Source organism: Cypionkella sp. TWP1-2-1b2, from assembly GCF_049896245.1.
Lineage (GTDB): Bacteria > Pseudomonadota > Alphaproteobacteria > Rhodobacterales > Rhodobacteraceae > Cypionkella.
The window spans coordinates 1-45,319 of record NZ_JAFCTX010000036.1; the positions used below are offsets into that span (position 1 = coordinate 1).

Below are 45,319 nucleotides of genomic sequence, written 5' to 3' on the forward strand. Positions count from 1 at the left end.
CGTTGTAAGAGCGCCAGTTCGTCGTGCGGTAGGTCGGAGGTGCAGGTTTGCTCATACCCTGCGACTAACACCTTGCAGTCACGCAGGGAATCCCTCACGATTTGTGCAACAGAGCCTTTCGTGGCCCAACTCTTTGACAATGAAAATGGCTTCCATGTTGATGAAAACATCATCCTCGACAACCAATACTATAGACATTGTGTCCCTTCGCGGATCGATCCTGAACTGGCCAATTTTTTGCCCGGGACCAATAAAAAATTAGGCCTGTGCATAGCGGCAGCGCGTCACAAAAGAAATGGTTCCCAGTTTTTTTCATTTTGTTCCGCGCCACACGGGTTGCGAGGCGCTGTTTCAGATCAGACAATCGAAGCACGTTGCGCCAGAAGCAGCAACCTCCTTTTCGCGCAGGACGGGACATCAGCCACCAACGTTGGGTTACATCGCTGCCTCGACGAAAAATGTTTATTTTTAGGAACTCAATCCAACCATACGTGTTGGTAAGAGCGACAGGTAGTTGCCTGATCGTCGACCAAACAAAATGGAGAAGTACAATGGCGAAGAATCCGATCACAGACGGCACCCACGAAGACCATGTGCGTGCCGGAGAGCAAAGCCACAAGAACGCCTCAGGTGCAGCCGCGGCCAAAAAACCGGAAAGTGGTTCCAAGCCGATGGGAATGCAGGGCGGCACGCACGAACAACACGTCAAGGCCGGCGAACAGAGCCACAAGAAGTCGTAAACACGATTGATGCCATTGAATGAGCCACAACCGTGTCGACAGCATGGCGAGGCCATTGGGCGCCTCGCCACGCTTGTCACACCAGACTGACACAGGCTCCTGATATCGTGGCAGCCAAACCGCAGTCAAAATATCCCCGCCGCAGGAACATCCGTTGAATTGCTCCCACGTTAAAAGGCTACGCCCGCGCCCGGTGGGTTGGAGCATACGAAAAATTTTTGCCGTACAATCGGCCTATCCAAGGTCCCAATGCCGACATCGCGTCAAGCCACGGGGGCGGCTGGGCCTGGGATCGCGTTTTCAGTGCCGTCGACTTTGGTTGCATCCCAGTTCGGATCCTGCTGCTTGATTCGACGGGAAATGGCATAGCTTGTGGGCCGGGTCAGGGTGAAGCCAATGGCCGCGGCCCCATCAAACGCAAGCCAAGAATACCAGCCAAAACGCAGGAGAGCGGCGACAAGCCCTCCCGCGAATACGACACCAACGATAAGGGTCGCAAAGATAATCACTCGGTCCATCACGTTTTCCCTCCTTGGGATCTGATGAGGGCATCGGGGCTCGGAAGCAGTTCCGAACCCCGGCCAGCTTCCCGTCAGGACAAGGAGACTTTGGCGACGCTATCTTTTGCATCGGCTTTCGGATCGCCGCCCAACAACAGTTTCAGGCCGGAAAGCAGACTGGACCCGTCACGCCAAATCTCGGCATTCGCGGGGTCAAAGCGCAACAGGATCAGTTTGGGATCATCCTTGCCACCTTCATACCAAGCCGCCACCCATTTGTTCCAAAGCCGGTCAACGGTAGCACGGTCGGCCGAACGGGTCATATGGCCATGCACGGTGGCAAAAACATCATGTCCCTTCGAGACGAAAGTGAAGATTGCCAGATCTTCTGACTGCAGCCCTTTCAAAATTGCCGCGTCGGTGGAGGTGAAGAACCAGATCGGCCCTTGATCTTCATCCCCGTCCAGTTGCGCCGTCATCGGACGCATCGAGGTGGGCGCGCTGGCTTCAAGCCCCAGCATCACTGTCCGGTCGGCCCGCAGATGCTTCCAGAAAGCGGAAGTGATTTCGGCGTCGGTTGTCATTGGGTATTCCTTTGTTTGCTACAGGGAAAATATGAGGATTAACGGAGGTGTTCCGACACGGCCCTTGTATCGTCGCGGTCCTCCAGGGATCATCGGGTCGCGGCGCATGTCGGCACAAGACCTTGGTTCAGGCAAGGATCTGCGCCTCGTTTTCGGTCGGCAGCCTTCCATTTGGAGTAAAGATATTGACGAATTCGGGCAGAGCGACGTTCAGGCGCAAAAGAAGCTCTGCGCGCGAAAGACCGGTTTTATCACTCAACTCGGCCAAGGTCTCATTTCCCAATGCGGCTTCCAGGTCATCGACGTCGATAGGCGTGTTCGCCTTTTCAGACACCCAACTGTCTACAGCGGCACCCCGGCCAGAGTCCCGGAGCCGGTCTACAAGGTCGCTCAAAGCGTTTGAGATAGTGTGTCCAACCGTGGTGTTGCCAAGTCCGGTATCGGCAGACGGGTTGGTCTGGAAGAATTTGCCTATCTCGGAATTGAAGTTGCCACTGCTCTGAACTGGGGTTGACCCGGGTGCAAAGGTCTTTTCGCGTACGACCGTTAGCATGTCGCTGATCCGACTACGGTTTTGGTAGCCCGCGATGGCGACAAGTCCAAGAAGGGCCACCAACGAAGGTGTGGATTTCGACATGATTGTTCTCCGGCGTGTTATGGAATTCGGTGGCTAAGTTCCCGCAGTTTTTGCACATAACCTCGGACGGCTAGAACGATGATGGCACCGATCGCAGCTTTAATAAGGCCGACGCCTTCGCCGGACCATACCAGCCCAAGCTTTGCCCGAGATAAGAGGCCAAGAAGTTATCGGCGATACCCACAATTGTGGTCAGAACGAAACCGACTGGCTCGTCGTCGAATAGCACCACGAGTTTTGCGATCGGGCCGGCAACAAGTCCGATGATGGTGGTCAAGATGAGTCCCATGAAACGGTCCAAGCGTTGGTTGCGAAATTCTGAAAAAGGAACGCGCAAACCGCGGAATAGTTCCGCACGGGGAAGCAGATTGGATTCTTGCGGCGATGCGTGCCGGCACCTTGCCAGCGGACCGTCCATCTAGGAATTGTCAAGCTGCTGAAAGAACGTCATGAGGTGGCGCAAGGCGTCAGGCCGATCCTGCCGGTCCAGCGGGCGCCGGTCCTGCGATCAGCTACGCCAAGCGTGGCAGTGGTTGCAGCGACACCTGCCACAGATAGCCCCGGCAACCCGGGCCCGCGCCGGATCGACAAGATGAACGCACTGGGTTTTGCGGGGGAGGCCCGAAATCAGGGCCTAATCAGCCTCGAAAGTTGGACAAGTCATGCAGCCGAGCAACCGCGCACCTAAGCCAACGCCTTCATGTCAGAGCCTGTCAATTTTGTCCGAAGAAGTATAAAAAGGAGTGAAACAATGGTGAAGTAGACGACGAACTGGCGGGGTAAAGGCTCGACTACCATTGCGTTGGTCAGGGTGGGAAATCAGAAAAACCACTTTGTTCCTTGTGCCGTCACGTCTGATTGACAGGCTTGTCGTCTGCTCCACCGTTTCAACGCTGCGGGTCACCGCATGGTTCCATCAGCAACTCGGCGAAGGGACTGCCTTGATGGCCCGCGCGCACCACAAACGAGCGGCGCGTGCGGGTTTCGCAACTGGTTATTGCATCATCGCAAGCTGGCCACGGATCTCGCCGTCCGGAAACTTTTCAGTATGGACGTTGAAGTAATACTTGCCTGCCATCAGGTCTGCCGCTTGTTCATCGGTGATCGGGGCAGTGCCTTCCATGGCTTCAGACGTGGTGTCGATCACCGGACCTGCGGCTTCGGTCGCCGCTGCGGGGCCGTGGATATGCGACGCTGTCATGTCGCCGCTCAGGCCATCATGCTTATAGACCCAAGTGACGGTTTTCGCTTCGGTATCAAGCGTCACTTCGGCGGTTCCCGTCGCCGCACTGTCGGTTAGTGGCACTTCGGCGGCACCGGTCATTTCCGTCGTAAACTTCATCATTTCGGCCTGAGCGGCAGCAGCGGCAAGCATCATGCTGACTGCCAGTGCAGCAACAACACCCGGGTTTTGGATAAGGATCATGGCAAACGTCTCCTGAGAGAATTGGGGCGAAATTGCCCTCTTATCAACGTTTCGCTAAACATATGGTTCCGGGATCACACACGCGCAGCCGATCCCGCAAGCGGGATGCCGCGCAGTTAGTCCGCCAATGCGCCTAAGGATGCGCAATATTGTAGCCGAGAACTGGTGTGCCTGTGAGGGTTGTTCAACCGCACTCGAAAGGAGAAAACGGTTAGGCTCTGTTGCACAAACGACCTAACGGTCGGGCCTCCCCTTTCCCCAGACAGACTTGTCCCACGACTTCTATGACAGGTATGACAAGGGCGGTGAAGCAATTCAGCACGGCCACTCGGACCTAGAACTCAGCGACCTGACGGTCCCAACCCCGCGCCATGGGGCGCTGGCCCAGAAGTTTCAAACAATGCATCTTCGTCTCGACGCGGCTTCCGCGGTTGTGCCTATTTCCGGCGTGGTTCTGTCAATGTCTCTCCCGGTTCCGCGCAGGCCCCGAACCACTTTTGCGCAACAGCTTCTGCCAGACTGCGGGCCGCGTTCCGGACCTCGTCTTGCATGGCTTTGTCGTCGTCAAAAGCCTGGTGGCTGGTAGCATAGGGTTCCCAATAGCCGATGTAGCGATCAACCTCGGATGCCGCCCCGGCGGGGGTTAGTTTCATAAAGCGCAGCCAGTCCGAAACAGACCGGCGCACGTCGGCAGCGCCAGACACATCGCCGTGCACGATCACCGAAAAGGACCGCCCCGACAGGTGCCGGGGATAAGACCAACCGTCCAGCTCAATCTGTTTGGCAAGGGCCGCATCTTTGCCATCGGTCAGCGTCGGGTCGGGATTGCCGCCATCCGCACAAACCAGCCGGTCCATCATCAGCTTGATCGGCGACGACAGCAGCGTGAACACGACCGCCAACCATGGCAAACCAAGGCACAGTGGCAGCACCGCAATCTCGCCAATCACCACGATGTAGTTCGGATGGTTCACATATCGGTAGGGCCCGCGGGCAACCAATCGCTCGCCAGGCAGCAGCACCTGCCGCAGGGCGTGATGGCCTCGCTGACCTGGGACCGGGGCACGGAACTGGCCTATCATCGGAAGTTCACCGTCGGTCGCATCGTTTTTTTGACGCTTAACAAAAGGCTTCACATACTGCGGCGCAATCAAACGCACCTCATGGCCGAGCGCCTGCATCTCGCGTGCCCAGTAGCTCGAACTGCCGCAAGCTTCAAAAACAACCGAGGTCGGCGGGTGACGCGACATGAAATCCCGAAATTGATCCCGCGTCAGCCTCTTGCGGAAAAGAAGCTCACCAGATCCAGTTGCGCCGTGGAGCTGGAAAATGCGTTTTGCCAGATCCACCCCGATAATAATATCCTCCATAGACCGTCCTCCCCCGAGCGCGATGATACCAAGACCTGATCATGCCATACACACGCCCCACCGAAAGGGCGCTGGACGGCAACCACCCCATCTATTCATAGAAGGACGACCTTGATCGGGCTGGCATGAGGGCTGCTGCACGCTTTTGCACGTCGGCAGTTACCTATGGCTTGGCGGATCTGGGACCCGAGTTGGGCCAAGCCCGGTCGCTGGACGACCTGTCGCCTTTGCCGCGGGCAATTGTGGGCGCACTTCTGTCTGCGGATATTCTGATCGTCGGCAGCCCCGTCTACAAGGGCAGCTATCCGGGACTTTTTGAACACCTGTTTGACCTGATAGACCCGTCCGCCCTGCTGGGAAAACCGGTCTTGCTGACCGCCACAGGCGGTGGCGACAAACACGCGTTGGTCATTGAGCATCAGTTGCGGCCACTGTTCGGCTTCTTCGAAGCGGCGACTTTGGCCACGGGCGTCTATGCCTCGACAGCTGACTTTTCCGACGGCGTGCCCTCGTCTGCATCGCTTCTGGCGAGTACCGACCGCGCCGTTGATCAGTTCCAACCTTGGCTGGGACGTACTCCGCCGCCCAAGCAGCCTGATCCTGACCCGCTTCACCCGCAACCGAAGCCGATCCCACCAGATCGGGTCAACCGATCCATGCCTGAAAGTAAGTGTCAAATGACCAAACACGAAACCTTCACCGCAGCGATTTTTCTCTAAGATGTCGTCTCAGTCTCGCCGCGCATCGGTGCGGAAATTCGCAACCTCCCGATTTCAGGCGATTTGAGCGTCTTGGGAAAGGGAAGTCCTATCCATCAGACCATTTGTGGAAAAGGACCAAGATCCGGTCGCAGCTTATTCTCTGATAAAATCTGGTTCAATACCTTGATGACGCGAACTGGATCGGCCGGCTTCTGAAGACACCGCCCGGCGCGCAGTGCTTCGTGCTGCTGCTCCGGCGCATAACCGGACAACACCAGGAACGGCAGGCCGCGGGCCACCAGTGCAACTGCAATCGGGGCGGCACTTAAACCGTTGAGATTGGCGTCAAGCACTGCCGCATCGCAGATCCCACTTTCAACGAGGGATAACGCCCTTTGGAGATTGCCAGTCACGCCCGCGATGATGAAGCCTGCCTCAACGAGCATGTATTCCAGGTCCATGGCGATGAGCGGCTCGTCATCGACAATAAGTACTCGCGCTTGGTGTCCGACACTATCGTCCATCTTCCGTGACCCCCAAATCATGCGCGGCAGGCGCTGTTAACTTCCAAAAAAAACCTGTTTTGCGATACTCGATCTCTACAGTACCATTAATTGACGCTTCGACCATGCGCCCAATAACTGTATTCCCAAACCCCTTGCGGGTCGGTGGAGCAACTTCGGGGCCGCCCTCTTCAAGCCATTGCAACGTGAAGCCCGGATTCACCGCTGCGACATGGCCCCAATTGATGTGCACGCGGCCGCTTGCGTTCGACAGTGCGCCATATTTCGCCGCATTGGTTGCCAGTTCATGCAACGCCATGCCGATGCCTTGCGCAGCGCTTGGCGAGAGGTTGATCGGCGGACCATCGAGCAGCACGCGCGTGCCGATCAAATCATTGAAAGGAGAGAGCTGTGCGTGGACCAGTTCGGACATTGCAATGTGCGTCCATTGATTTTTCACCAACAGGTCCTGCGACGCCGCCAGTCCCCGGATACGCTCGGACAGGTGAACGGCAAAAATCGAGGGGTCATCCAAGCGCGCAGTCTGACGTGCAATGGCCTGAACGACAGCGAGCAAGTTCTTGGCGCGATGGTTGACCTCGCCCATGAGCAGTTCAATGTGCTGCTCTTGACGCTTGCGTTCCGACAAATCGTAGAAATAGCAAACGACGCCAAAGCGATCGCCGGGAAGGCTCACCCGCTCGATCTGCCATTCGTACGATTCGTCCGCCTCCCGATCTGCGCGCCTGCCCGACGTATCTTTGGAATGATACCCCTTGCCTGTTTCCAGCGTGTGGCGAAAACGGGCGGTGATCTCGCTGGCTATTGGTTCCGGCCATATGATGCTGAGAATTTCGCCGAAGTCGCGGCCAATCAAAGGGGTGATAGCGCCGAACGCAGTTTTGACGCTGGCGCTGACCTGGGCTATGCGAAAATCCGCGTCGATGAGATAGATGCCGAAGGGATTGTTCTCGATCAGGCTCAGATAGGTGTCGTGGCTCTGGCGCAGTTCTGTCTCGGCTTGTTTTCTTTCGGTAATGTCGCTTGCGGCGCCAAGCCATTCGACAATGCTGCCACGTTCATCAAGGATCGGGATCGCACGCGAACGTATCCAACCCATCGTGCCGTCTGTCCGTTTCACCCGGTGTTCGAGGTCGAAAACGCTCTTGGCTTCGACGGCCTTAGAAATCGCTGCTAAAACGTGGTTTTGATCCTCGGGATCGATATAATAGGTCAGCCACCACTTGGATGGATTATGGGTGTCTGGGATGAAGCCGCCGCCGTTCAACTGCAGCATTTCGGACCAATCAGGGCTCATCCGGTAAAGCGCATCTGTTGTCGCGGTGAGATAGGCCCGCATCCGCGACTCGCTGAGACGCAGTGCCTCCCCGGCCTGTTTTCGTTCCGTGATGTCCTGATTGATCCCAATCATGCGAGCGGGCTTGCCGTCGATCTCCTCAACGACGCGGCCGACCCCCGCCAAGTAACGCATCGTACCGTCCGTTCTGATGATCCTGAACTCAGCATTGAATGGCGAACGCGTCTCGATGGAGGTTCCGAAGTTTGTATTAAGTTCGTCAAGATCGTTGGGGTGGACTTGTGCAAAGAACAAGTCTGCCGACGCCTCTTTATCTCTTTCGATGCCGAGCATGTCGTAAAGCTGTGATGTCCAAATGGATTTACCGCGCATCAAATCGAGATCCCATGCGCCAATCCCGGCGGCATCGTAAGCCAGTTCCAACCGCGCTGCAATTTTGCGAAGTGCATCTTCGGATCTTTTGCGCTCGGTAATGTCGCGAACGTTGCACTGGATGACAGAGTGGCCGTTCTCTTTATGGAGATTGGCGACAACCTCGACTTCCCGCGCATTGCCGTCCCGGTTCTGCAACGGCAGGGATTCATAGCGCGTCTGGCCCGCAGCCTTCAGGGTCTCGAACATTTCGCGGCTCGCCTGCGCGTCCGCGAAGAAGCCGATCTCGTAGAGTTCCTTACCGATCATCTGATCGTGCGTGTAGCTGAGCAACGTCGTCATGAATGGATTGGCGTCGATGATTTTCTCCGTGTGGGTGTCCAAGATAAGTACACCGTCTTGCGCGGCCTCGAACAGCCGGCGGTAGCGCGTTTCGGAGAGGCGCAGCGCCGCTTCTGCCTTCTGTGCTTGTTCGCGAAGCTCGTGCTGGCGGACCGAGGATATCAACAGCGCCTCGTTCATCTCGCGCAATTGCTGGTCAAAGTCGCGATCCTGGGCAACCGAAGGGTCTGTGGTCGGAGCGTCAGCCAATGGGATCATCCCTGTCAGCCTCTAAATTCAGCGGCGAAGGGACCCCGGACTCGGATGCCCAAGGACCCGGGATTCCGCTGGTCAGGCCGCGGTAGCCCCGCATCGGCTCTCCGATCGCCAGGCCCTTGGCGGTGACCTCGTAGCCGCACATGTCGATCGAGTGCTGGCTGCGCCGCATTTTCACCACCATCATAATTTTGCGCAATTGCCCGTTGATTGAGGCATAGCGCATGCGCACGATGTCGTCGGCCAGGAACGAGATGGTGAAGTTGCTCAGGCCCATCGACGTGAAGTTCTCCTCGACCTCGACGGTGCTGATGATGGTCACGCCGAGGCGCGTCAGCGCTCCGATCATGCGGTACAGGGATTCCCGGAAATCGGTCCGGAAATCGGGAGCCAGCGCCATCTCGAAGCCAACCAGCGAGTCGATGACCAGGCGCTTGCAGCCTATCTCTTTCACGGCGTTGACGATTTCGTGCACGGTTTCATCCACCGAGAGGTCCAGCGGCCTCAGATAGATAAGTTTGAGCGAGCCATCTTGCAGATTCTTGTCGAGGTCGAAACCGAACGAGGCTGCCCGCTGCATGAACTCGTTGGGACGCTCCTCGAACATGGCCACGATGCCCGGCTCGCCTCGTTTCAGACCCTCGGCAATGAATTGAATACCGAGCACGGTTTTGCCGGCTCCCGACGGTCCGGCCACGAGCATGCTGTCGCCTTCGGGAATGCCGCCACCCATGAGGGCGTCGAGTTTGAGGATGCCTGTGGAAAGGCGACGCTTGCCCTTGACGTTAACAAGTTTATTGTCGGCAAGACCGAAGGTTCGCGGGAAGGCTTGCAGGCCACCGGTGGTGATCCGGAAAGTGTGAAGCCCGGGTACGGACTCCTGGCCGCGGATTTTCATGACCTGCATCTTGCGCACGATCGAGTTCCGTTCAACGCTCTGGTACAGCCAGAGCAATCCGTCGGCCACGGTGAAGACCGGGTTGTCGCGCAGCTCTCCCTCTACGTACTCGCCAATCAGGAACGTGGTTGCCTGCCAACTGGTCAGGTGAAGCGCCAGCCGCTGGACAAAGCCCTGGAGTTCTACTTCGCTCGCGCCAGCCTGAGCCTTGCGGACCACGGTCCGGAAGGAGTCCACTACGACGATGCCTGCATTGGATTCCTCGACCTCTTTGACGATGGCGTCCAAGACCGCCCCGAGGTCGTGGTCGAGAACGAGTTGACTTAGGTTGATGAAGCGGATCGAGCCGTCCATCTTGGACGCGTCGAAAAACGTGTACTGCTGCTGATAGCGAAGCATCTTGATTGCCGGCTCGCCCAGCACCGTGAAATACAGCGCCGGCCGTTCTGGTGTGGCGTTGGCGAACATGATCTGATGCGCCAGCGTGGTCTTGCCGCAGCCGGGAGCGCCGGCGATGATGTTGAAGGAGTACTCGGGGAGGCCGCCGCCAAGGATCTCATCAAGGCCCTGCACGCCGGTGAGCAGTTGACTGATCTTCACGCGATCGTGTGGAGTGTCTTTTCCTTGATCGGTCATTGGTCAGCCTCGGGTTTCTTGAATGATACTATTGTGTCGGGCCATGACTCGCGTAGCAACCGCACCGTCATGGGTTCACCGATAAAGGCCACGAGCAGGCCGAGCAGATGCGCTGTAATTGCCACCGCCGCCTCCGCCCCCAACGCGCCGGTGCCCGGGTCCGCGTCAATTTGTTCAACCCCATCCAAGCGCCCGTTCATGCCGATCCTGACGTTTTGCAACGACGGAAGGTCTGCGCTTGCCATCGCTAGAGCCCGCCGCAGGAGCGAAACGAATCCTGCGTCGCCGGCGAATTTTGACAGGGAAATCCGCAACCTTTGAATCACCGCCGCCACATCGGAAACGTGCGGATCGGAGCCGGTCTGGCTCGCCGCCAGCAGCCGCTGGGCCAAGTCTCGCGTCGATGACGTCGGCGTGTCCATATGTATCCAGCATTATCAGGTTTATTGACTGAAGCGATAAGATGCACGCACAGGTGCAAACTTAGGGCTGCAAAACACGTAGCAGTAACGCGATTCGATTTCTAGCCGTCAACATCTAAAAAGGGACGGCGAGTCAGCGGTCAGCGGTCGCCCTCTGGATCGCGCTTTCTGCGCAGACTTGAGCACACGGCACCGGCCGACACGGGAGCGGGCGATCCGTTGCCCCAACGGGGCGTTGTTGGAGGACCCTGACCGTCGACAATTCACATCGTGAATGAATGCGGTTGGACGGGCAGGATGAGCAAGCTATCACCCGCCCGCTATCGCACGACGAACTGGTCTGGCTACCCTCCCATCATCCCGACCTCTGACACCGGTGACTGGATGCACGACCGCCTGACAGAAGAGCGCGGTGTCCTGGCCGATGTCCCGCGCCATCCCGAAACGCTGGTCATCCTCGCTTGCCGGGTCGTCGCTGGGCAGACGAGAAATGCACGTGAATGCGCCGACGCCGTCGAGCTAATTCGCTTTTTGGAACGGCGTTCCCCGCATGCCATCGCCGCTGCGGTCTTCCCGAACGGCGGTGCCGCATGACCCGGCGCAACACCCCGGAGGCTGATCTGCAGCGTGCAGTTGTGCAGGCACTGCGGTTCGCCCTGCCCCGCACGGCCATCATCCATCACTGCGCCAACGAAGTCACCGAACCCGGGCCCCGCGGTGCCAAGCGTCAGGCGATCCTGGTCGGCATGGGCGTGCATGCGGGATTCGCCGATCTGATGGTGCTTCACGATGGGCGCGTCCTGTTCTTTGAGCTGAAGGCGCCAAAGGGCCGTCTGCGGCCGGATCAAGAGGCGTTTCGTGACGCAGTTTTGGCGCAGGGCTTCGGCTGGGCCTTGGTCCGCAGTCTCGACGATGCGCTGGGCGCGCTGGCCGATCATGCCTTCACCAGCCGGGTCCGCCCAGCGCGGAGGGCGGCACCATGAGCCATAAGGCGACCGTCTGGGCCATCCAGCAGCGCGGGCTGAAGCCTGCCACCAAGATCGTGCTGTGGTTCCTGTGTGACCGGCACAATCCCGACTTCGGCTGCTTCCCGACGCAGGCGCGCCTGGCGGACGACGCGGAAATGTCGATCTCGGCGCTGAACGAACACCTCGCCAAACTACAAGAACTGCGCCTGATCCACCGGATTCGGGCGCAGGATCCTCGCACCCACAAGCGCCTCGCGACACGCTACATCCTGGGGTTTGAGGATGGTTTCCCACCAGAGCCAACTCCGGAAACCGGAGACGGGTTTGCGAGAACGGACGCGGAACAGCACGCCGACCCATCTCCGGATTCCGGACATGGAGCCATCTCCGGATTTTCGGCAAAGCCATCTCCGGATTTTGCCCAAAGCCATCTCCGGAATCCGGAGATTAACCTTGTAAGAGAACCCCTAAGTAAACCTGTAAAGGAGGAGGAGGATGCGCAAGCGCGCAATTCCGATTTTGACCGGTTTTTCGCGGAGCTGCTGACTGCGCTGGGCTTCGCCGCCAATGCCGCCCTTCCCGCCTGGTGGCAAGGTTCGCCAGCACGGCTCCATGTGCAGCGCTGGATCGATTACCTCGGGCTCAGCGAGGCCCGGATCATAGAAACCGCCACCGAGAGCCGGTCCGATCATCCCAATCCGCCAGATGGCCCGAAAGCCCTCGACCGGTTCATGGAACGCGCCGCCCGGCGCGATGCGATCACTGCGGCAGCAAACGCCAACGGCAAAAAGGCCAAGCGGCAGAGCAAGTGCGAGGTGAAGCTTCCGCTCAGCGATGACGAAAAGGCAGCGTTTTACGCCAAGATGGTCAACGCCGACGGCTATCTGCCCCAGAGCGTGATCAGCAACACCATCCGTGATGCCATGCTGGCACGTGGCCTTGTCACGCCGGAACGCCTGCGTCAGCGGGGGGTGCGGTGAATGGCATGGTGTCACATCCCCGGCACGGACTTTCCCTCTGCGCAGGCGGCGGAGGCTTGGATCTGGGCCTCATACTCGCCGAACCCGGGTTTCACACCCGCGCCTTTGTCGAATGGGAGGTCTATCCCCGCTCCGTCCTCATCGCTGCCCAGCGCGCCGGTTATTTCGCTCCAGCGCCGATCTGGGATGATCTGCGCAGCTTCGATGCCCGCCCATTTCGCGGTGCCTTCGACATCGTGCTCGCCGGTTACCCCTGTCAGCCCTTCAGCGCGGCCGGAAAACGCGGCGGTGCCGACGATCCACGGCACCTCTGGCCAGAAGTCGCCCGCGTCATCCGGGAATGTTCCCCAGAATGGGTCTTTCTCGAAAACGTCGCCGGTCACGTCACCCTCGGCCTTGAAACCGTCCTTCGAGAGCTTTGGGGTATGGGCTACACGCCTGCGGCGGGCCTGTTCAGCGCGGCAGAAGTCGGCGCGCCGCACCAGCGGATGCGAATTTTCATCCTAGCCCACTCCGATGAGCCTGCATCCCGGCACGGATCGCTACAACCCGGCCGGGAACAGCGACTTCACCCGCAAGGCCGAGGCGCTGGCGCTGGGCATCAGGAACTGGTCGACGCCGAAAGCGACCGATGGCGCGAAGGGTGGGCCGGGTCAGAGTTATGGCTCGGGCGGGATACCGCCGCTGCCAGCGCAGGCAGCGCAATGGCAAATGCCGGTGGCCGACGATCAGGTGGACCGGCTGCGCGGCAAGATCAACAGCCGGGGCGAGCCCAAGCTATCGGCGCAGGCCCTGCAGTGGCCGACCCCGGCTGCGCAGAACTGGAAGGGCAGCAGCCCGGCCAGCGTGACACGGGCCTATGGCAAGAGCCGGATGGATATCCTGCATTATCGGGCGGAACAGGGCTTCACCCACCCGGCCCCGGCGATCACGCTGCTTGGGCTGCAACCCTCGCATCACGCCCCGATCTCGCGCCCGCTGTGGGCTTCGATGATTGCATCGCATGGGCGTGTCGTGTCGCGCAGGGTCTTGAAAGCCCGGGCGCGGCGGCGGCTGAACCCGCTGTTCGTCGGCTGGTTGATGGGTTGGCCCATCGGTCACGCGCTCTGCGCCTGCTCGGCAACGGAGTTCACCCACTGGCAGCAGCAAATGCGTGGCGCGCTCTCGCGGCTGCCCATGGCCTCGGGCCCTTGGATCTGGCGACCGGCGGTGGGGCCGGAGGGCCCAACGCAGATGAACCTTTTTGAAGGAATGCTGCCATGAGCATGCAAGGACGGATCGGGCGTGCAGGCGGCGGACGCGTGAAACGCGCGTTGGGCGTGCAGGCAATCCTGGAATGGGCATTCCGGGTGGAAAAGGCGCAACTGGAACTGCCGCAAAGGCGGGATGTCGACGGAGAAAGCCGCGGCTTCGGCATGGAATACGTGCTGATCCAGCGCGCGCGATTGGGGTGCAAAGTGGATGGCGGTGGTCATAAATCGCAGTCCTACACCCATGAGGATGCCGAGATCGTGGCCGCGACCTTGGCCGGAATGCCCGACAGCCTCGGCGGCAAACGCATGGCGATCTATGTGGCGGAGCTGGCGCGCGCAGGGATGACGCCGGATTGGATGCCCGGCGTGGTGCCGCGCTGTGTGCCGATAGAGACCAAGAGCAACCAGCATGGTCAGCGGTCTACTACGGTGGTGGTTGGCATCGAGCGCGTCCTGCATCGCGGGCGCTGGCGCAGTGTCGATGTGTTGGCCTGCCCGGTGACCTGGCGACCGCATCCCGAACAGATCGCGTCCGCGCGGCGCGGCTATGAGGACTGGTGGCAGGCGCTGGACTGGGTGCGGGATGGGCTGGTGGTGGGTGGCATGCTGCGCGAGGTCGAGGTGACGGCGGCGATGCCGAAGGTGCGGCCGTGGTCGCAAAAAATAGCACTCCGGCCTAAACAAACTGCAAACCACCATGGCGAGGAAGCAATACTCGGTTTTGCTGGCAAAATCAGCCAGCCACCTATAGCTTGAGTAAGAGTAAACGGAGTTTGGTATGCGCAGACCTATCGGAGTGGACCTTTTCGCGGGCGCAGGCGGCATGAGCTTGGGCTTCGAACAGGCAGGCTTCGATGTTGCTGCGGCAGTAGAAATTGACCCGGTTCATTGTGCCGTCCATAAGTTCAATTTCCCTCAGACGGCGGTCATCTCCCGATCAGTCGAACGGCTGTCTGGTCGAGAGATTCGGCTGGCTGCGGGGCTGGGAACACGTACGGTCGATTGCGTGTTTGGGGGCGCACCTTGCCAAGGCTTCTCACTTATCGGCCACCGGGTTCTAGATGACCCGCGGAACAGCCTTGTTCTCGAGTTCGTCCGGATCGTCAGCGAGTTGGATGCACGGACCTTTGTGTTCGAAAATGTTAAGGGTCTGACACTTGGCCACCACAGGCAGTTTCTGAACGAACTGGTCGCCGCATTTAACGCGAAAGGCTATCAGGTCCGCCTTCCTTGGCGCGTGCTGAATGCAGGCAACTTTGGCACTCCGCAATCTCGAGAGAGACTTATCTTGTTCGGCGCGAAAAAAGGCGAGGTCCTGCCTGACTACCCTGCAGCGATCACGGCAATTGCCGGTCGTAAGTCAAAAACAGACTTGAGCTCTGGACCCACCTGTGCAGATGCGCTTGGCGACCTGCCAGATGCTGAACTGTTTCCCGAACTGAACACCATTGACTCGGTCAGACCGCGTCGTTTTGGCAAGCCATCTCCCTACGCTGAAGAAATGCGTTGTCTCTCAAATGACGCTTGGCATTTCGCGCACCCACGGCAGTGGGATCCAGCGGTTCTTACTTCCAGTGCACGCACGGAGCACACCGACATTTCGCGTCGCAGATTCTCGGAAACGGCAGAGGGGGACGTCGAGCCGATCAGCCGCCTTTTCAAACTGCCTCTGGGCGGGGTCTCAAACACTCTGCGCGCCGGGACAGACGGCGCGCGCGGTGCCTTCACCAGCCCTCGCCCCATCCATTACATGTTCGACCGCTGCATCACGGTGCGCGAGATGGCCCGCCTTCATGGATTTCCGGATTGGTTTCGCTTTAATGCCACGAAATGGCATGGAGCTCGGCAGATTGGGAATGCAGTACCGCCTCCATTGGCTCGCGCAGTCGCGAGTCAGGTCATTTCTGCTTTGGGATTAACACCGTCGCGGCCCGCAGAGGCAATCGCCCTAGGTAGCCCAGCGCTGCTGGAAATGAACGTCACAAGTGCAGCCGCCCATTTTGGGGTCCATCCGCAAAAAACAAGGCGCGATCAAAAAAGCGGTGCGAAAAAGCGTAGGCAGATTGATATTGAGGCAGAACGGATTTCTGCTCGCGTGGCATATGGTTAAGTCAAATCGCTATCAGGCCTTGATCTCGAAAATCTTCTTCGACGCATATCAGCCCGGCGTTGCGGCGTTTGCATTCGAACGCACGGCGCTCGAGGATAGCGCAACGGCGCTGGGCATCCAGTTGCCTAAGAACCTTGGCGATGTGATCTACTCCGTCAGGTTTCGTACAGCCCTTCCGGACGATATTCTTGCCACCCAACCACCGGGGATGGAGTGGATCATCGAGGGTGCTGGCAGAGCGGCATATCGTTTCAAACTTGTGCGCGTTAACCGCGTGGTGCCGCGCGCAGACCTTGTACGAGTCTCAATCCCGGACGCGACACCCGAGATCATTCGCGCATATGCGCTTGATGACGAGCAGGCCTTGCTTGCGATCGTCCGCTACAATCGTCTGATCGACACTTTTCTGGGGTTAACGACCTACAGTCTTCAGAACCATCTGCGGACGACAGTCAAAGGCATCGGACAAATCGAAATCGACGAACTTTACATCGGGCTCGACAAGCGCGGCTGTCATTATGTCATTCCCGTGCAGGCGAAGGGCGGCAAGGACCAGATTGGCATTGTTCAGACGACTCAGGACATCCGCTTCGTAGAGCAAAAGTTTCCGGGGCTGAGCTGTCGGGCTATTGCTGCGCAATTCATGGATGATCAGGTGATTGCCCTGTTTGAATTGACGTTAGAGGATGATGAAATCCGCGTAGTCGAAGAACGGCACTACCGGCTAGTCCCAGCTCGCGACCTCGACCGGCAGGCCATCAAAACCTATAGGTGACCACCCCCTGGCATGGTTCCTCCCCGGCCCGGTTTGTATGCGGGGGGGCGCAGCGCAGCATTTCGCTAGCGACTGGCTTTTTCACCGGGGAATCCAGGCGGAAGCCACCTGCCGCATGATTTTGGAAAAAGCGACTCATTATCAAAGGCTTGCGGAATCACGACCTTGGCGCGCTGGATTCTTTTGCGGAATCCAGGGAATCCAGTTTGTGGAAGCCACCACGCCGGAAGCCAGCCAGCGGAAGCCAGCTTGCCATGCATCTTCAAAACAGCGGTTTGACCCGAGACGGGGAGGCATTCGCGCCTCGCCGGATCGGGTCTTCACTGGGCCGTTGGCTGCGACTCCACATCAGCTGCGCACATCGCGTGTGGCGTGCACCCGGACCCAGCGGCCTCGTCCGCGCCCGATGGCGAAGGGAGAGAAAAGCGAATGCCACTGTTGGTAGCCGAAGATCGTTTGAACCTGTGCGACGGCTTCGATGCGGCTTGACCCTTTGCGCCTTGTCCAACAACACTGATCTGATCAGACAGATGCGCCAATGCGCCAGCGGCAAAGGAATTGCGATATGACGACAGATCTTCAGGTTGTACCAGCACGACGTGGCCGGGCAGTCCGTGTGGCCAAAGGTCAGGCGATCCAGATCATCAACACCCATGGTCAGCAGGTTGTCGACACCTGGTGCTTCAATGCCGATGACCTGTCAGAGTTCATGTCGATGGAGCACCTGCACGCCAGCCTGCAAGGGATTTTCCCCGCCAAGGGCGATGGCCTTGCGACGAACCGGCGGCGGCCGATCCTGATGCTGGAGGAAGACACCTCACCCGGACGCCATGACACGATCATCGCGGCCTGCGACGTTCACCGCTATGCAGCGCTGGGCTGCCGCGACTATCACGACAACTGCACCGACAACCTGCACGCGGCCCTCGGGCAAGTGAACCTGCGTGCCCCCGACTGTCCGGCCCCGCTGAACTTGTGGATGAACATTCCGCTTGGCCCTGATGGCAAGATCATCTGGGGAGAGCCGCTCAGCAAGCCGGGGGATTACGTGATGCTGCGCGCCATGATGGATTGCATCGTGGTCATGTCAACCTGCCCGCAGGACATGATACCGATCAACGGTGCCGCGTGCCAGCCAACCGAGGTTCACTACCGACTGATCGGCTGATTGGCTGCAAGACCAGCGCGGGATCAGGCTAACCCCCGGGGCTGATGCGATAGACCCGTGCGCCGTCGCCCTCTTTCGCCGACGTCACGATCAATCCCAGCTTCTTGCCCAACGCCCCCGACATTGCGCCACGCAAGGTGTGAGGCTTCCAGCAAGTGGCTGTAATCATGGCTTCCATTGTGGCGCCTTCGGGCGCCTGAAGCAGTGAGATCAGCATCGCCTGCTTAGTCCCCGGGCGCGGCATTGGCGGTTTGGGCGAGGGAGGCTCGGCGGCATGTTTGTGGATCGCGGTCATAGTCTTGACCACGACGGGCTCGATGCCGATGGCCAGCAGCCCTGCATCGGTGACAACCAGCGTGGTGCCGTGGCCATCGCCGGTTTCCCGCCAGAGAGGATCGCCCCGGCTTGAGGGGGCGTCGACCTCCTGCAGCCAACCGTGTTCGAGCATCTTGGTAACAGACATCTTCGCCGCCGCACCGGCCAGCCCCTTGGGCAGCGGCATGGCGATGTTGTTGGCGCGCTGGGCCCCGGCGCTGAGAATGATGGTTTGAGTTTCGGTGAGTTTCGTCATGGTGCGTTCCCCTATTGGTCGTGGGTGGCGAGAAAAGCGGAGATGCGCGACAGCAGATCGCTGTGGCCGTTGGCATCGGCCCCAAGGATGGCATCGTCATCGTCGTCGGTTTCCAGATCGGCGATCTCGCGCAGCAGGGCGATGGCCGCGTCGCAGGCGGCCAGCTGTTGGGCTTCCCATGCGGCTGTGAGGACGTCCTGTTCGATCTGGTGGCGCTGGGCGGGATCAAGCGGCATGCTCGCCCTCGCTGAAGGCGCTGTCGGTGATCTGGCGCAGCAGGCTGGCGAATTGGTTCAGGGTGCCGACATCGCCCCAGTTGATCTCCTCTGGGTGGGTCTCGAAATGGTCGTCGCTGAAGGCTTTCAGGCGCTCCAACATCGCGTCGATCTGGAACTTGGTGGTCATGAAGGCGTCGAAGGCCTTGGTATTGTCGGTGGCGCGGCGGGTGGTCATGGCGTGGTCTCCGGGGGTGAGTTGCATCGTTTTCGTGTAATCACCATCGCTCTGGCGGGACGTGCAGTGTAGGCAAATACAAGCAATATCAGTGCTTTCTGATTACACTTCCGTCGCTGCTCGGCCCGCATCGGCTTGCGGCACCACGTGCACCCACTGGCAGCCAATCCACATGTAGAGATGGGCAAACTCTCGCGTCGGGCGCGTCAGGATGCGCGGGGTGCGGGGCGGGGCGAAGCAATCCAGCACCTCGGGCGTGACCTGCCTGATCTCAATGGCGCGAGGATATCCTCGGGCTTCCAGCGCGCCAGAGCGGGCAGCATGTGGACCGGGTAGACGTCGAAATGGACGTAGACATGCGCCCATTCATTGGGGCCGATCTGAATGGCGATCTGCGCGCGGGTGCTCATCTGCGTGCCTCAGATCAGACGCAAGTTGGCCAGCACTGCGCTGGCGGCGGCCAGTTGTGCGGTCAGCAGGTCGATCTTCAGGTGCGAGAACAAGTCCGAGCAATCGGCCCTGATCCCGCCCTCGCGCAGCGCGGCTTCAACGACCTCGGCCACCATGCTGGGGCGGCTGCGGTCAAGATGCGCGGGCAGCGTGGCGAGGTCGATGCGGATGGTGGTGGTGGCAATGGTCATGTCCTTGCCCTCCTTCAGCGATTGGTCGCGGCAGCGGCGCCTGCGGCATAGGCTTCGTTCAGGGCGGCGCGCATCACTCAGACGGCGACATCATGGAAATCCAACCGGTCGCGGGTCCGAGTCTCGAGTATCCGTCTCGATGAAGAAGTGCCTAGTGGCAATGTCGAGGATCAGCGCCTCGGGTGCGGCGGGTTTGGTTTCGGTCGCTTGGGTCATGATCTGGTCTCCGATCCGGGGGTGATTTCCTGATCCGAGAATCGCTCTATGCGGGAGTGTAATCAACTGAATAAGAGAACTATTTCCGTTTAATTACAATATATTGAGGTAATAAAAACGCCATGGAAGGTATGTCAGAGCGGGGATATTCCGGGCTGTCGCGCGGGGCCATTCAGAAGGCTCGCAAGGCCGGGCGGCTGGTGGTTTATGGCGACGGTGTCAACGGCAGAGTAAAAGTGGGCCGTGCGGACATGACGGACCCGGACCAGCAGCGCCGCAGCACGGGTGGCGATAGCGGTTTTTCCGGCCCAGCCGACAGTTCCTCCTATCTGAAGGCCCGGACTGCCCCGACGGTTTATCAGGCACAGGAACGCCAGTTGGCGATCCAGAAGAAGAAGGGCACGCTGATTGACCGTGCACGCGCTGAGGCGCTGGTGTTCCGCCTGACGCGTCAGGAACGCGGTGTCTGGGTGACCTGGCCCGCCCGGGTGGCGGCGCTGTTGGCGGCGGAGGTGGAAAAGCAATCAGACAAACCGGTGAAGATCGAGGCCGCGATCCTGCAAAGGGTGCTGGAAACCCATGTCAGAGAACAACTCGCTGCCCTTGCAGACCTCCGCGTCTCCCTCGGGTTTGACGGGGCCGAAGACATCCTGCGCATATGGCGCCGGGGCATGCGGCCCGACCCCAATCTGACGGTTTCAGAATGGGCAGATCAACACCGCTCGCTGTCGTCGCGCGCCAGCGCCGAACCGGGACGCTAGCCGATCTGACGATAGAGTTGGGGCCCGGCATCGCAATGACTTTCTCACCGCGTGAGTGAAGCATGACTCAGCCAGTCACATTGGCCATAACCCGAGACGGCAAGATGCCTTTCGGCTGGCGCAGCGGACATTGAAAGTTGCGGATGCCAGCCGCAAATGCCCAACACATGTCGTGGAGCATCACAAGGGGCCAATATACCAATCTGCTATCCGGAACCGGACATGCGATCAAGAAAGGCTGTGAACCGGCCGCGGTTCAAACGCGTAGCCGTGATCGCGTCTTCCGGTAAGATCGCCCTGAATGCGACGACATCGCGCGGGCGGCATTGGACAAAGCTGTCGAGATCATCCGAGAGAACGGTTGCAATTTTCGGATAGCCACCGGTGGTCTGATGATCAGACAGCAGCACGGTCGCAACTCCGTCGCCCGAGATCTGCACCGAACCGCGCATGATCGGTTCGGACGGGATCGCAAGGGCGGCGCGGGGCATGAGGACTGGTCCGCGCAACCGAAGTCCCATACGATCAAAGGCGTCGGTCAACTCAAACCTTGAACCGGTGAATGCGGCGATCGTTTCAGCGGCAAAGTAGCGATCCTGCGGACCAAGCACGCAACGCAGCAGGTGGAGCGGTCGCGCCCAGACCGGGCAGGGCATTGGGCCTTCACAATTCTCCATGACGCGCGCCTCCGTGATCGTCAGAGTTTGCCCTGTTTCAATCTTGCCGCCGCCAAAGCCAGAGGAGCCGTGGGTGGCCTGGCTGCCCAACCAGTCTTTGGCCTGAAGGATGCCTGTAAAGGTCAGATAGGTCCAGCTTCCCCATGGGCCCGGACGGATGGTCAAGGTTTGCCCGGCGCAAATGGTGATCACAGCCCACGCGCCCAGCTTGCGTTCGCCGATCTGAACGATGAACCCGCCGCCCGCGATCGCCAGCGTTACCGCGCCGCTTAGGCATTGCAGGCTCAGCCCACCCAGTGAGACTTCAATCCCGGTCTGATGCGCGGGATTGCCAAGTGCCACATTCGCAAGGGCGAAACTCTTTCGGTCCATCGGGCCTGAGGCGGGCACACCATAGCGCATCAGGCCCGGCCGACCTCCGTCTTGCACCGTGACATGCGGGCCTGCAAAGGCCACACGGAAGGTCGCCGCTGTCATCGGCTTGCCCTGTCAAACTCGGCCCGTGTGATGCGGCGAAAGCAAACCGTATCGCCGACGTCAAACAAGAAGGGGCGGACCGCATCTCCGGTCAGGATCGGGGTTGGCGAGCGTCCGATGATCCACCAACCCGTCGGCATGAGCAGCGTGGTGACAAGACATTGTGGACCTGCGATCAGCACAGACCCCGCAGCCACGCCACGCACAGCGCTTGGTTTGCGATCAAGCTGGATCACGCCGGGCACGCCACCAAGATAGGCGTATCCGGGGGCGAAACCATACATGAACACCGCGTAATCGCCGGAAAGATGGGCGCTGATCACGGCCTCGGCTGTAAGGCCAGTTTGCTGGGCCACGACGGCGAGATCGGGGGAAAGGGCGGGGTCGTAGCAGACCAGAACCTCACGTTCGTTGCCTGCGGGCCCGGTGGTGGTTTTGGTGGTCAGCAGGCGGCACAGGTGGGCGGTGACGGTTGCATGATCGGTGGTCAGGGGATCGAACTCGACCAGCAGGTTGACGAAGGCCGGAACAGCTTCACAAAAGCCCGCACAGGGGTCTGCAGCCAACGCCTGATCCAGCCGCAACACCGACATATGAGCGGCTTGGTCCAACGCTGTGCCGAACTCCACCAGCACCGCGCGCTCTGCTATCGGTCGGAAGATCGGGGCGTCTGGAGTGGGGATCATGGCTCAGGCAGGCAGAAAGGCGGCAATGGTAACGCCTGCCGCGCTAAGACGAGCGCGGATCTGCCGGGCCATTTCAACTGCGCCGGGGCTGTCGCCATGGACGCAGATCGAATGCGCGACGAGCGGGACCGGATCACACCCGTCCACTGGCATCAGGCCGGATTCCAGGAAGCCCAGCAGGCGGGCTACGGCTGCATCCGGGTCATGGATCATCGCGCCAGGTTTTGCGCGTGGCACAAGGCGACCGTCAGGCAGATAGCCACGGTCAGCGAAAATTTCTGAGAACACCGGAATAGCGACAGCGCGGGCCGCATGCTCCAGTTCCGTTCCCGAAATCGCGAGGATCGCCAGATCGGGTGATATGGCCCGCACGGCGGCGGCAATTGCGTTGGCCACGGCGCGGTCATCCCCGGCAAGATTGCCCAGCGCACCATGGGGTTTGACGTAACGCACCGAAGTTCCGGCCATCGCGGCCAAGGCCTGCAGGCTGCCGATCTGCGCCGCCACCATCCGCCCCACCTCGGCCGGCGCCATCGGGATCACCCGGCGGCCAAAGCCTGCCGGGTCGTTGTAACCCGGATGCGCGCCGACAATCACACCGTTCTCCGCTGCAAGGCGCAGGGTTCGAAACATGGTTTCAGGATCGCTCGCATGGCCACCACAGGCGATGTTGGCGCTGGTGACAAGGCCCAACATCGCAGCGTCATCGCCTATGACCCAAGGTCCAAAGCCCTCGCCCAGATCGGAATTGAGGTCGATGCGCATCATTTCGTCACTTTCCAGGTTGGCCGGTGGCGCGCGTCAGCAACGTCACGCCCGCCCCTGCCTCGGTATCATAATAGGTGAATCCGCTGCGATTGACCCTGCGCCCGCGCATCTTGACCTTCAAGCCATTTGCACGCGCCTCGGCCTCGGTCTTGTCCGCATCAGGCACTTCAAAACCGATGTGGAAAACGCCTTCACCTTTGGAGTCGAGGAACTGGCGCTGCGGGCTTGGGTCATGGCTGGGCTGGCACAGTTGAAACTGCACATTGGGCAGATTGCAGACGCGGTATTGCATGGACCTGAAGCCAGAGGAGCTGGGAACGTCGAGTTCTTCATACTCCGCCAGCGGCGGATAGCTTTCCCAAGGGCCGATACCGATGGATTCGTAGTAGGCCTGCGACCTATCAATGTCGTGGACGACGATACAAAGGTGGTGCAACTTATTGAAACGGTCGGTCTTCTTTGGCAGATTTGGCATGACCTAGCCTTTCACGGGCACAGTGTAGTTCAGCACCCGGCGACCGCCATCTGGGTAGATCGTCTCGCCGGTGAAATAGGACGCGTCGTCCGAGGCCAGAAATGCCACCACCGAAGCTATCTCCTCAGGCTGGCCAAGGCGACCCAGAGGGGTGCGCGACAGGATGGTGTCATTGCCGCCCGCGCGTTTGGTGAAAGCGCCCTCGATCATCTCGGTCGCGATCGTGCCGGGACCGACGCCGCAGACGCGGATACCATGCGGCGCGAAAGACACGGCGGCGGTCGAGGTGACCTGGTTCATCCCGCCCTTGGAAATCGCATAGGTGGCAAGGTTGGGGTTGGCGAGACCCGAGTTGATCGAGGACATGTTGACGATCACCCCGCCCTGGCCTTGCGCGATCATCTGGCGCGCGGCGGCTTGGGTGCCCAAGAACGCGCCCTTCAGGTTGATGCCAAGCACATGGTCAAATTCCTCGGGGGATATGTCGAGGTAGTCGCGCACAATCGCAATGCCCGCGTTGTTCACCATGATATCGACGCGGCCAAAGGCAGCGACGGCCGCCGCGATCAAAGCATCGACCTGCTCTTTACGGCTGACATCGGTGGGGACGGCGAGGACGCGATCAGGGCCACCCAAGGTGCCGGCCGTCTCCGTCAGCCGTGCCGCATCAATATCGCCGATCACCACCTGCGCGCCCTCACTCAGGAAACGCTCGGCGCAGGCGCGGCCAATGCCACGTGCTGCCCCTGTGATCACGGCAACCTTTCCTGAAAACCTCATCTCTGCTCTCCTTCAATAAACCACTGTCTCGATCAGCGGGCGGTTGTCCCTGATCCTGTTCCAACTGAGCGGCGCCATATCAATCGTCGCATAGCACCCGCTGATGATCCACTCTGCTACGGCCCGGCCTACAGCGGGGGCATGCATAACGCCATGGCCGGAAAATCCGGTGGCGAAGATCAGGTTGCTCAGCTGATCATGCGGGCCGACGACGCCGTTGTGATCCAGCGCGTTGACCTCGTAATGCCCGGCCCAGCTTCGCTCCAGCCGCAATTCCTCCATCGCCGGAATACGATGGGCGAGCAGCGGCCAGAACGGGTCTTGCAGCAGATCGTGGTCAGGCTCGTAATCACCCGTCGCATCGGGATCACGGTCGGCGGGGGGCTGGATGCCGCCGATAAAACCTTTGCCCTCGGGTCTGATCCAGATACCGGACCTGTCGAACAGCATCGGAAATGTCGCGCCATCGACTGGCGCACGAAAGCTGAACACAGTGCGTTTGCGGGGCGACACGGGAAGGTTGACGCCCAGCGTCGCCATCAGCCGACCCGAGGCCGCGCCCGCTGCCATAACGCAGAGGTCACAGGAGACGGTATCGCCGCTGGCAAGGCGGACGCCTGTGACGCGGTCGCCTGCGGATAAGATCGCCGTTGCTTCGGTCTCAATATACTCCACGCCCAAGGCGCGGGCGTTACTGCGGACTAGGGACAAGAGCGACCAGGCGTCAAACCAGCCCTCTCCGGTTTGACCGAAGGTGCCGATACCGATATCGTCGGTGTTCAGGTAGGGGAAGCGGATTTTGACGGCTGCAGGCGTCAGGGCTATCACATCTGCGCCCTGCGCCTGCTGCATCACTACACCTGCCATGCGGTTCGCGACCACGTCCTGCCCGCCCAAGATCAGATAGCCGTTTTCGCGGTAGCCAATGTCCGCTTGCGGGCCGAAATGCGCCTTCACATTGCGGAAGAAATCAACGCCGAACAGACTAAGCGCGATATTGGACGGTGTGCCGAACTGGGTACGGATCGAGGCGGCCGAGCGCGCGGTGGACGAAAACGCATAGGTCGCGTCTTTCTCCACAACGGTGATCCGCCCCGCAAACCCCTGTTTGCGCAGGAACCATGCCGAGAAGCTGCCCATCACAGCCCCACCAAGGATGACGACATGCCCCCCGATGACTTGCCTGTCGGTCATCTGATCACGAAAGGATTGGCGGTTTGACCCAACAGATCAATCCAGACCGTCTTGGTTTGCAGATATTCGCGGATCGCCTCTTGCCCGCTTTCACGCCCGATGCCGGATCGTTTATAGCCGCCGAACGGTGCCATGAAGCTGACCGCGCGGTAGGTGTTGACCCAGACCGTGCCCGCCTCCATCGCCGCCGAAGCCCTTAGCGCGCGGCCCATGTCGCGGGTCCATAGGCCAGCGGCAAGTCCGTAGGGGCTGTCATTGGCGATAGAGATGGCCTCGTCTTCGTCGTCGAACGGGATCACCGACAGCACCGGGCCGAACACTTCCTCGCGCGCAATCCGCATCTGGTTGTTCACACCCGTAAAGATGGTGGGTTCCACAAACCAGCCCTCGGGCTGATCGGCGGGGGTGCCGCCGCCCAAAACCGCCTCGGCCCCCTCGGCCCTGGCGATATCGAGATAGGACAAAACCTTGCCGCGTTGGGCTTTGGTGGTGATCGGGCCGACCTGCGTTTCCGCATTTGCCGGATCGCCGATCCGCGCGGTTTTCGCCAAGGCCACCAGCCCGTCGACCACCCTGTCATGCACAGAACGATGTACCAACAGCCGCGAGCCCGCGATGCAGGTCTGCCCCGAGGCCGCGAAAATCCCCGAGATCGCACCCTTCACCGCATTGTCCACGTCGGCATCGTCAAAGATGATGTTGGCGGATTTGCCGCCAAGTTCCAGCGTCACGGTTTTCAGATGTTCGGCGGCGGCTTTGTAAACTGCGATGCCACCCGGCTCGCCGCCGGTGAAGGCGATCTTCGCCACGTCAGGATGGCTGACCAAAGGCACGCCAACCTCCAGCGGCATCCCAGTGACGGTATTGACCACGCCCGCAGGAAAACCCGCTTCGGCAAACAGCTTCACAAATTCCAAAGTCGAAGCGGCTGCGTGTTCCGAGGGCTTGATCACCACAGTATTGCCCGCCGCCAACAGGGGTGCCAGCTTCCACGTCAGCAGCAAAAGCGGCGAGTTCCACGGCACAATCGCGGCAATCACCCCCAGCGGTTCGTGTCGTGTGAAGGCGAACATATTGGCCTTGTCGATTGGCAGCACAGCGCCTTCGATCTTGTCGGACAGCCCGCCGAAATAGCGATACCATTCGGGGATGTAGCGCAGTTGCGTGGTCATTTCAGACAGCAGCTTGCCGTTGTCGCGTGTCTCAATGGCCGCGAGACGATCCGCATTGGCGAAGATCAGGTCGGCGAGGCGGTTGAGCAGCTTGCCGCGCGCGGTGGCGGTCAGACCAGCCCAATCACGCGATTTGAAGGCGGCCTTCGCGGCAGCCACAGCCTTAATGACCTGATCCGGTCCATCGGCGGGGATCAAGGCCCAAGGTTTGGCGGTGAAGGGGTCGAAGGATTCGAAGGTGGCCGTAGCGGCAACCTCTACCCCCGCCACAGTGTTGCGAAAGGCGGTCAGCATGTTGCCAGCCCCAGATGCGCGCGGAAGCGGGTTTTGATGAAGGTGGCGTCGCGGGGTGGAAGAGAGCGCGGCAGGTTTTCGGCCTTGATCTTCAGCACGAACAGGCGCGGACCAGTACTGGGTTGCAGCAAATCGGCGCAAAGTGCGTCAACTTCGCCCAAATCACGCAACTCCCGCGCTTGGGTGAACCCGCAGGCCGCAGCGATAGCGGCAAGGTTGATCCCCTTCCCAGTATGGCTTTGCTGCATCCCGGTTTCGCCGAAATGCTGGTTGTCCAGCACGATGACGTCGAGGTTGTCGGGGGCTGCGACCGCAATCGTCGCCATTGCGCCGAAGGCCATCAACTGCTCACCATCGCCGGTAATCACCATCACCCGCTTGCCCGGTTGGGCTTGTGCAATGCCAAGCCCGACCAAAGCAGCACCTCCCATTGCGCCCCAAAGGTAGTAATTCCCGGCCACATCGCCCGCCGCATGCACGTCATAACTGGGCGAGCCAAGGCCCGTGACCACCAGCGCGCCATCCCGCGCCGCCAGCAGTTTCGCCACGGCAACCCTGCGGTCCATCGCCCTATCCATCCCGCTCACCATTTCTTTTTGCCCAGCAAACGCTGCCCGATCAGCACAGCAATCTGCTGATCGCCATCGAACGCCATTCCCACCGCCTGCGCCACGGACTCCACCAGATCGGCCCCGGTTTCGGCGCGCAGAACCGTCACCCCGATCGCCTCCAAGGCCGCTTGCGTCGCACGGCCCATCGGCACCTGCCACGGATTGAACTCTTCCCACTCGCCGCGCATCGTCACCAGCAGCAACAGCGGCATCCGCGCCTGGACGGGCAGTGACAGCATGTTGATGCAGTTGCCAACGCCAGAGGACTGCATCAGCACGACCGAGCGCATACCGCCCAGCCACGCCCCGCAGGCTATCGCAACACCCTCTTCCTCTGTGGTCAGCACATTCGCCACCACATCGGAATCGTCACCAAACAGGCGGATCAGGGTGGAATGGCCCGCATCGGGCACGTATGATATATGGCGGATGCCTGCCGTTTTTAGCGTGTCATACAGCGCCTCGGGCCAATCCTGCGCCAGATCGCGGGTTACGGTTTCAATCGCGCCCATCGATGCGTTCTCCTTCGGGAAACTTATGCTTCCCTCTGCATAGCCTTTCACAAAACAAATAACGTCGAGCCTTTTTCTTTATCAGCTATGCCTATATTGTATCGCTATGGACGTTCCCCAACTACGCACCATTCTGCAGGTCGCCGAACTTGGCAGCCTCTCGAAGGCCGCTGATCGCCTTCGCATCGCTCAGCCTGCTTTGTCACGGCAGGTGCGTTTGCTGGAGGAAGAACTCGGTATTCGCCTGTTTGATCGGCATGGCCGGGGCATGGTGGTGACGGAAGCGGGCAAGGAAGTGCTGCGTCACGCCCAGCGCATCATGCAAGAACTCGATGAAATCCGCGCCACCGTGGCGGATGAGGATGCACCGTTGCGCGGCCAAGTTTCCATCGGGATGCCGCCCACGGTGTCGGACATCCTGTCGGTGCCCCTCGTGTCAGCGTTTCAGGTCCGCCACCCCGAGGCCAGACTTCGTATCGTCAGCGCCTATACCGGCTATCTGCTGGATTGGCTGCACCGGGGCGAGTTGGACGTGGCGATCATGTATGAAACCCGTCCGGTACGCTCCCTGCGGATGGAGCCGCTGCTGGAAGAAGTGCTGTTTCTGATCGGCCCGCCGGATTCGGGCCTTCGGCCAGATCTTCCGGTATCATTTGCGCAGGTCGCAGCGCTGAAGCTGTTCCTGCCCAGCCTCGGTCACGGCCTGCGCACGATCCTGGAGCAAAGCGCGCAGATTGCGGGCTGTCGGTTAGAGGTTCCGGTTGAGGCTGACAGCTATTCGACCTTGAAAAATCTGGTTGAGAGCGGGCACGGTTACACCATCCTGCCGCTCGCCCCGATCCACCGCGACGTCCTGGTGGGGCGATTGGTCTATGCGCCGATAGAGGGTCCGACGCCCAGCCGCCGCCTCATGCTGACCTATCCGACCGACCGCGCTACGCCACGACTGGCGCGGTTTGCGGGGAATGTGATGACTGCGACGGCTTCGGATCTGGTGCGCAGCGGGGTTTGGTCGGGGCGATTGCTGGCCGAGGGTTAGAATTTCGGCATAGCTGATCACATTCTTATGTCTTTGTCGTTATGGCCGGATCAGTCTTATCTGGGCAGGGTGGCGAAGGAGAGCTTGATGTCGGCCAGCGTTGAAACTTACCCCGAAATCCGCGAGGCGGTGGCCAAGCTGTGCGCCCGCTTTCCAGGAAGCTATTGGCGAGCCTTGGATCGCGAGATGGCCTATCCGACCGGATTCGTGAACGCGCTGACCGAGGCGGGCTGGCTTTCGATCCTGATCCCCGAGGAATATGGCGGCTCGGGTCTGCCTCTGTCGGCTGCCGCTGCGGTGTTGGAGGAAATGCAGTGCGCGGGCTGTAACAGCGGCGCGTGCCATGCGCAGATGTATACGATGGGCACCCTGCTGCGGCATGGGTCAGAGGCGCAAAAGCGGCTCTATCTGCCCCAAATCGCCAGCGGCGCGTTGCGGCTGCAAGCCTTTGGTGTCACTGAACCGAGTTCCGGGACCGACACGGGTGCTTTGAAAACCACGGCGGTTTTGCAGGGTGATAGCTATGTGGTAAACGGTCAAAAGGTCTGGACCAGCCGGGCCGAACACTCTGACCTGATGCTTCTGCTTGCCCGGACGACGCCGCTGCGCGAGGGGATGAAAAAGACCGAAGGCCTCTCGGTGCTGCTGGTCGATATGCGGCAGGCTTTGGGCAATGGCCTGACCATTCGCCCGATCCGGACCATGATGAACCACGCCACCACCGAAGTTTTCTTCGACAACCTGCGGGTTCCGGCGGAAAATCTTATTGGCGATGAGGGTAAGGGTTTCCGCTATATCCTGTCGGGCATGAACGCCGAACGCATCCTGATCGCCGCTGAATGTGTCGGTGATGCCAAGTGGTTCACCGAAAAATCCACCGCCTATGCCAGGGATCGCCACGTCTTTGGCCGCGCCATCGGCCAGAACCAGGGCGTCCAGTTCCCCATCGCCCGTGCCTACGCCAATATGCGCGCCGCCGAGTTGATGGTGCGCGAGGCTTTGCGGCTGTACGAAGCGGGCGAAAACCCCGGTGCCGAGGCGAACATGGCGAAAATGCTCGCCGCCGATGCCAGTTTCGAGGCCGCGAATGTCTGTATCCAAACCCACGGCGGCTTCGGTTTTGCCGAGGAATACGACGTAGAGCGCAAGTTCCGCGAAACCCGGCTGTATCAGGTCGCCCCAATCTCGACCAACCTGATCCTGTCCTATCTGGCCGAGCATGTGCTTGGTCTGCCCCGCAGCTATTGAGGCGCGCCCATGAATATCCTGATCGTCTATGCCCATCCCGAGCCAACCTCGTTCAACGGCGCGATGAAGGATCTGGCGGTACAAACTCTGGGTGGGCTTGGCCACAGCGTCACCGTCTCGGACCTTTATGCGATGGGTTGGAATGCCGTCGCGGGCCCGGCGGACATCAGCGGTCCGCTGTCTGACACGTCCCGATTCAGCGTTGCGCGCGAACAGACCGTGGCCATCGAAAATGGCACCATCGCCGCCGACATCGCCGCTGAGCAGGCGAAACTTGCTGCCGCCGATCTGCTGATCCTGCAATTTCCGGTCTGGTGGTTCGGGATGCCCGCCGTTCTGAAGGGCTGGGCTGACCGGGTGTTTGCGCGCGGCTTTGCTTACCTCCCGGGGCTTAAATATGACACCGGCATGTTCAAGGGCAAACGCGCGCTGGTGGTGGCGACCACCGGAACCTCGGCGGACACCTATGCGCCCGATGGCATCGACGGCGATATTCTGGCGGTGCTTTGGCCTATCCACAACGGCTTGCTGCGCTACACCGGTTTCGATGTGCTGCCACCCTGCATGGCCTATATGCCGGGGCGCGAAGATGATGCCACCCGTGCGGCGCAGTTGGAAGCGTATCGCCAACGCTTGCTGTATCTCGATCAAACCGCACCGCTGTTCTTTCATCCGTCCGAAGATTACGGTCCGGATGAACGCCTGAAACCCGGCGTGTCGGCGCGGTCAGCGGTGCAGCGCAATGTCTGACGGCGCTTTGTCGGGCCTGTTGGTGGTGGCACTGGAACAGGCGGTCGCCGCACCACTTTGCACGGTGCGGCTGGCCGATGCGGGTGCGCGGGTGATCAAGATTGAACGATTCGAGGGTGAAACCGCACGGCATTACGATGCGGCGGTGAAGGGCACCTCTGCCTATTTTTCCTGGCTCAATCGCGGCAAGGAAAGCGCCGTTCTGGATCTGAAAGCGCCCGAAGACATGGCGCTGTTCCGCCGCGTGCTGGCGCAGGCCGACGTGCTGGTGCAAAATCTGATCCCAGGTGCCATGGCGCGCATGGGCCTGTCCGACGCAGACCTTGCCCGCGATTTCCCCAAGCTGATCGCAGTTTCGATCGTCGGCTACGGGCAGGACACGCCATCAGCCGCGATGCGCGCCTATGACATGCTGGTACAGGCCGAAAGCGGCATTTGCGCTGTGACAGGCACGCCCGAGGTGCCCACGAAGATCGGCGTTTCAGCGGCGGATATTGCCACCGGAATGAACGCCCATGCCGCCATTCTAGAGGCGCTGATTGCGCGGGGGCGCAGCGGGCGTGGCGCGCAGATCGAGATTGCGATGTTCGACAGCATGGCAGACTGGATGGCAGTTCCCCTGCTGCACTATGAACATGCAGGGCGCGAAACCGCGCGCTTTGGCCTGTCGCATGCCAGCATCTACCCCTATCGCCCTTTCAGTTGCGCCGATGGCACCGTGATCGTCGCGGTGCAGAACAATGGCGAATGGGCGAGGTTTTGCGCGGGCGTTCTGCTCCGCCCCGATCTGACAGCACATCCCGATTACACAACCAACGCACTGCGGGTGGCGAACCGAACGGCGCTGGACCTTCAGATGGAGCCGATCCTGAACGCCCTGACCAGCGCCGAGGCCATCGCCCGGCTGGAAGCGGCGAGCATCGCCTGGGGCCGCTATACCGCCGTCCGCGATCTCGGCGCGCATCCGGCGCTGCGCCGGGTTGACGTCACGCTGCCCGATGGTCAAAGCATCACCCTGCCCCGCCCCGCCGGGCGCAACCCCGGCTTTCGCCCCGGCCCGGTCCCGGCCCTCGGCAGCAGCAGCACAAGCTTGCGCGCGGAGTTCGGCGGATGAGCGATACCCCGGACCTGACCGCATGGATCGGCCGCGCAGAAACCGCCACTGACCTGATCACCCCGCGCCTGCTGGCAAGTTTTGCGGCGATGCTGACCCCGCATCTGGCACCGGGTCTGGCAACGGGTCTGGTTGTGCCACCGGGCCTGCATTGGTGCCTCGCCCCCCAGATCGCACCTGCGGCCCAGCTTGGACAAGACGGGCATCCGGTCATGGGGAGCTTTCTGCCACCTGTGCCATATCCGCGCCGGATGTGGGCAGGCGGATCGCTGGAGCATGTGTCGCCGCTGCTGCCCGGCGACACGGTGCACAAAGTCTCGACCATCGAGAGTATTCGCTTCAAGAGCGGCAGCACCGGCCCGCTTTGCTTCGTGATTGTCGCACACGACTTCCACAGCCCACGCGGCCTGGCGCTGCGCGAGCGTCAAACCCTCGTCTACCTTCCTGCAGCGACCGGGTTGCTGCCGAAACCCGCCCCCGCGCCCGCGCAAACCTTCGACCTTGACTGGCGGGTGAAAATCGACCCGGCTCTTCTGTTTCGTTATTCTGCACTGACCTTCAACGGTCACCGCATCCATTACGACCTGCCCTATGCCAAGACGGTGGAGCATTATGACGGGCTGGTGATCCACGGCCCCCTGCAAGCCACGCTGCTTTGGAACATCGCCGGCGCCTTGCATTGCACGGCCCCGCGCCACTTTGAATTTCGCGGCGTAAGCCCGGCGGTCGGGCCGCAGGTGATGCGATTTAGGGCAAGGGCCTCCACCAATGGCGCCGAACTGATGGCGCTGGATCAGGCGGGCGTGATCACCATGACGGCAAGCGCGGCATGGTAGCGTACCGCCCCACCCTCGCCCCACTGTTCGTGCCAGCCAACCGGCCCGACCGCATCGCAAAGGCCGTCCGCAGCGGGACCGATGCCATCATCGTCGATCTGGAAGACTCGGTGCCGCCGTCAGAGAAGGACGCGGCCCGCCACGGCCTTTCCGATTATCTCGCCGATTGCCCGGTGCCGGTCTGGCTGCGGATCAACGCCTGTGGCACCCTTTGGTGGGAGCAAGACCTTGAGGCCGCCCGCGCCTTGCCGCTTGCGGGCCTGATGCTGCCCAAAGCTGAATACCCTGTGAATGTACCGCTTTTGGCCTCGCAGAAAGGCTCCACACTGCCGATCATTCTTTTGATCGAAACCGCGCGTGGCCTTGCCAATATCGCGGCCATTTGTGCTGTTCCGCATATCGCGCAACTGGCCTTCGGCTCAGTCGATTTCGCGCTGGATCTGGGCTGTGCACATGAACGCGATGCTCTGTTGCTGGCGCGTAGCGCCATGGTGTTTCAAAGCCGCCTCGCCGGGTTGCCGCCGCCGCTTGATGGTGTGACGACCAAGATCGCCGACCTTACGGTTTTGTCAGGCGATTGCCGCCACGCTTGTGCCTTGGGCTTCGGTGGCAAAATGGCCATCCACCCCACCCAGATCTCCACCATCAGATCCGCATTCCTGCCCTCCGAGACGGAAATCCGTTGGGCGGAACGGGTGATTGAGGCGGACGCCCAAAGGGGCGGCAAAGCGACGCAAGTCGACGGACAGATGATCGACAAACCGATGGTCGAACGCGCCCGCCAAATTCTGGTGAAATCCAGGCAGTTCATGTTTCTCGAAAGCAATTTATTCGACAAATAGCAAACCGCCCGGTTAGATGGCTCGGCAACCCCCGTACCTTCGCGGTTGAAATCATCCTGGACTTCAGAAGCCGGAATGCCCGTCCGCCGCCGTGGAAAGGGTCGGCGACCCGGTAACTTTCAAAGGTATCAGCTTTCTTGCTTCGTCGGTCAATCGTCCCGAAAAGCCCGCATCCAGCCGCAGGTGCCCGACCAAAAGCCGAAAAAACACTGGCGCATAGATCATATCGGACACCACTTCGATATTCGTCGGGTCCTCGATTTCGCCGTGTGCCTGTGCGGCAAGGATCAGCCGTCGGCCAGTCTCGCGGCTCGATAACATCACGCTATTGCGGAGAGCCTTTGCCATCTCGCTTTCCGGGTCGGCGGCGGCGAGAGTCAATGCAACCTGCCGCCTGCGTGTGGTGGCAAAGGCAGCCACAAGGCTGCGGAGCTGCGCTTGCAGCGCGCTGTACAGCAGGCGGCCCATCTCTAGGTCGTCGAATGAACCGTCGGCCATCAGTGCGGCCATCGCGATTTCGCTGGCATTGGCCCAATAGCGGTAGATCGTGGGCTTACCCGCGCGAGACCGGGCAGAGACAGTCTCGACAGTCAGCCTGCCGAACCCCTCAGTCATCAGAATCTCGTGAGTCGCGCGCAAAGCACGAAGGTGCGCATCCTGACTCGGCAGGCGGCCTCGCGGTTTTTGGGTTGGCTCCACATCTTGAAACAATACACCACGAGTTTTGACGTAAATAATATCGATTTAGCAAAGGGTTCATTGATGTAAGGCATCACGGCAGTCATTCCCTATATTGTCGTCACGGGCGGCGCGTCAGCTATCGCCTTTTACCAAAAAGCATTCGACGCTGAGGAAATCTTTCGCATGACAGACCCGTCGGAAGGGCGGATCAGCGGCAGCGTCGCGATGCTTGCCGGCGTGTATCCCGATTTTGGTGCGGTTATCCCCGTTACGATTGTCGGATCGGCGGTTACGCTGCATCTTGCCACGAAGACCGTCGATGCCGATCTGGACCGTGCGACCCAAGCCGGGGCGGCGATGTTGGGCCCTGCAACCGACCAGAGCTTAGGCGAGCGTACTGCGCTGGTCGTCGACCCGTTCGGCCACCGCTGGATGCTCTCGCAGACTATTGAAAATGGTCACCCCCAAAGACATGCAAGCTCGCTGAGGCGAGGAAACGGGAGCATGAAACAGGACGAGCTTGCACTGCGCGCCGCCAAAAACGCAATCAACGCAGCGATGATCAGCAATAATGTGAGGCCTATCCGTGATTGCATTACCTCGGACTGGGACCTGGTCACTCCAGAGCGTGGGCCAATTTCCGGCGAAGGTGCTCTGGGTGCGATCGGTAGTGGCGTGCTTGGACACCACATGATGGTCAAGCAGGGAGCACCTGCTCCGCGTTTACGGAGATATAGGTATTGTGACTGGGCGGGGGCAGAACACAGGCTGGTTCCGCTCAGCGCCAATCGCGGCGGTTGAATGGATCACGGACCTGTATTGCCGGATCGATGGAACTTGGCGATGCGACCTTACCACTTGCACCGCTCCCCCAATGTGTGCCACCTGAAATCTATATCGATCAGGACAGAGCGCCGATGACCCCAAGATATGCACAGCGGATGGCCAAGGTTCGGCAATCGGCAATCGGCGATCTGTTGGCACTTGGGGCCGATCCGTCGATCATTTCCTTCGGCGGCGGCTACCCCGACGCAACCCTGTTTCCAACGGATCAGTTGGACGCCATCTTCCACGACATCATCCGGACGCCCGGTGGGGCCGCAATGCAGTATGCGCCCTCGAACGGTCTGCCGCATCTGCGCGACCAGATCGCCCACCTGATGACCGTGGATGGCACGCCCTGCACCGGCGATGACGTGCTGATCCTGCAAGGCTCGCAGCAGGGTCTGGACTTTGCCGCCCGGATGCTGATTGACCCGGGCGATGTGATCGTGACCGAGGACCCGACCTTTCTGGGCGCGCTTATTGCGTTTGAACCCAGCCAGCCCCAGTATGCCGTCGTCCCGGTCGATGCCGACGGGATGCAGACCGAGCATCTCGAAGCAGTCCTGAAGGCCAACCCAAAGGCGCGGATGATCTATACGGTCCCGGATTTCCAGAATCCGACGGGCGTCACCCTGTCGTTTGCCCGCCGCAAGCAGTTGATCGCGCTGGCTAACCGCCACGGCCTGATCGTTCTGGAAGACACCCCCTATCGCCACATCCGGTTTTCCGGTCAGAATCTGCCCACCCTCAAATCGTTGGACACCGAGGGACGGGTCATTCACTTGGGCAGCTTTTCCAAGGTGCTTGTCCCTGGTCTGCGCATCGGCTGGGCCGTCGCCGCCCCTGACCTGCTGGCCCGCCTGGGCCTGCTCAAGGTCGCCGCCGACACCCAGACTTCGACGCTCAACATGGCGGCCGCCAGCCTGTTTCTCGACCGCCACGACCTGGCGGCCCATATCGCGACCTTGCAGACCGCTTATGCCTGCAAGAAGGAGGCCATGCTCGACGCGATCCGGCAGCATTTCCCGTAAGAGATCACTGTAACCGATCCCGAGGGCGGTCTTTTTATCTGGGCCACGTTCCCGGAAGGTTTTGACGCCACTGCCTTCATGCGCGACGTGGCTTTGCCGCAGGCGCGTGTGGCCTATGTCCCCGGGGCCAGCTTCTTTCCGCTGACCCCGCGTCCCAATCATGCCCGTCTGAACTTCTCGGCCCAGTCCGTGGAAAATATCCAGACCGGGATCGCCGCCTTGGGCAAAGCCCTGCACGCCCACCTTTTGTCCTGAACCAGAGGTCCCATGCCCGTCACTCTGCACACCCCACCCGCCTTTGATCTGACTCTTGCCGAAATCGCCCGCTGGGCCGCCATTCCGGTAGCGGTCGCTGTCGATCTGGGCCGGGATTCTGGCCAGATCGACCCCGCCATACGCCCGCTGCGGCCTGCGGGCCAGCAGCCCCGGCTGTTTGGTCAGGCCGTCACCGTCCGCTGCGAGGCACCTGATTTTGGTGCGGTTCTGCATGCGCTTGACGTGATACAGCGGGGGCAGGTGCTGGTGATCGACGCAGCAGGTCACCGCGATACGGCGATGATTGGCGACATTCTTTCGGGTCACCTGCGCAACAAGGGCATTGCGGGCTTGGTCTGCGACGGGGCCGTGCGCGACACAGGCACCCTCGGCGGTTGGGACGATTTTCCGGTCTTTTCGCGCTGGATCACCCCGCGCGGTCCGACCGGAGCCGACCGTGGCGCGGTCAACCTGCCCGTGGTGATCGGCGGTCGCCTCGTCTCGCCGGGCGATCTGGTGATTGGCGACGACGACGGTCTCGTATCACTGTCGTCCCGGATCGTCAGAACCCGCATCGCGGATGCGGAAGCCAAACTTTTCCGCGAAAGCGACTGGATCAGCGCGCTTGCCTCTGGCAAATCGGCGGCCGAGGTCTTTGGCCTCGCGCCGAATGTCCAGCCTTGAGCGACCCGCAGCATCGACAGCTCGCTGTCACAGCAGGGCGCTGCCTTGAAACGGGTTCACACCATGGCCAGTGCAACCGGTTCCGGTGACAGGATTTCGCCCGCGTCAAACAGTAGATCTTCCCGAAACTGATCAGCCACAAGCTGCACGCCGACAGGGCTTGACCCTGCATATCCTGTTGCAACCGTAAGACCGGGCAGGCCCATGAAGGGGGTGGCGATCATCGGCAGTTGCGCTTCCAGCACGGCGTCGAACGAGGCGGACGAGGCGACGTCAAGGTGATTAATGAAGGGCAATTCTCCCGATACCGGGCACAGGACCAGCGGCCACTCCGCCAGAAATGTCCGCCACAAGCGGGTAAGCCTCGCGCGGGCCCTTAGCGTGGACATAAGTCCGTGCAGGTCGATTTCCGAGCAGTGGCGCATCAACTGGCTGTAAACGAAATTTGCGTCCGGATCGTTTTCGGCGCGCAAGGCTGCCCCGGCGTCTTGCCGGAACTCGGCCATCCACAGGCGCAACTGCATCTCCATTGCCTCGCGCAGCGGCGGCGGTTGCACCTCTTCCACTTGATAGCCAGCGTCCCTTAGCTTCGCCGCCGCGGCACGCAGGGCATCCCGGACGGGCTGGGCAACCGACATGCCATCGGGCGCTTCGGCATAAGCAACTTTGCGGGACACTTCTGCGCCCCGCAGTGGCATCGGTTGCCACCAAGGATCCCGCATGTCACGCGCGGCCATGGCGGCCAGCGCAAGTCGCAGATCGGCAACCGACCTTGCCAAAGGGCCCGACACCGCCATCAACTGCCCGCCGATCAGCCGATCTCCGGCGGTCGCATTAAAGGCGGCGACGCGGCCCAACGAAGGACGCAGGCCGTGCACGCCACAGGCATAGGCCGGGTACCGTATCGATCCGGCAATGTCGGTTCCGTGGCCGACAGCCCCCATGCCGGACGCGACCGCAGCTCCGGCCCCGCCAGAAGACCCACCCGGCGTCAGGGTCCGGTCTCGCGGATTTGTGGTCCCGCCATGCAGGCTGTTGCGGGTGAACCAGCGCAGCGAAAATGCGGGGGTATTCGTACGACCAACGACAATCGCGCCTGCTTTGCGCAGGTTTACCACCACCGGGCTGTCAAATTCAGCGTCAAGCGTCGCCTGGGTTCGCAGACCGTTGGTAGTGGCGTATCCCGCTTGGTCGACGTTCACTTTTATCGTAACCGCAACGCCAGTCAACGGGCCCGGGGTATCTCCACGCGCCAAGGCGATGTCGGCGGCTTCTGCCGCAACAAGAGCCTGGTCATCCATGCGCTGAACAATCGCGTTTAGGGCGGGGTTGACTGCCTCAATCCGCTGCAACACGGACGAGACCGCTTCCTTCACCGAAATCTGTCGTGCAGCAACCATTGGCGCCAGCTCGCTTGCTGTCAGTGTCCATAATTCGGTCATTTGATCTTTCTGCAAACAAAGGCATCGGCCATTCGACACAAATCCGTATGGCATAAGCAGGATGACAGCTATAGCGCGACGATCAAGATGAGAGTCGCGCATCAAACTGGATGAGCAAGTGTCGTTGGTGGTGGAACGCCGGGAGGGCGTAGTCCGAGCAGGGTACCATCACCAACGATGACCAGGATTTGAGGTTTCTGGCGATCGGGTGATCGCAGACGGCTAGGGTGGAGTTTTCTCCTTGAAGCTGCCGCCTTCGCTTAAGCGGGCACCGCGAGACCGGCGGCGGCCTGATCCATCGGCTTTATCCCTTCCGGCCGGCCTATAGCGGCTTTGAACATGTCCATGTTGTGCTGGGCGGTGAAAGCTTCGTGGCATTGATGCCCTTTGGGCACTGGGCGGTTCCCCGCGAGAACATCGCCGTCACCGCCTGTCGTTCGGCGGGCGAAAGGTCCCACCGACTGGACGCTGCGGCCTCCCCCAAAAAAATCGCGATTTGGGGCTTTGCCCGGCTTGGTCTGTCGCGATCAGCTCCTTCCGCGAGATGCCTATCTTTGACGCGGGCCAAGGCCAGGATCGGGATGAAAGAACCGCGCGTACGACATGCGCCGTCTTTTGCAACTTGGCCGCCTACACTCATGCCCGGCATGGAAAACGAGCAAACCAACAGACAGATCATGCAGCGCGGCAAAAAAACCAAGCGTAAAAGGCCAACGCACCGGCAGACCGAATGTACCTTACCGGACCAATGGCCGGAGCCGGATTAACGCACCGCATACCAGCAGGGCGCGTGCAGCCAGTAATATTCACCGCAGCTGAGGACATGGCGCTCCTTGCCTCAGATGATCTGGGGCCGGATGCTGAAGCCCGCAGCGTCGAGGCTTTAGGCGACCCCGTCGTCTTGCTGACGATCACCGCTGCGCGCTTTTGAATCTTCGCAGCAATTTTGATCTCAAATCATCCATAGCCATAGCCATCGCCCGCGGCGTGCTGGACTGATTTTACCGTTTGGTCACACAGGCAACCCGGCCCAGCCGATCGCGTCTTCAAGCGCCTTCGACACGCCCAGAACAAGCGCATCGTCACCGGGCCGACCGGTGATCTGCACCGCCACAGGCAAGCCCGAAACCGTTAGGGAAACAGGCAAAACCGCCGAGGGTTGCCCGGCAAGGTTGGCGGGCGTCGCGAAGGGGGCAAAGCCATAGCCCCGTTCAATCCACTTCTGAAGGTCGGACCCGCACGCGGCGTAAGTCAGACTGCCAAGAGGTGCAGGGTCTTCGCTTAGCGCCGGCGTCAGAACCAAGTCGACTTCTTTCATCGAACGACCGATCGCCTGCGCAACCGCCGTCATCTTCAAGCGGGCTTCCAGCAGATCAAGTGCCGAAAGTTGCCTTGCCTGCTCGATAAACGCCCATGTCATCGGTTCCAATTCGTCGCGTTCGGGTTGGCGCCCAAGCTCGCGCGCGCGCTCTTCCACCAGATGCAGGACCTCCACGATCCAGAGTGAGTCGAACCACGGGCCCGACTGTGCCTCGACCGGAAAGTCATAGGGCACGACGACATGGCCCATCGCTTCCAGAAAAAGCGCCGCCTTCTCGGCCGCGGCCACCTGTGCTGCCCCGGCAGACCGACCATACGGATCCTTTGTCGTCAGCCCAATCCGCAGGGGGCCAATTATACCGTCCAATACCGCAAGATAGCCACCGGCGGGTGCCTGCCGCCCGATCCTCGTTCCCCGATCAGGGCCTGCCGTCAGATCAAGCGCCGCAGCACTGTCGCGCACAGAGCGCGTCAGCACATGGTCCGAGTCGAGACCACCCGCGATTTCGTCCCACCATGGGCCCAACGGATTCAGCCCGACCGAGGGTTTGAAGCCGAACACCCCGCAGCAGGCGGCAGGGATACGGATCGACCCGCCAAGATCGGTGCCGTGCGCCATTGGAACCATTCCGCTGGCAACGGCAGCAGCAGCGCCGCCACTGGACCCGCCGACCGTCACCCCCGCATTCCACGGGTTCCGGCATGGCCCGTAGGCCAAAGGTTCGGTCGTGAAATCCCCGGCGAACTCTGGAGTATTCGTTGTGCCCAGAACGACAAGCCCGCCCTCGCGCCAGCGGTGAACCATCGTGCTATCACCTTTTGGCTGTGCCGTTGCGAAGAAGCGCGAAGCGAATCGGGTGGGCAGCACCGCCGAGTAAAGGTTCACGTCCTTCAGCAGGAACGGCACACCCCAAAGCGGCCCTGCTTGTTCGGGGCGGCTCCGATCCATCTCGTCCGCTTCGGCCCGCGCCTTATCGAACCGTTCCGCCACAACTGCATTCAGCACCGAATTTTGTTTTTCGATGGTGGCAATCGCGGCCTCGGTCGCCTCTCGGACGGAAAGGTCGCGCTTGGCGATCCGGGATGCCAGATCCAGTGCATCGCTTTGGTGTGGTTTGCTCATTGGGTGTTCTGCCATTGAAAAGGGGGTGCCACGCGACATCCACGGACGTCGTTGCGGTTCGCGCAACTCACTTTGCTCCAAGAAGCGCCGCAACGGAAGGGTGCGCCGGCAAGCAGTCTCTCTTGGTCGTGCCCTCCCGCCCCCGGCCAGGAATCAAGGCATGGCCCATCTCTGGCAGCGCCGGGTCCATATTCTGGCCGTCAGCCGCGATCATCCACCGGGCTATCTACCGCGATCACGGCAATTCCACGGAATTTGCCAGTCTTCCACCCAGCCAGATCGTTCCAGGATTGGCCGATCAGGGACAATATCTGGGCTCGGAATCCAGCTTTTATCGCATTCTGCGCAGCCATGGGCAGCAGCAGCACCGTGGCCGGGCAAGGTCGCCCGTCCGGCGCAAGCCGCCAACCAGTTACAAAGCCAGCGCACCCTGTCAGGTCTGGACCTGGGAGCGAGGCGCGACCCGGCGTGACCGGGATCAAACTGTCCGGGGGACAGTTTGAAGCGCCGAACACCTAGATGCCGGGCCCTGTCGTGGGCAAGTACTTCTACCTCTATCTGATCGTGGACATCTTCAGCCGCAAGATCGTTGGCTGGGAGGTGCAGGAGCAAGAGGGGCGCGGACCTTGCCGCAATGCGGATCCAAAAGGCGGTCTGGGCCGAGGCCTGCATCTCCCGGCCCTTGGTGCTGCACGCCGACCCCGACTTTCGAATGGGGGTAGCCCAATGAAAGGTGCTACGATGAAGGTGACGCTGGAAAAACTGGGCATCATGACCTCCTACAGCCGCCCACGGGCAAGCCACGACAACCCATTCTCCGAGGCGCTGTTCCGCACCTGCAAGTATCTCCCGGACTGGTCAGCCAAGGGCTTTGCTGCGAAAGCCGATGCGCAGGCTTGGGTGAAATCCTTTGCCAGTTGGTATAACGGCGCGCACCTCCATAGCGCGATCCGCTTTGTCACCCCCAACATGCGCCACGTCGGGCAGGAACACGACACCCTCGCAAACTGCACCATCCTCTACGCAACTGCCCGTGCACAAAAACCAGAACGCTGGTCAGGCAAAACCCGCAACTGGCAACCCGCCGGACCCGTCTGGCTCAACCCGGAACGCGACACCAGCGCCCCTGAAATTAGAGACGCCGCATGAAATCGGCGGACAACTTGTTTGACAAACACCGGCCCTGAACGGCAATCACCGCCCGATCTGATCACTCATGTAGCCATTGACAAGATGACAAAACATGATGGGCATTGCCTGAAGGACGCGTTGGAGGACCTCACGCGCCGTGGCACAAGCCTCCATGGTAACAACGCTCTTGAGTTGCTGGGCAAAGAACGCCAGCATCTGACCCCGCAAAAGCTTCTTGCGAAACACGATCGACCCGTCGTTGCGAGCTCCGTGCAACTGAAAAACGCGCTTTGCAAGGTCAATACCGATGATGGTAACTTCCGACATGGATGTCCTCTGCTTCTGTGATGGCTTCAACAAACATCACATTGGCACATTACGATGCCGTCAGGAGGGGGCATCCACGCCATCAACAGAGCCCCTTTAAGCCACAAAACCATTTGGGTATTTGGCCCGAAAGCGTCCTTCGCTCTGCTCATTCCATAAGGCACCGAGCGGCAAAGGCAATTCGCTCCAACGCGCCGAGCAAGGAAGTCCATTGGCGACATGCAGGGTCATTTCACCCGCCTTGCAATGCAAAATGTAGGAATAGACCGTGGTCAGCGGCACGCCATGATTGCAGATGCCAGTATCTCCATCGTCATGAGAGGCCAGCGTTGCCTTCAATTCATCAACCGAGCGTACGATACCAAGACGCGACTGCGCCGATGCAAACCGCGTCGAAGAGCAAGGTAGATTGTCGGGGGAGGCGGTCTCACCAAACATCGGCTGGTGATTCGTCCTGAAGATTCGGGTCGCGGCATGCTCAACGCGGATCTCTTGCCCCCGGACTTCAACAGCCGCAAGTTGGTGAGCATCAGCAAGGATCAGGTTTCCCCACCAATAGGGCTGCGCCGCAACCTCGCGGTGAATTGCGGCAATTGCCTCTTTGACGCTCTTTGCTACGTGAAGAGCCGTCTCAACGAGGCAATCATAGTTTTTGTGGCTATCATCGCCTATCTTGACATGATTAACGCACGCAAAAAGCCCATGCCGGTTCGCCCCGAGGGAGAGGCCTGAAAATATGCTTTCGACCGCATCCTCTTGGGCAAATGTCTCAAGTCCCAGTGGGCCAAATACATCCGCATTCAGCGTCACGCGATCTGAAAACTCCGATATGGAGAAGTCTTTGTTTTTGAACAATAAATACTCATCATTTTCTATTCGCAAAGCCCCGATTGTACACATGAAAATCTCCGACGTTTTGCCGATGCCATCGCGCAGTTGAATGTAGCGACTTCCAGGGCCTTGGGCGACAAGAAACGAAACTCTTTTTTGAAGATCAACAATGCCAAGATGTCGCAAACAGGCATGCAAAGAGACCTTGAGCGCTAACAATATGATTGGGACCGACAGACACGTACGGGAGTTGCAAATATGATCATCAAGCGCCTTGAGGACATCCTCAACACTGACCGGCATGCCCGAGGTGAAGGATGGCAAAGCCGCCGCATATTGCTTGGCGATGATGGCCTTGGCTATTCGCTGCACGATACGCTTCTGGATGAGGGCTGCGAGCTGCACCTCCAGTACAAGAACCACATAGAAAGCAACTACTGCATCGCAGGCATTGGTGAAGTCGTCAATGTTGCGACAGGTGAAGTGCATCCGATTGCGCCCGGAACACTTTACGCACTGGAAAGCCACGATGCCCATATTCTGCGGGCATTGAAGGGACAGCTGCGACTTGTCTGCGTCTTTACTCCGGCTTTGACAGGCCGCGAGCGGCACGATTCAGATGGCAGCTATGAGTTGATAGAGTAGCAATTGTCCGCAGAATCGATAGGGCTAAGGTCAGGACTCATAGCCAGAACATGACCACAGCGGCGAGGGCGCAGGCTGAGAGGAACAAATCGGCACATCTGTCGTAGCGGGTTGCGACCCTACGCCAATCCTTGAGGCGGGCGAACATGTTCTCGATTTTGTGGCGGCTCTTGTAGAGGATCGCAGCGTGCGGAATGACGGCCTTGTGGTTTTTTCTGGAGGGGGTGCAGGGCCGAATCTCACGGTCTATCAATACGTTGCGGAACCAGTCCGCGTCATATCTGCGAGCAGCGTCCCGACCCTTCGCGTCGGTCACCGCGTGCAGCTTGGAGTCCAACCCGGTGTTTGTCAAACAAGTTGTCCGCCGATTTCATGCGGCGTCTTTGATTTCGGAGGCGCTGGTGTCGCATTCCGGGTTCAACCAGACGGGTCCGGCGGGCTGCCAGTTGCGGGTTTTTCCTGACAAAGCTGGTTGATAGGTCCGTGGCCATCGAGGCCATGAAATCGGCGCTCAACGACCGCAAAGCAACGCTTGGACAACTGGCAGCCGCCGCGCAGGAAAACGGGGCCTGGAACCAGATGCGCCCCTATCTGGAGGCGCTGACGTCCAATGGCTAAACCACCCAAGGATATCGCGGCCTCGGTACGGCAACGCCCTCTCTTTGGGGCGACTTTCGACCCATTGACTCGCTATGAGGCACTTATCGACTTCACCGCTTGCTTTTCGACACTTCCACAGTATTATTGATTTTCGACAGGGCCGCTTTTTCTGCAGCGCCTTTCGACTAAGGTGAAGGTTTTTCGACAATTGGATATCCCACTACAGACCCCGGTGGGTTCAACCGGTCAGCGCAACGGCTCGATCAAAGGTATCAGCGGGCGTCTGAAAGCCAAGCGTTTTCCGCGGCCTTGTGTTGAGCCGCAGGGCAACCTGATCAAGGTCATATTG

General features: G+C 60.3%; 53 protein-coding genes and 6 pseudogenes. 26 read left to right on the top strand and 33 right to left on the bottom strand.

Features of this window, described 5'->3' with window-relative positions; translation table 11 throughout:
- The first annotated feature begins 120 nt into the window (after window positions 1-120).
- Together ACP7AP_RS18970 and ACP7AP_RS18975 are read left to right on the top strand one after the other, a co-directional pair.
- Window positions 121-501, top strand: coding sequence for a hypothetical protein (locus ACP7AP_RS18970; protein WP_426036653.1), 381 nt, complete (start codon window positions 121-123; stop codon window positions 499-501).
- A 50-nt stretch (window positions 502-551) separates the two neighbouring features.
- Complete coding sequence (locus ACP7AP_RS18975; protein WP_426036655.1) at window positions 552-740, top strand: hypothetical protein; 189 nt, start codon at window positions 552-554, stop codon at window positions 738-740.
- Between the two features lie 263 nt (window positions 741-1,003).
- Here ACP7AP_RS18975 and ACP7AP_RS18980 read toward each other — a convergent pair whose 3' ends face one another.
- The 8 genes and pseudogenes from ACP7AP_RS18980 to ACP7AP_RS19015 form a co-directional block, all read right to left on the bottom strand.
- Window positions 1,004-1,258 (bottom strand): hypothetical protein, encoded by a 255-nt coding sequence (locus tag ACP7AP_RS18980; RefSeq protein WP_426036657.1) that lies wholly within the window; start codon window positions 1,256-1,258, stop codon window positions 1,004-1,006.
- Between the two features lie 74 nt (window positions 1,259-1,332).
- Window positions 1,333-1,824 (bottom strand): pyridoxamine 5'-phosphate oxidase family protein, encoded by a 492-nt coding sequence (locus tag ACP7AP_RS18985; protein WP_426036659.1) that lies wholly within the window; start codon window positions 1,822-1,824, stop codon window positions 1,333-1,335.
- A 127-nt stretch (window positions 1,825-1,951) separates the two neighbouring features.
- Window positions 1,952-2,461 (bottom strand): YidB family protein, encoded by a 510-nt coding sequence (locus ACP7AP_RS18990; RefSeq protein ID WP_426036661.1) that lies wholly within the window; start codon window positions 2,459-2,461, stop codon window positions 1,952-1,954.
- Window positions 2,462-2,531: 70 nt separating this feature from the next.
- Complete coding sequence (locus ACP7AP_RS18995; RefSeq protein WP_426036663.1) at window positions 2,532-2,738, bottom strand: GlsB/YeaQ/YmgE family stress response membrane protein; 207 nt, start codon at window positions 2,736-2,738, stop codon at window positions 2,532-2,534.
- Between the two features lie 717 nt (window positions 2,739-3,455).
- A complete protein-coding gene (locus ACP7AP_RS19000; protein ID WP_426036665.1) occupies window positions 3,456-3,887 on the bottom strand; it encodes a CHRD domain-containing protein in 432 nt (143 codons plus the stop codon).
- Window positions 3,888-4,098: 211 nt separating this feature from the next.
- Window positions 4,099-4,323 (bottom strand): annotated as a pseudogene (locus tag ACP7AP_RS19005) (IS5/IS1182 family transposase); the annotation flags it as partial.
- Window position 4,324: 1 nt separating this feature from the next.
- Window positions 4,325-4,909 (bottom strand): isoprenylcysteine carboxylmethyltransferase family protein, encoded by a 585-nt coding sequence (locus ACP7AP_RS19010; RefSeq protein WP_426036746.1) that lies wholly within the window; start codon window positions 4,907-4,909, stop codon window positions 4,325-4,327.
- Between the two features lie 66 nt (window positions 4,910-4,975).
- A pseudogene (locus ACP7AP_RS19015) lies at window positions 4,976-5,257 on the bottom strand (IS110 family transposase); the annotation flags it as partial.
- Between the two features lie 125 nt (window positions 5,258-5,382).
- Here ACP7AP_RS19015 and ACP7AP_RS19020 point away from each other — a divergent pair.
- Window positions 5,383-5,976, top strand: coding sequence for an NAD(P)H-dependent oxidoreductase (locus ACP7AP_RS19020; RefSeq protein ID WP_426036667.1), 594 nt, complete (start codon window positions 5,383-5,385; stop codon window positions 5,974-5,976).
- Window positions 5,977-6,071: 95 nt separating this feature from the next.
- On the opposite strand, the gene ACP7AP_RS19025 is transcribed toward ACP7AP_RS19020, so the two are convergent.
- The 4 genes from ACP7AP_RS19025 to ACP7AP_RS19040 are packed head-to-tail and all read right to left on the bottom strand — an operon-like array spanning window position 6,072 to window position 10,704.
- Window positions 6,072-6,482 (bottom strand): response regulator, encoded by a 411-nt coding sequence (locus ACP7AP_RS19025; protein ID WP_426036669.1) that lies wholly within the window; start codon window positions 6,480-6,482, stop codon window positions 6,072-6,074.
- A complete protein-coding gene (locus ACP7AP_RS19030) occupies window positions 6,472-8,742 on the bottom strand; it encodes a PAS domain S-box protein (protein ID WP_426036671.1) in 2,271 nt (756 codons plus the stop codon). The genes ACP7AP_RS19025 and ACP7AP_RS19030 overlap by 11 nt, the downstream gene beginning before the upstream one ends.
- Window positions 8,735-10,282 (bottom strand): RAD55 family ATPase, encoded by a 1,548-nt coding sequence (locus ACP7AP_RS19035; RefSeq protein WP_426036673.1) that lies wholly within the window; start codon window positions 10,280-10,282, stop codon window positions 8,735-8,737. Before ACP7AP_RS19035 ends, ACP7AP_RS19030 begins: the two co-directional genes overlap by 8 nt.
- Window positions 10,279-10,704 (bottom strand): hypothetical protein, encoded by a 426-nt coding sequence (locus ACP7AP_RS19040; RefSeq protein ID WP_426036675.1) that lies wholly within the window; start codon window positions 10,702-10,704, stop codon window positions 10,279-10,281. The genes ACP7AP_RS19035 and ACP7AP_RS19040 overlap by 4 nt, the downstream gene beginning before the upstream one ends.
- Window positions 10,705-11,001: 297 nt before the next feature.
- Here ACP7AP_RS19040 and ACP7AP_RS19045 point away from each other — a divergent pair, with 297 nt between their 5' ends.
- The 9 genes and pseudogenes from ACP7AP_RS19045 to ACP7AP_RS19085 all read left to right on the top strand — a co-directional run bounded on the left by ACP7AP_RS19045 (window position 11,002) and on the right by ACP7AP_RS19085 (window position 17,958).
- Window positions 11,002-11,298, top strand: coding sequence for a hypothetical protein (locus ACP7AP_RS19045; RefSeq protein ID WP_426036677.1), 297 nt, complete (start codon window positions 11,002-11,004; stop codon window positions 11,296-11,298).
- The gene (locus ACP7AP_RS19050; protein WP_426036679.1) at window positions 11,295-11,687 is read left to right on the top strand and encodes a VRR-NUC domain-containing protein; all 393 of its coding nucleotides are present in this window, start codon (window positions 11,295-11,297) and stop codon (window positions 11,685-11,687) included. The genes ACP7AP_RS19045 and ACP7AP_RS19050 overlap by 4 nt, the downstream gene beginning before the upstream one ends.
- Entirely contained in the window at window positions 11,684-12,652 is a 969-nt protein-coding gene (locus tag ACP7AP_RS19055; protein WP_426036680.1) for a helix-turn-helix domain-containing protein, read from the top strand. Before ACP7AP_RS19050 ends, ACP7AP_RS19055 begins: the two co-directional genes overlap by 4 nt.
- 5 nt (window positions 12,653-12,657) lie before the next feature.
- A pseudogene (locus ACP7AP_RS19060) lies at window positions 12,658-13,176 on the top strand (DNA cytosine methyltransferase); the annotation flags it as partial.
- A complete protein-coding gene (locus ACP7AP_RS19065; RefSeq protein WP_426036682.1) occupies window positions 13,169-13,915 on the top strand; it encodes a DNA methyltransferase in 747 nt (248 codons plus the stop codon). The pseudogene ACP7AP_RS19060 and the gene ACP7AP_RS19065, both read left to right, overlap by 8 nt.
- The gene (locus tag ACP7AP_RS19070) at window positions 13,912-14,661 is read left to right on the top strand and encodes a hypothetical protein (RefSeq protein ID WP_426036684.1); all 750 of its coding nucleotides are present in this window, start codon (window positions 13,912-13,914) and stop codon (window positions 14,659-14,661) included. Before ACP7AP_RS19065 ends, ACP7AP_RS19070 begins: the two co-directional genes overlap by 4 nt.
- Before the next feature lie 22 nt (window positions 14,662-14,683).
- Window positions 14,684-16,015 (top strand): DNA cytosine methyltransferase, encoded by a 1,332-nt coding sequence (locus tag ACP7AP_RS19075; RefSeq protein ID WP_426036686.1) that lies wholly within the window; start codon window positions 14,684-14,686, stop codon window positions 16,013-16,015.
- Window positions 16,008-16,790 (top strand): endonuclease, encoded by a 783-nt coding sequence (locus tag ACP7AP_RS19080; protein WP_426036688.1) that lies wholly within the window; start codon window positions 16,008-16,010, stop codon window positions 16,788-16,790. The genes ACP7AP_RS19075 and ACP7AP_RS19080 overlap by 8 nt, the downstream gene beginning before the upstream one ends.
- Window positions 16,791-17,355: 565 nt before the next feature.
- Entirely contained in the window at window positions 17,356-17,958 is a 603-nt protein-coding gene (locus ACP7AP_RS19085) for a DUF1989 domain-containing protein (RefSeq protein WP_426036690.1), read from the top strand.
- A 28-nt stretch (window positions 17,959-17,986) separates the two neighbouring features.
- Here ACP7AP_RS19085 and ACP7AP_RS19090 read toward each other — a convergent pair whose 3' ends face one another.
- From ACP7AP_RS19090 to ACP7AP_RS19115, 6 genes are all read right to left on the bottom strand, one after another.
- Window positions 17,987-18,529, bottom strand: coding sequence for a DUF3489 domain-containing protein (locus tag ACP7AP_RS19090; RefSeq protein ID WP_426036692.1), 543 nt, complete (start codon window positions 18,527-18,529; stop codon window positions 17,987-17,989).
- 11 nt (window positions 18,530-18,540) lie between these two features.
- Complete coding sequence (locus ACP7AP_RS19095; protein WP_426036694.1) at window positions 18,541-18,765, bottom strand: hypothetical protein; 225 nt, start codon at window positions 18,763-18,765, stop codon at window positions 18,541-18,543.
- Window positions 18,755-18,982: a hypothetical protein gene (locus ACP7AP_RS19100; RefSeq protein ID WP_426036696.1), complete on the bottom strand. Its 228-nt coding sequence runs from the start codon at window positions 18,980-18,982 to the stop codon at window positions 18,755-18,757. Before ACP7AP_RS19100 ends, ACP7AP_RS19095 begins: the two co-directional genes overlap by 11 nt.
- 206 nt (window positions 18,983-19,188) lie before the next feature.
- Window positions 19,189-19,392: a hypothetical protein gene (locus ACP7AP_RS19105; protein WP_426036698.1), complete on the bottom strand. Its 204-nt coding sequence runs from the start codon at window positions 19,390-19,392 to the stop codon at window positions 19,189-19,191.
- A 9-nt stretch (window positions 19,393-19,401) separates the two neighbouring features.
- Window positions 19,402-19,623 carry a hypothetical protein gene (locus ACP7AP_RS19110; protein ID WP_426036700.1) on the bottom strand — a complete coding sequence of 74 codons (222 nt, stop codon included), beginning with the start codon at window positions 19,621-19,623 and terminating at the stop codon, window positions 19,402-19,404.
- Window positions 19,624-19,700: 77 nt separating this feature from the next.
- Window positions 19,701-19,784 (bottom strand): DUF6900 domain-containing protein, encoded by an 84-nt coding sequence (locus ACP7AP_RS19115; RefSeq protein ID WP_426036748.1) that lies wholly within the window; start codon window positions 19,782-19,784, stop codon window positions 19,701-19,703.
- Between the two features lie 177 nt (window positions 19,785-19,961).
- Here ACP7AP_RS19115 and ACP7AP_RS19120 point away from each other — a divergent pair.
- A pseudogene (locus tag ACP7AP_RS19120) lies at window positions 19,962-20,468 on the top strand (hypothetical protein); the annotation flags it as partial.
- A gap of 338 nt (window positions 20,469-20,806) precedes the next feature.
- Here ACP7AP_RS19120 and ACP7AP_RS19125 read toward each other — a convergent pair.
- The 9 genes from ACP7AP_RS19125 to ACP7AP_RS19165 are packed head-to-tail and all read right to left on the bottom strand — an operon-like array spanning window position 20,807 to window position 28,246.
- Window positions 20,807-21,754 carry a biotin-dependent carboxyltransferase family protein gene (locus tag ACP7AP_RS19125; protein ID WP_426036702.1) on the bottom strand — a complete coding sequence of 316 codons (948 nt, stop codon included), beginning with the start codon at window positions 21,752-21,754 and terminating at the stop codon, window positions 20,807-20,809.
- Window positions 21,751-22,440 (bottom strand): 5-oxoprolinase subunit B family protein, encoded by a 690-nt coding sequence (locus tag ACP7AP_RS19130; RefSeq protein ID WP_426036704.1) that lies wholly within the window; start codon window positions 22,438-22,440, stop codon window positions 21,751-21,753. The genes ACP7AP_RS19125 and ACP7AP_RS19130 overlap by 4 nt, the downstream gene beginning before the upstream one ends.
- A 3-nt stretch (window positions 22,441-22,443) precedes the next feature.
- Entirely contained in the window at window positions 22,444-23,205 is a 762-nt protein-coding gene (locus tag ACP7AP_RS19135) for a LamB/YcsF family protein (RefSeq protein ID WP_426036750.1), read from the bottom strand.
- A gap of 7 nt (window positions 23,206-23,212) precedes the next feature.
- Window positions 23,213-23,683, bottom strand: a complete 471-nt coding sequence (locus ACP7AP_RS19140) for a VOC family protein (protein ID WP_426036706.1) — start codon at window positions 23,681-23,683, stop codon at window positions 23,213-23,215.
- Between the two features lie 3 nt (window positions 23,684-23,686).
- Complete coding sequence (locus ACP7AP_RS19145; protein WP_426036708.1) at window positions 23,687-24,463, bottom strand: SDR family NAD(P)-dependent oxidoreductase; 777 nt, start codon at window positions 24,461-24,463, stop codon at window positions 23,687-23,689.
- 12 nt (window positions 24,464-24,475) lie between these two features.
- Entirely contained in the window at window positions 24,476-25,657 is a 1,182-nt protein-coding gene (locus tag ACP7AP_RS19150; protein WP_426036710.1) for an NAD(P)/FAD-dependent oxidoreductase, read from the bottom strand.
- Window positions 25,654-27,123, bottom strand: a complete 1,470-nt coding sequence (locus tag ACP7AP_RS19155) for an aldehyde dehydrogenase (protein WP_426036712.1) — start codon at window positions 27,121-27,123, stop codon at window positions 25,654-25,656. Before ACP7AP_RS19155 ends, ACP7AP_RS19150 begins: the two co-directional genes overlap by 4 nt.
- Window positions 27,117-27,689 (bottom strand): thiamine pyrophosphate-dependent enzyme, encoded by a 573-nt coding sequence (locus ACP7AP_RS19160; RefSeq protein ID WP_426036714.1) that lies wholly within the window; start codon window positions 27,687-27,689, stop codon window positions 27,117-27,119. Before ACP7AP_RS19160 ends, ACP7AP_RS19155 begins: the two co-directional genes overlap by 7 nt.
- 17 nt (window positions 27,690-27,706) lie before the next feature.
- Window positions 27,707-28,246, bottom strand: coding sequence for a hypothetical protein (locus tag ACP7AP_RS19165; RefSeq protein ID WP_426036716.1), 540 nt, complete (start codon window positions 28,244-28,246; stop codon window positions 27,707-27,709).
- Between the two features lie 106 nt (window positions 28,247-28,352).
- On the opposite strand from ACP7AP_RS19165, the gene ACP7AP_RS19170 reads away from it, so the two are divergent.
- From ACP7AP_RS19170 to ACP7AP_RS19195, 6 genes are all read left to right on the top strand, one after another.
- Complete coding sequence (locus tag ACP7AP_RS19170; RefSeq protein WP_426036718.1) at window positions 28,353-29,285, top strand: LysR family transcriptional regulator; 933 nt, start codon at window positions 28,353-28,355, stop codon at window positions 29,283-29,285.
- 87 nt (window positions 29,286-29,372) lie between these two features.
- On the top strand, window positions 29,373-30,533 hold the full coding sequence (locus tag ACP7AP_RS19175; RefSeq protein WP_426036720.1) for an acyl-CoA dehydrogenase family protein: 1,161 nt from the start codon (window positions 29,373-29,375) through the stop codon (window positions 30,531-30,533).
- A gap of 9 nt (window positions 30,534-30,542) precedes the next feature.
- Complete coding sequence (locus tag ACP7AP_RS19180; protein ID WP_426036722.1) at window positions 30,543-31,283, top strand: NAD(P)H-dependent oxidoreductase; 741 nt, start codon at window positions 30,543-30,545, stop codon at window positions 31,281-31,283.
- On the top strand, window positions 31,276-32,397 hold the full coding sequence (locus tag ACP7AP_RS19185) for a CaiB/BaiF CoA transferase family protein (RefSeq protein ID WP_426036724.1): 1,122 nt from the start codon (window positions 31,276-31,278) through the stop codon (window positions 32,395-32,397). The genes ACP7AP_RS19180 and ACP7AP_RS19185 overlap by 8 nt, the downstream gene beginning before the upstream one ends.
- The gene (locus ACP7AP_RS19190; RefSeq protein ID WP_426036726.1) at window positions 32,394-33,233 is read left to right on the top strand and encodes an FAS1-like dehydratase domain-containing protein; all 840 of its coding nucleotides are present in this window, start codon (window positions 32,394-32,396) and stop codon (window positions 33,231-33,233) included. Before ACP7AP_RS19185 ends, ACP7AP_RS19190 begins: the two co-directional genes overlap by 4 nt.
- Window positions 33,227-34,075 carry an HpcH/HpaI aldolase/citrate lyase family protein gene (locus tag ACP7AP_RS19195; RefSeq protein ID WP_426036728.1) on the top strand — a complete coding sequence of 283 codons (849 nt, stop codon included), beginning with the start codon at window positions 33,227-33,229 and terminating at the stop codon, window positions 34,073-34,075. The genes ACP7AP_RS19190 and ACP7AP_RS19195 overlap by 7 nt, the downstream gene beginning before the upstream one ends.
- Before the next feature lie 63 nt (window positions 34,076-34,138).
- On the opposite strand, the gene ACP7AP_RS19200 is transcribed toward ACP7AP_RS19195, so the two are convergent.
- A complete protein-coding gene (locus tag ACP7AP_RS19200) occupies window positions 34,139-34,774 on the bottom strand; it encodes a TetR/AcrR family transcriptional regulator C-terminal ligand-binding domain-containing protein (protein WP_426036752.1) in 636 nt (211 codons plus the stop codon).
- Between the two features lie 93 nt (window positions 34,775-34,867).
- Between ACP7AP_RS19200 and ACP7AP_RS19205 the strand changes: the two genes are divergently transcribed.
- The 4 genes from ACP7AP_RS19205 (at window position 34,868) to ACP7AP_RS19220 (ending at window position 37,551) form a co-directional block, all read left to right on the top strand.
- Complete coding sequence (locus tag ACP7AP_RS19205; protein WP_426036754.1) at window positions 34,868-35,557, top strand: VOC family protein; 690 nt, start codon at window positions 34,868-34,870, stop codon at window positions 35,555-35,557.
- Window positions 35,558-35,697: 140 nt separating this feature from the next.
- Window positions 35,698-36,612, top strand: coding sequence for a PLP-dependent aminotransferase family protein (locus tag ACP7AP_RS19210; protein ID WP_426036730.1), 915 nt, complete (start codon window positions 35,698-35,700; stop codon window positions 36,610-36,612).
- A 78-nt stretch (window positions 36,613-36,690) separates the two neighbouring features.
- Window positions 36,691-36,867: a hypothetical protein gene (locus ACP7AP_RS19215; protein ID WP_426036732.1), complete on the top strand. Its 177-nt coding sequence runs from the start codon at window positions 36,691-36,693 to the stop codon at window positions 36,865-36,867.
- Window positions 36,868-36,879: 12 nt separating this feature from the next.
- Window positions 36,880-37,551, top strand: coding sequence for an RraA family protein (locus tag ACP7AP_RS19220; protein WP_426036734.1), 672 nt, complete (start codon window positions 36,880-36,882; stop codon window positions 37,549-37,551).
- 56 nt (window positions 37,552-37,607) lie between these two features.
- Here ACP7AP_RS19220 and ACP7AP_RS19225 read toward each other — a convergent pair whose 3' ends face one another.
- Together ACP7AP_RS19225 and ACP7AP_RS19230 are read right to left on the bottom strand one after the other, a co-directional pair.
- On the bottom strand, window positions 37,608-39,095 hold the full coding sequence (locus ACP7AP_RS19225) for an amidase (RefSeq protein WP_426036756.1): 1,488 nt from the start codon (window positions 39,093-39,095) through the stop codon (window positions 37,608-37,610).
- Between the two features lie 910 nt (window positions 39,096-40,005).
- Complete coding sequence (locus ACP7AP_RS19230; RefSeq protein WP_426036736.1) at window positions 40,006-41,436, bottom strand: amidase; 1,431 nt, start codon at window positions 41,434-41,436, stop codon at window positions 40,006-40,008.
- A gap of 726 nt (window positions 41,437-42,162) precedes the next feature.
- On the opposite strand from ACP7AP_RS19230, the gene ACP7AP_RS19235 reads away from it, so the two are divergent.
- Window positions 42,163-42,585, top strand: a complete 423-nt coding sequence (locus ACP7AP_RS19235) for an integrase core domain-containing protein (protein WP_426036738.1) — start codon at window positions 42,163-42,165, stop codon at window positions 42,583-42,585.
- Window positions 42,586-42,720: 135 nt separating this feature from the next.
- On the opposite strand, the pseudogene ACP7AP_RS19240 reads toward ACP7AP_RS19235, so the two are convergent.
- Both ACP7AP_RS19240 and ACP7AP_RS19245 read right to left on the bottom strand, forming a co-directional pair.
- A pseudogene (locus ACP7AP_RS19240) lies at window positions 42,721-42,894 on the bottom strand (IS110 family transposase); the annotation flags it as partial.
- A gap of 96 nt (window positions 42,895-42,990) precedes the next feature.
- Window positions 42,991-44,028, bottom strand: a complete 1,038-nt coding sequence (locus tag ACP7AP_RS19245) for a carcinine hydrolase/isopenicillin-N N-acyltransferase family protein (protein ID WP_426036740.1) — start codon at window positions 44,026-44,028, stop codon at window positions 42,991-42,993.
- Here ACP7AP_RS19245 and ACP7AP_RS19250 point away from each other — a divergent pair.
- Window positions 43,984-44,370 (top strand): ectoine synthase, encoded by a 387-nt coding sequence (locus ACP7AP_RS19250; RefSeq protein WP_426036742.1) that lies wholly within the window; start codon window positions 43,984-43,986, stop codon window positions 44,368-44,370. The genes ACP7AP_RS19245 and ACP7AP_RS19250 overlap by 45 nt on opposite strands.
- 37 nt (window positions 44,371-44,407) lie before the next feature.
- On the opposite strand, the pseudogene ACP7AP_RS19255 reads toward ACP7AP_RS19250, so the two are convergent.
- A pseudogene (locus tag ACP7AP_RS19255) lies at window positions 44,408-44,719 on the bottom strand (transposase); the annotation flags it as partial.
- A 134-nt stretch (window positions 44,720-44,853) separates the two neighbouring features.
- On the opposite strand from ACP7AP_RS19255, the gene ACP7AP_RS19260 reads away from it, so the two are divergent.
- Complete coding sequence (locus tag ACP7AP_RS19260) at window positions 44,854-44,988, top strand: hypothetical protein (protein WP_426036744.1); 135 nt, start codon at window positions 44,854-44,856, stop codon at window positions 44,986-44,988.
- Window positions 44,989-45,319 lie beyond the last annotated feature (331 nt).

Excerpts from the sequence above, each read along its gene's own strand:
- ACP7AP_RS18975 (WP_426036655.1), top strand. The coding sequence starts at position 552 with ATGGCGAAGAATCCGATCACAGACGGCACCCACGAAGACCATGTGCGT.
- ACP7AP_RS18980 (WP_426036657.1), bottom strand. The coding sequence starts at position 1,258 with ATGGACCGAGTGATTATCTTTGCGACCCTTATCGTTGGTGTCGTATTC.
- ACP7AP_RS18985 (WP_426036659.1), bottom strand. The coding sequence starts at position 1,824 with ATGACAACCGACGCCGAAATCACTTCCGCTTTCTGGAAGCATCTGCGG.
- ACP7AP_RS18990 (WP_426036661.1), bottom strand. The coding sequence starts at position 2,461 with ATGTCGAAATCCACACCTTCGTTGGTGGCCCTTCTTGGACTTGTCGCC.
- ACP7AP_RS19000 (WP_426036665.1), bottom strand. The coding sequence starts at position 3,887 with ATGATCCTTATCCAAAACCCGGGTGTTGTTGCTGCACTGGCAGTCAGC.
- ACP7AP_RS19020 (WP_426036667.1), top strand. The coding sequence starts at position 5,383 with ATGAGGGCTGCTGCACGCTTTTGCACGTCGGCAGTTACCTATGGCTTG.
- ACP7AP_RS19025 (WP_426036669.1), bottom strand. The coding sequence starts at position 6,482 with ATGGACGATAGTGTCGGACACCAAGCGCGAGTACTTATTGTCGATGAC.
- ACP7AP_RS19035 (WP_426036673.1), bottom strand. The coding sequence starts at position 10,282 with ATGACCGATCAAGGAAAAGACACTCCACACGATCGCGTGAAGATCAGT.
- ACP7AP_RS19040 (WP_426036675.1), bottom strand. The coding sequence starts at position 10,704 with ATGGACACGCCGACGTCATCGACGCGAGACTTGGCCCAGCGGCTGCTG.
- ACP7AP_RS19045 (WP_426036677.1), top strand. The coding sequence starts at position 11,002 with ATGAGCAAGCTATCACCCGCCCGCTATCGCACGACGAACTGGTCTGGC.
- ACP7AP_RS19050 (WP_426036679.1), top strand. The coding sequence starts at position 11,295 with ATGACCCGGCGCAACACCCCGGAGGCTGATCTGCAGCGTGCAGTTGTG.
- ACP7AP_RS19055 (WP_426036680.1), top strand. The coding sequence starts at position 11,684 with ATGAGCCATAAGGCGACCGTCTGGGCCATCCAGCAGCGCGGGCTGAAG.
- ACP7AP_RS19065 (WP_426036682.1), top strand. The coding sequence starts at position 13,169 with ATGAGCCTGCATCCCGGCACGGATCGCTACAACCCGGCCGGGAACAGC.
- ACP7AP_RS19070 (WP_426036684.1), top strand. The coding sequence starts at position 13,912 with ATGAGCATGCAAGGACGGATCGGGCGTGCAGGCGGCGGACGCGTGAAA.
- ACP7AP_RS19075 (WP_426036686.1), top strand. The coding sequence starts at position 14,684 with ATGCGCAGACCTATCGGAGTGGACCTTTTCGCGGGCGCAGGCGGCATG.
- ACP7AP_RS19080 (WP_426036688.1), top strand. The coding sequence starts at position 16,008 with ATGGTTAAGTCAAATCGCTATCAGGCCTTGATCTCGAAAATCTTCTTC.
- ACP7AP_RS19085 (WP_426036690.1), top strand. The coding sequence starts at position 17,356 with ATGACGACAGATCTTCAGGTTGTACCAGCACGACGTGGCCGGGCAGTC.
- ACP7AP_RS19090 (WP_426036692.1), bottom strand. The coding sequence starts at position 18,529 with ATGACGAAACTCACCGAAACTCAAACCATCATTCTCAGCGCCGGGGCC.
- ACP7AP_RS19095 (WP_426036694.1), bottom strand. The coding sequence starts at position 18,765 with ATGCCGCTTGATCCCGCCCAGCGCCACCAGATCGAACAGGACGTCCTC.
- ACP7AP_RS19100 (WP_426036696.1), bottom strand. The coding sequence starts at position 18,982 with ATGACCACCCGCCGCGCCACCGACAATACCAAGGCCTTCGACGCCTTC.
- ACP7AP_RS19105 (WP_426036698.1), bottom strand. The coding sequence starts at position 19,392 with ATGAGCACCCGCGCGCAGATCGCCATTCAGATCGGCCCCAATGAATGG.
- ACP7AP_RS19110 (WP_426036700.1), bottom strand. The coding sequence starts at position 19,623 with ATGACCATTGCCACCACCACCATCCGCATCGACCTCGCCACGCTGCCC.
- ACP7AP_RS19125 (WP_426036702.1), bottom strand. The coding sequence starts at position 21,754 with ATGACAGCGGCGACCTTCCGTGTGGCCTTTGCAGGCCCGCATGTCACG.
- ACP7AP_RS19130 (WP_426036704.1), bottom strand. The coding sequence starts at position 22,440 with ATGATCCCCACTCCAGACGCCCCGATCTTCCGACCGATAGCAGAGCGC.
- ACP7AP_RS19135 (WP_426036750.1), bottom strand. The coding sequence starts at position 23,205 with ATGCGCATCGACCTCAATTCCGATCTGGGCGAGGGCTTTGGACCTTGG.
- ACP7AP_RS19140 (WP_426036706.1), bottom strand. The coding sequence starts at position 23,683 with ATGCCAAATCTGCCAAAGAAGACCGACCGTTTCAATAAGTTGCACCAC.
- ACP7AP_RS19145 (WP_426036708.1), bottom strand. The coding sequence starts at position 24,463 with ATGAGGTTTTCAGGAAAGGTTGCCGTGATCACAGGGGCAGCACGTGGC.
- ACP7AP_RS19150 (WP_426036710.1), bottom strand. The coding sequence starts at position 25,657 with ATGACCGACAGGCAAGTCATCGGGGGGCATGTCGTCATCCTTGGTGGG.
- ACP7AP_RS19155 (WP_426036712.1), bottom strand. The coding sequence starts at position 27,123 with ATGCTGACCGCCTTTCGCAACACTGTGGCGGGGGTAGAGGTTGCCGCT.
- ACP7AP_RS19160 (WP_426036714.1), bottom strand. The coding sequence starts at position 27,689 with ATGGACCGCAGGGTTGCCGTGGCGAAACTGCTGGCGGCGCGGGATGGC.
- ACP7AP_RS19165 (WP_426036716.1), bottom strand. The coding sequence starts at position 28,246 with ATGGGCGCGATTGAAACCGTAACCCGCGATCTGGCGCAGGATTGGCCC.
- ACP7AP_RS19170 (WP_426036718.1), top strand. The coding sequence starts at position 28,353 with ATGGACGTTCCCCAACTACGCACCATTCTGCAGGTCGCCGAACTTGGC.
- ACP7AP_RS19175 (WP_426036720.1), top strand. The coding sequence starts at position 29,373 with ATGTCGGCCAGCGTTGAAACTTACCCCGAAATCCGCGAGGCGGTGGCC.
- ACP7AP_RS19180 (WP_426036722.1), top strand. The coding sequence starts at position 30,543 with ATGAATATCCTGATCGTCTATGCCCATCCCGAGCCAACCTCGTTCAAC.
- ACP7AP_RS19185 (WP_426036724.1), top strand. The coding sequence starts at position 31,276 with ATGTCTGACGGCGCTTTGTCGGGCCTGTTGGTGGTGGCACTGGAACAG.
- ACP7AP_RS19190 (WP_426036726.1), top strand. The coding sequence starts at position 32,394 with ATGAGCGATACCCCGGACCTGACCGCATGGATCGGCCGCGCAGAAACC.
- ACP7AP_RS19195 (WP_426036728.1), top strand. The coding sequence starts at position 33,227 with ATGGTAGCGTACCGCCCCACCCTCGCCCCACTGTTCGTGCCAGCCAAC.
- ACP7AP_RS19210 (WP_426036730.1), top strand. The coding sequence starts at position 35,698 with ATGGCCAAGGTTCGGCAATCGGCAATCGGCGATCTGTTGGCACTTGGG.
- ACP7AP_RS19215 (WP_426036732.1), top strand. The coding sequence starts at position 36,691 with ATGCGCGACGTGGCTTTGCCGCAGGCGCGTGTGGCCTATGTCCCCGGG.
- ACP7AP_RS19220 (WP_426036734.1), top strand. The coding sequence starts at position 36,880 with ATGCCCGTCACTCTGCACACCCCACCCGCCTTTGATCTGACTCTTGCC.
- ACP7AP_RS19225 (WP_426036756.1), bottom strand. The coding sequence starts at position 39,095 with ATGCGCGACTCTCATCTTGATCGTCGCGCTATAGCTGTCATCCTGCTT.
- ACP7AP_RS19230 (WP_426036736.1), bottom strand. The coding sequence starts at position 41,436 with ATGAGCAAACCACACCAAAGCGATGCACTGGATCTGGCATCCCGGATC.
- ACP7AP_RS19235 (WP_426036738.1), top strand. The coding sequence starts at position 42,163 with ATGAAAGGTGCTACGATGAAGGTGACGCTGGAAAAACTGGGCATCATG.
- ACP7AP_RS19250 (WP_426036742.1), top strand. The coding sequence starts at position 43,984 with ATGATCATCAAGCGCCTTGAGGACATCCTCAACACTGACCGGCATGCC.
- ACP7AP_RS19245 (WP_426036740.1), bottom strand. The coding sequence starts at position 44,028 with ATGCCGGTCAGTGTTGAGGATGTCCTCAAGGCGCTTGATGATCATATT.